Genomic DNA, 57671 nt, shown 5'->3' on the forward strand with positions numbered 1-57671 from the left:
CCGACACGCCCGAACTACGGACATGGTGCGCCCGCAGCCTCCCCGACTACATGACCCCCAGCACCTTCGTCCTCCTCGACCAACTCCCCCTCACCCCCAACAACAAGATCGACCGCAAAGCCCTACCCGCACCCGACACCGAACGCCCCGAACTCGACGAGCAGTACGTCCCCCCGCACACCTCCGTGCAACAAGTCATCGCCCGAGCCTGGACCGACGTACTCGGCATCGACCGGATCGGCATCCACGACAACTTCTTCGAACTCGGCGGCGACTCGATCCTCACCATCCAGGTCATCTCCCGCGCCAAGCGCTACGGCCTGCACCTCACCCCGCCGATGCTGTTCCAGCACCCCACCGTCGAGGAACTGTCGGCGCACGCGCTGCCCGACACGGGCGTGACCTCCGCGGAGCGCACCCATGTGCCGGCGACGGCGTACCAGCAGGCACTGCTCGACGCCGCGGACGACCCGGCCCGGGGCAGCACCGTCCGGCTGATCGCCACCCCCGCCCTCGACCCCGACCTACTGCGCCGGGCGCTCACGGCGGTGATCGGACACCACGACGCCCTGCGGCTGCGCTTCGGGCCGGAAGCCGACGGCAGGCGCATGACGACAGCGGCCGAGGAGGCCGGCGAGCTTGCGTACCACGACCTGACGGACCGGACGGAGGATGACGGACGCGCGCAGATGGCGACAATCTGCCAGGCGCTACGGGCCGGCCTCGATCCGTCCGGAGGGCCGCTGCTCCACGGTGCCGTCTTCGACATCGGTGAGAACCGGGCCCGGCACCTGCTGCTCGTCGCCCATCGGCTCGCCGTGGACGAGGAGTCCTGGCCGATCCTCCTCACGGACCTGGACCTCGCGTACCAGGCGCTCGCGGCGGGCAGGGACGTCGTCCTGCCCCTGAAGAGCACGCCTTTCACGGCCTGGGCCGCACTCCTCGCGGACGGCACGAGGACCTACCGCTCCTCCCCCACGGCCCGCGTGATGGCACGGGTGGAGCGGTCGGAACCCGGATCGCTCACCGCCGGCAGCACCGACGAGCGGCGTGCCCGGCTTGCCGAACTGGCCCTGAACGCAGTGGAGTCGGCGGTAGGCGACTGGGCCGGGGGGCCGCACCGGGTCGAGCTCGCCGCGAGCGGCCGGGAACGCCCCTTCAACGGCATGGACCTCACCCGCACCGTCGGCTGCCTGCTCCGCCCGGCGGGCGACGGCGGCGACCGGCCGGCCGTGGTCCTGACCATCGCCGAACCGCCCGGCCCACCCCCCGCCGGACTGGGCGAGAACACCGAACTCCTCCTACCAGGCGGCGAGTTCGTCACAACGGTCGGCATGCGCTTCCACCCTGTGGAGGTGACCGCCGAGCTCCAGGACGGATCGCTGTCCTTCGAGCTCGCCTACGCGACCGACACGTACACCGAGGAATCGATCGAAGCACTCACCCGCAGCCTGCGGAGCCACGCGGCAGACAGGCTCAACGAGACCTCCGGCACGAGCCGGCCCTCCGTCTCGGCCAACAGCTTCCCGCACGCGGGACTCGATGAAGCGGGTCTGGCGTCAGTCCTTGAAAGGTTCTCCCGATGACCAACGTCGAAGACATCTACAAACTGACTCCGCTCCAGTCCGGGATGCTGTTCCACGTCCTGTACGACGCGTCCGGCGCGAACCCCTATGTCGCCCAGTCCGTCGACGACTTCGCCGGGCCGCTGGACCTGGCGCGGTTGCGCGAGGCGTGGCAGGCGGTCGTCGACCGGCACTCCGTGCTGCGCACCGCCTTCGTGTGGGAGGGCCTGGACGAGCCGCTGCAGGTGGTCCAGCGGCGGGTCGAGCTGCCCTTCGAGGTGCTCGACTGGCGGTCGTTCCCGGCCGATGAGCAGGAGCGCCGCCTCGACGTCCTGCGGAGCGAGGAGTGGGTGCGCGGCTTCGACCTGGGCTCCGCACCGCTGCTGCGCCTGACGGTGGTCCGCCTCGCCGACGAGCGGACGACGGCCCTGTGGACCTTCCACCATCTCCTGCTCGACGGGTGGAGCACGCAGATGGTGCAGAAGGAGGTGTTCACCCTCTACCGCGCCGCCGTCGACGGAACAGCGGCCCGGCTCTCCGACCCCGTCCCCTACGCGCGCTACCTGGGCTGGCTGGGTGAGCAGTCCCGGGATCGTGCCGAGCGGTTCTGGCGGCGCCACCTGGACGGATTCGCCGAGCCCACGGCGCTGGGCATCGGCGGCGCCACCGGCGACAGCGGCTTCGGAGACGTCGACCTGAAGCTCGCCGGCGGTCCTGCGGCCCGGCTCGGCGCCTTCGCCCGGTCCAACCGGGTGACCGTCAACACGGTGGTGCAGGGCGCCTGGACGCTGCTGCTCTCCCGCTACGGCGGAGGCGATGACGTCGTCTACGGATCCACCGTCTCCGGGCGCCCCGCAGACCTTTCCGACGCGGAATCGATCGTGGGCCTGTTCATCAACACGCTGCCGGTCCGTGCCCGGGTGCGGCCCGAGCTCCCGGTGGCCGAGTGGCTTCGTGAACTCCAGGCCGAGCACGTCGAGTTGCGGCAGTACGAGTACACCTCGCTGGTGGACGCCCAGCGGTGGAGCGCCGTCCCCAAGGGCGAGCAGCTCTTCCGGTCGATCCTCGTCTTCGAGAACTACCCGAAGAGCTTCGGCGATTCGGACCTGCCCCAAGACCTCACCGTGCACCACCAGAAGGGGATGGCCCGCACGGGGTACCCCATCACCGTCGCCGTCAGCCACACCGACGAGGCGCTGCTCGCGGAGATCACCTACGACAAGGGCCTTTTCCGGCATGCGGAGGTCGAGCGTCTGGTCGGGCACTTCGTGGAGCTGCTGTCGTCGCTGGTGGCCGATCCAACGGCGCTGGTGGGCGAGTTGGAGATGCTGAGCGCGGCGGAGCTGCGGGCGCTGTCGGCGGAGTGGGGTGGTGGTGGGGCGCGGGTCGATGACGCGGCGACGCTGCACGGTCTGGTGGCGGAGCGGGCGCGGGAGTGTCCGGACGCGGTGGCCGTGGTCTTCGGCGAACAGTCCCTCACGTACGGTGAGTTGAACGCCCGGGCGAACCGTCTCGCCCACCACCTCACCGGGCGCGGGATCGCCGCCGGTGCTCTGGTGGGGGTGTGCCTGGAACGCGGACCCGACCTGGTGGTCGCCCTGCTGGGCGTGCTGAAGGCCGGCGGCGCGTACGTACCGCTGGATCCCGAATACCCGGCGGACCGGCTGGCGTTCCTGGTGCAGGACACCTCCGCCCCGGTGGTGGTCACCCGGTCCGGCCTGCTCGACCGGCTCCCGCAGGCCGGCTTCACCCCCGTATGCGTCGACTCCGACCAGGAGTCGATCGCCCGCGAGTCCGAAGCCGACCCCATTCCGTCGGCCACCCCGGACGACCTCGCGTACGTCATCTACACCTCGGGCTCGACGGGTGTGCCCAAGGGTGTGCTGGTCGAGCACCGCAGTGTGGTGAACCGGCTACGGGGCACGGACGGCGACTTCGGCTTCGGTCCCGAGGACGTGTGGACGCTGTTCCACTCCTTCGCCTTCGACTTCTCCGTCTGGGAGATCTGGGGCGCGCTCACGAACGGCGGCCGTCTGGTCGTCGTCGACCAGGAGACCTCCCGCAACACCGCCGCCTTCGCCCGCCTGCTGGTCGACCAGAAGGTGACGGTGCTCAACCAGACACCCTCGGCCTTCGCCCTGCTCCAGCAGGAGACCGATCACGCCCTGGCCGCCCGCCTGTCGCTGCGGCTGGTCGTCTTCGGCGGCGAGGCACTGCACCCCGCACGCCTCGGACCGTGGTGGGAGGCCGTCGGCGACAACGGCCCACGACTGGTGAACATGTACGGCATCACCGAAACGACGATCCACGTCACCGCCCGGGACATCACCCCGGCCGACACCGCCAACCCCGCCGTCTCCCCCATCGGCCGCCCCCTCCCCCACACCGGCGCACACGTCCTCGACCCGGCAGGACGCCCCGTCCCCACCGGCGTCGCCGGAGAACTCTGGATCTCCGGCGCAGGCGTGGCCCGCGGCTACCTGAACCGCCCCGAGCTGACGGCCGAACGCTTCCTCGAACGCGACATCGCCGGCTCCGTGCGCCGGCTCTACCGCTCCGGCGACCTCGTACGCCGCTCGGCGGACGGCGAACTCGAATACCTCGGACGCCTCGACGACCAGGTCAAGGTCCGCGGCTACCGCATCGAACTCGGCGAAATCGAGTCCGCACTCGCCCGCCACCCCGCCCTGAAGGCCGCCACCGTCCTCCTGCGCGAGGACACCCCCGGCGACCGCCGCCTCACCGCCTACACCGTCCCGGCCCCGGGCAACCCGGAACCGGGCGTCGCGGACCTGCGCGAATGGTGCGCCCGCACCCTGCCGACCCACATGGTCCCCAGCACCTTCGTCCACCTGACCGAACTGCCCCTCACCGCCAACGGCAAGATCGACCGCAAGGCCCTGCCCACCCCCGGCAACGACCGCCCACAACTCGGCACCGACTACACCGCCCCGAACACCCCCGCCGAAGAAGCCATCACCCGCATCTGGGCCGAGGTCCTCCGCGTCGACCGCGTCGGCGTCCACGACAACTTCTTCGAACTCGGCGGCGACTCCATCCTCACCATCCAGGTCATCTCCCGCGCCAAACGCTACGGCCTGCACCTCACCCCACGCATGATCTTCCAGCACCAGACCGTCGCCGAGATCGCCCGGCACGAGACGCCAGCAGCCGCGCAGGAGGGCTCGGCCGAGCCGACCGGCCCCGCTCCGACCAGGTACGGGCTCGCCCCGCTGCAGTCCGGAATGCTCTTCCACAGCCTCTACGACGCCTCGGACGTGCACCCGTACACGGTGCAGTTCCTCGACGAGTTCGCCGGGCCGCTGGACCTGGCGCGGTTGCGCGAGGCGTGGCAGGCAGTGGTCGACCGGCACTCCGTGCTGCGCACCGCCTTCGTGTGGGAGGGCCTGGACGAGCCGGTGCAGGTGGTCCAGCGGCGGGTCGAGCTGCCCTTCGAGGTGCTCGACTGGCGGTCGTTCCCGGCCGACGAGCGGGAGCGCCGCCTTGACGGGCTCGTCGAGGACGATCGGGTTCGCGGCTTCGACCTCGGGTCCGCGCCACTGCTGCGGCTGACGGTGGTCCGGCTCGGGGACGACCGTGCCCTGGTCCTGTGGACGTTCCACCACCTGGTCCTCGACGGCTGGAGCGCTCAGCTCGTGATGAAGGACGTCTTCGCCCTCTACCGCGCGTCTCTGGACGGCGCGCGCGCCGACCTCGCCGAGCCGGTTCCCTACGCACGCCACATCGACTGGCTGGGGAAGCAGTCCCAGGATCGTGCCGAGCGGTTCTGGCGCCGCCACCTGGACGGATTCGCCGAGCCCACGGCGCTGGGCATCGGCGGCGCCACCGCCGAGCGCGGTTTCGACGACGTGGCGCTGCTGCTCGACACCGAGGCCACGGACCGGCTCGGCGCCTTCGCCCGGTCCAACCGGGTGACCGTCAACACAGTGGTGCAGGGCGCCTGGACGCTGCTGCTCTCCCGCTACGGCGGAGGCGATGACGTGGTCTACGGCTCGATCATGTCCGGCCGGCACGACGGGCTGCCCGAGGCGGAGTCCATGATCGGCTTGTTCATCAACACCCTGCCGGTCCGTGCCCGGGTGCGGCCCGAGCTCCCGGTGGCCGAGTGGCTTCGTGAACTCCAGGCCGAGCACGTCGAGTTGCGGCAGTACGAGTACACCTCACTGGTGGACGCCCAGCGGTGGAGCGCCGTTCCCAAGGGCGAGCAGCTCTTCCGGTCGATCCTCGTCTTCCAGAACTTCCCCGGCCTGGGCGAGGACGAACTGCCCGACGGACTCGTCCGCACCTCCCGCCTCGACGTGGAGCGGACCGGCTACCCCATCACGGCCATCGTGTACGACAGCGAGCGGCTCAAGGTGAACATCTCCTACGACAAGGGCCTTTTCCGGCATGCGGAGGTCGAGCGTCTGGTCGGGCACTTCGTGGAGCTGCTGTCGTCGCTGGTGGCCGATCCGACCGCGCTGGTGGGCGAGTTGGAGATGCTGAGCGCGGCGGAGCTGCGGGCCCTGTCGGCGGAGTGGGGTGGTGGTGGGGCGCGCGTCGACGACGCGGCGACGCTGCACGGTCTGGTGGCGGAGCGGGCGCGGGAGTGTCCGGACGCGGTGGCCGTGGTCTTCGGCGAACAGTCCCTCACGTACGGTGAGTTGAACGCCCGGGCGAACCGTCTCGCCCACCACCTCACCGGGCGCGGGATCACCGCCGGTGCTCTGGTGGGGGTGTGCCTGGAACGCGGACCCGACCTGGTGGTCGCCCTGCTCGGTGTGCTGAAGGCCGGCGGCGCGTACGTACCGCTGGATCCCGAATACCCGGCGGACCGGCTGGCGTTCCTGGTGCAGGACACCTCCGCCCCGGTGGTCGTGACGCGGGCCGAACTGCTCGACCGCCTGCCGCAGGCCGGCTTCGTCCCCGTATGCGTCGACTCCGACCAGGAGCTGATCGCACAGGAGCCGGAAGGCGATCCTGTCTCGTCGGCGACGCCCGATGACCTCGCGTACGTCATCTACACCTCGGGCTCGACGGGTGTGCCCAAGGGTGTGCTGGTCGAGCACCGCAGTGTGGTGAACCGGCTGCGGGGCACGGACGGCGACTTCGGCTTCGGTCCCGAGGACGTGTGGACGCTGTTCCACTCCTTCGCCTTCGACTTCTCCGTGTGGGAGATCTGGGGCGCACTGACCTACGGCGGCCGCCTGGTCGTCGTCGACCAGGAGACCTCCCGCAACACCACCGCGTTCGCCCGCCTGCTGGTCGACCAGAAGGTGACGGTGCTCAACCAGACACCCTCGGCCTTCGCTCTCCTGCAGCAGGAGACCGATCACGCCCTGGCCGCTCAACTGTCCCTTCGGCTGGTCGTCTTCGGCGGCGAGGCACTGCACCCCGCACGCCTCGGACCGTGGTGGGAGGCCGTCGGCGACAACGGCCCGCGACTGGTGAACATGTACGGCATCACCGAGACGACGATCCACGTCACCGCCCGGGACATCACCCCGGCCGACACCGCCAACACGGCTGTCTCCCCCATCGGCCGCCCCCTCGCCCACACCGGCGCACACGTCCTCGACCCGGCAGGACGACCCGTCCCCACCGGCGTCGCCGGAGAACTCTGGATCTCCGGCGCAGGCGTCGCCCGCGGCTACCTGCACCGCCCCGAGCTGACAACCGAACGCTTCGTGGAACGCGAAATCGCCGGCTCCGTGCGCCGGCTCTACCGCTCCGGCGACCTCGTACGCCGATCCGGCAACGGTGAACTCGAATACCTCGGACGCCTCGACGACCAGGTCAAGGTCCGCGGCTACCGCATCGAACTCGGCGAGATCGAGTCCGCACTCGCCCGCCACCCCGACCTGAAGGCCGCCGCCGTCCTCCTGCGCGAGGACACCCCCGGCGACCGCCGTCTCACCGCCTACACCGTCCCGGTCACGGCCGGCGCGGAACCGGGCGTCGCGGACCTGCGCGAATGGTGCGCCCGCACCCTGCCGACCCACATGGTCCCCAGCGCCTTCGTCCACCTGGACGAACTGCCGCTCACCGCCAACGGCAAGATCGACCGCAAGGCCCTGCCCGCCCCCGGCAACCACCGCCCACGGCTCGGCGCCGACTACACCGCCCCGAACACCCCCGCCGAAGAAGCCATCACCCGCATCTGGGCCGAGGTCCTCCGCGTCGACCGCGTCGGCGTCCACGACAACTTCTTCGAACTCGGCGGCGACTCCATCCTCACCATCCAGGTCATCTCCCGCGCCAAACGCTACGGCCTGCACCTCACCCCACGCATGATCTTCCAGCACCAGACCGTCGCCGAGATCGCCCGGCACGCCGAGGAGGGCGCCGTGGTCTGGGCCGAACAGGGGCCCGTGCAGGGAGAGGCGGCACTGACCCCCATCCAGCACTGGTTCTTCGGCCTGGAGATGTCGAACAGGGCGCAGTTCAACCAGTCCCAGCTCCTGGAGACCGAGGGGCTCGACCTCGCGACCCTGGACGCGGCCCTGGCGCTGCTCGTGGAGCACCACGACGCGCTGCGGCTCAGGTTCGAGCACGGTTCCGACGGCTGGCGCCAGACTCACAGCCCCGACGAGCCGGCGCCGTGCACGGCGCACCACGACCTGTCCGGGCTGCCCGACGACGACATGTGGGCCCGGATGCGGGCCGCTGCCGACGAGGTGCAGCAGGGCATGGACCTCGCGTCGGGCCCGCTGCTGCGCGCGGCACTGTTCGACCTCGGCGCCGGGCGGGGCCAGCGGCTCCTGCTCGCCGTCCACCACCTTGCCGTCGACGGCGTCTCCTGGCGGATCCTGCTCCAGGACCTGGCCGACACCTACCAGTCCCTCGCGGTGGGAGAGCGCCCCGTACTGCCCCTGAAGACCACCTCGTACCAGGCGTGGTCCGCCCGGCTTCAGCACTACGCGACCACGCCCGCGGCGACCGACGAACTCGACCACTGGACCCGGCCGCACACCTCCGGGCCGATCCCGCGGGACCTGCCCGGCGACAACTCCACCGCGTCGTACGACGCGGTGACGGTCACCCTGGGCGGTGAGGAGACCGCGGCGCTGCTGCGCGACGTTCCCCGCACCTTCGACGTCCGGATCAACGACGTGCTGCTGACCGCCGTCGCGCAGGCCGTCACGGCGTGGACCGGCGGGTCGAGCACGCTCCTCGCACTGGAGGGGCACGGCCGGGAGGACCTGTTCGAGGACGTGGACCTGTCCCGCACCGTGGGCTGGTTCACCAGCATCTTCCCGGTCGAACTGCGTCTCGCAGCCGGCCGCGGCCCGGCGGAGTGCCTGGTGGACGTCGGCGCTCAGCTGGCAGCGGTGCCCCACAACGGCGTCGGGTACGGAATTCTGCGCCACCTGGGAACGGACGAGACGCGGCACAGCCTGCGCGACGCGGCCCGGCCCGAGATCAGCTTCAACTACCTCGGGCAGTTCGACGGCGACGTCCCGGGCCTCGGTCGGCCGGCCGACGCCGGGGAGCCTCACGGCGGGTCCGTGGACCCGGACGGACAACGCGCCCATGTGATCGACATCGCCGCGAGTGTCCAGGGCGACCGCATGTCGCTGAGCGTCTCGTACAGCAGGAACATCCACGAGAGGCAGACGGCCGAGAAGCTCGTCGAAGGCGTGACCGCTGCCCTGAGGTCGCTGGTGCGGGCCCAGCGGGAGCGCGCGGCCGCCGGGGACACCCGGGACACCGAGCCCCCGACGTACGATCTGAGTCCCATGCAGACCGGCATGCTCTTCCAGTCCTTGGCCCACACGGCCGAGGCGGCGGAAGTCCGGCCCTACGTCGTTCAGTTCGTGGACGAGTTCACCGGGCCGCTCGACGTCGCACGCTTCCGCAGCGGCTGGCAGCAGGTCGTGGACCGGCACGCCATCCTGCGCAGCTCCTTCGCCGTCGACGGCGAGAGCGGCGCCCGCCAGACGGTCCACGCCCGCGCCGGGATCGGCTTCGACGAGGTCGACTGGCGCGACGCCGGCACCGACGCGCAGCGCGAGCGCCTGGAGCGGCTCCTCGCCGAGGACCGGCGCCGCGGCTTCGACCTGGAGCGGCCGCCGCTGATGCGCTTCACCCTGGTGCGGACCGGTGCCGACCGGACGATCGTGGTCTGGTCGTTCCACCACCTGCTGCTCGACGGGTGGAGCGCCCAGCTGGTCCAGCGGGAGTTCTACACGCGCTACCGCGCGGCTCTGTCGGGAACCGCCCCCGCGCTGCCCGAGCCCGTGCCCTATGCGCGCTACATCGAGTGGATCGCGGAGCGCTCGCAGTCCGAGGCCGAGGCGTTCTGGCGTCGCGCCCTGGACGGCCTCACCGGACCCAGCCCGCTTGGTGTCGACCGTGAGACCGGCGAAACCGGCTTCGGCGACACGGAGTTCGCGGTCGACAGCGAACTCTCGGCCCGCGTGGGCGAGTTCGCCAAGGCCCACCGGATCACCGTCAACACGATCATCCAGGGTGTGTGGACCCTGCTCCTGTCCCGCTACAGCGGCAGCGAGGACGTCCTCTACGGCTCCACGGTCTCGGGGCGCCCGGCCGACCTGCCGGACGTCGAGTCGATGGTCGGCCTCTTCATCAACACCCTTCCCGTCCGCGCCTCCGTCCCCCGTGACGCGCGGCTCGTCGACTGGCTCCGCACCCTGCAGGACGGGCACGTCGAGCTCCGCCAGTACGAGTACAGCTCGCTCGCCGACATCCAGCGGTGGAGCGGGATACCCGGCTCCCTGTTCCGCTCGATCCTCATCTTCGAGAACTACCCGGAGCTGCTGAGCGGCGACGACCTCCCGCAGGGGCTCAGCAGGCGCCGCCTCCAGTACGTCGAGCGCACCGGCTACCCCCTGGTCCTCGGAGCCGCCTACTCGGACAGCCGTCTCTACCTCCACCTCGTCCACGACCGCAGCATGATCGACGACGCCGCCGCGAAGCGCATGGCGGGACACCTGGAGCAGTTGCTCGCCACCATCCTCGCCAGTGCCCCGGAGAGCACCCTCGGCGCCGTCGACCTGCTCACCGAGGCGGACCGGTCGCAACTCGCCCGGTGGGACGGCCCGCACCTCCCCCACGCCGACCACGTCCCGGTCCACGCACTCATCGAGACCCAGGCGCGGGAGAGGCCCGACGCGATCGCCGTGGAGTTCGGCGACGACACCCTCACCTACCGCGCGCTCAACGAGAGGGCGAACCAACTGGCCCACCACCTGCGGACCTTGGGGATCGGGCCGGAGACGATGGTCGGTCTGTGCCTGGAGCGCGGGCTCGACATGATCGTCACGGTGCTCGGCATCCTGAAGTCCGGCGGTGCCTATGTGCCGCTGGACACGCAGTACCCGGCCGAGCGCCTCGCCTTCATGATCGAGGACACGGCCCTGCCGGTGGTCGTCACCCAGCAGCACCTGGTCGGGCGGCTGCCCGGCTCGGTGGGCACCCTCTGCCTGGACCGCGGAGCCGACGCGGCGCTGCTCGACGCCGCCCCGGTGGACGATCCCGCACCGCTCGCGGGCCCGGACGACCTCGCGTACGTGATCTACACGTCCGGCTCCACCGGCCGGCCCAAGGGGGTCATGATCGAGCACCGGTCGATGAGCGACCGGGTCCAGGAGATGCGCCGCCAGTACGGGCTCACCCCGGACGACGCCTACCTGCAGTTCTCCTCGGTGACCTTCGACGGATCCGTCGGGGAGATCTTCCCGACGCTGATCGCCGGTGCCCGCCTCGTCCCCAGGGGCGACGACTGGACCCCCGTGGAGGTGCTGGAGACCATCCGGACGAAGGACATCACCGTCTGCCAGCTGCCGCCCTTCGTATGGAACGAGCTGATCTCGCACCTGGCGGAGGGAACCCGGCCCGGGCCACGCCTTCGGCTGATGAGCATGGGCGGCGAGCGGGTCCACGCGAGCTCCGTGGAACGCTGGTTCCGGCGCACCTCCGTACCGCTGTTCAACATCTACGGGCCGACGGAGACCACGGTCAACATGACCACGTGCCTGCTCACCGGGCCCGTGTCCGTCGTCCCGATCGGCGCACCGGTGGCGAACACCGACGTCCTGGTGGTCGACGGCACGGGCCGCCCGGCCCCGATCGGCGCTCCGGGCGAGCTCTGGATCGGCGGCAAGGGCGTCGCCCGCGGGTACCTCAACCGGCCCGAGCTGACCGCCGAACGCTTCGTCCGCGACCCCCGCCCCGGGGGTACTGCGGGGCGGATGTACCGGACCGGAGACCTGGTGCGCTGGATGCCCGACGGGCAGCTCGACTTCCTCGGCCGCATCGACGACCAGGTCAAACTCCGCGGCTTCCGCATCGAGTTGGGGGAGATCGAGTCGACGCTCAGCGCCCACCCCCGGCTCACCGCCGGCGTGGTGCTGCTGCGCGAGGACGAGCCGGGCGCGCGGCGCCTCGTGGCCTACTGCCTGGCCGCGGACGGCGACCGCCCCGCGGTGTCCGACCTGCGGGAGTGGTGCGCGCGCCGGCTGCCCGACTTCATGATCCCCTCGGTGTTCACCTTCCTGGACGTGCTGCCCGTCATGGCCAACGGCAAGGGGGTGGACCGGAAGCAGCTCCCCGCTCCTGAGGCGGACCGGGAAGAGGCCGGCACTCGGTACGTGGCGCCCTCGACGCCGACCGAGGCAATCCTGGCCGACATCTGGTGCGAGGTCCTGAAGGTCGACCGGGTCAGCGCGGACGCCAATTTCTTCGAACTGGGCGGCGACTCCTTCCTCGGCATGAAGGTCATCGCCAAGGCGCGGAGCCGCGGTGTGCGGATCACACCGAGGCTGCTCTTCCAGAACCCGACGATCACGGACCTGTCCGCACGCGCGACGACCACGCGGGCGACGACCACGCGGGCTGCGGCCGTCGGCACCCCCGCGCCGGACGGCGGCGCCCGGGTGTCCACCGTGACGCTGAACCGCAGCACGTCGCCGCGGACGCTGTTCGCCTTCCACGAGGGCGGCGGCAACGTCAGCGGATACGTCCACCTCGCCGAGGCGCTGGCCCCGACCGTCCGGGTGATCGGCATCGAGGCCCGCAGCGTGGCCTTCGACCTGCCGCCGGAGTCCGACGTGGCGGCGATGGCCCGTGGCTACTGGGAGACGATCCGGGCTCTGCAGCCCGAGGGGCCCTACCTGCTGGCCGGATACTCCTTCGGCGGCGCCCTGGCCATCGAGGTCACCCGGCTGATCGAGGAGTCCGGCGGCGAAGTCGCCCTGCTCGTGGCCCTCGACGCCTGCCTGCCGGTCAGCAGCGCCATGGACCTGGTCGCGCGCGACCATGCCGCCACCGCGGATCTGCTCGGCCGGCTGACCGACGCGGCGCCGGGCGACCCGGCCCGGTCCGAGGCCGTCGCCGAGCTGATGCTGGAGCTCAACCTTCCCGCGGACATGCTCGCGCTGCGCCGCGGCGAACTCCTCGCCCACCTCAGGACGATGGAGGCCCACACCCGGGCGCTCCTCCACTACCGGCCCCCGGCGGTCTCCTGCCCGGTGCTGCTCTACCAGGCGGAGAGTTCCCCCTGGTCGCTGTCCATCGCCGACAGCTGGTCACCCTTCGTGGCCGAACTCGATGCGCGGCCCACGCCGGGGGACCATCTGACCTTCCTGCGCGCGGCTCATGCGGGCGTGCTGGCCGGCGAAATCTCCAAGGCGATCGAGCAGTGCACCGCGAGCGGCGTCGAGTAGCGGCTCGTTTCACAGTTCTCTCCGTACGGACAGGAGTTCATTCATGCCGTCCCACCCGCCGTCCTCGGGCGATGTACGCGCGCTCTACGAGGAGTTCCCCTACCCGCTGCCGAATTCCGACACCGAGCCCATCTACGACGTCGCGATGGGTCTCGACCTGGTCCTTCCGTCCCTGGACGGTTGCCAGGTGCTGGACGCCGGATGCGGCACCGGGCACCGTCTGATCGGTCTCGCCCTGCAGTATCCGGACACCGAATTCCTCGGCGTCGACTTCAGCGAGCATTCACTTTCGGTGGCCCGGGGGTTGGCAAGGAATCACGACTGTGACAACGTTGACTTCCGGCATGCCGAGATCGGCGGCCGGCACTTGGGGCGCCATTTCGACCTCATCACCAGCACCGGGGTCATTCACCACCTGGCGGACCCCGCGGGTGGTGTGAATTGGCTGCAGCAGCACCTCAAAGACGATGGAATAGCCTACACTTGGTACTATCATCCGTACGGTGAGTTCGACCGCCTGCTGAATCGCCGGCTCGTCCACGTGCTGATGGAAAACTCCTCCGCGGACATCTCGAAGACGGTTCTCGCGGACCTGGGGCTCGCCCTTTCGGTCGAACAGTACGGCACGCGCACGTCCTTCGCGGAGGTCTCGGCGGCCACCCAACTCGCCGCCGACGCCGACGCCTACCTCCATCCGATCGTCAACGCGTACCGCTTCCAGGAAGCCGCGGACTTCTTCCGCGACGGCACGGACTGGACCGTCGTGCACGGAATCAACTGGGACGGCGGCTCCGGCCTCATCGACTCGGAGCACTGGGCCGAGGAAGAGTTCGGCACCCTCACGAGCAGTGACCTGTTCGCGAGTACCCGGCTGCAGGAGATCTTCGCCGGCATGAGCCCCGAGGATCGGCTCCACTGCGTCGAACTCAAGCTGCGTCCGACCGGTTTCACCCTGCTGTCCGGGAACGAGGCCGGCCTCGCCCGGTGCACGGAGCAGACCCGAGCCAACGCCCGCAACGCCAACTTGCTTCGCACTCATGTCAGTTAGGAACAAGCGACCATGATCACAGCTGGCCTCAAGCTCACGCACAGCGGCGGACTGGCCCTCCTTGAGGACGACAGGCTCGTCTTCAACATCGAGGTGCAGAAGCTGGCGAACAACGCCCGCTACAGCCCCGTCGCCGATCTCCGGCTGATTCCCGAGATCCTCGCCGAACACGGCTTCAAGGTGTCCGACGTCGACAACTGGGCCCTCGACGGCTGGGACGGCGCGGACTTCGGCCGGCTCTCCGTTCTCGACCACGGCACACCGCTCGAACTCAAGGTCGCGCCCTACCGCGAGAACGACACCATCAACAGCCTGGTCCGCCCCGGAGTCACCGGCGAACTCCCCATCGGTGGCCACATGGTGAAGTACAACAGCTACGTCCACATGTCGAGCCACTTCGCCGCGGCCTACTGTCCGAGCCCCTTCGCCGCCCGCGGGGAGGACTCCTTCGTCCTGGTGTGGGACGGGGGCTGTTTCCCGCGGCTCTACTTCGTGGACGCGTCGAGCGGCACCGTCGAGAACGGCGGCGAGGTCTTCCCGCTGATCGGCCACTCGTACGCCATGGCCGCACAGTACTTCGGGCCGTGGGCCCGCCGGGCGGGCGACCGTTCGCGGGTCGTCGACGACCTCTCCGTCGCCGGGAAGCTGATGGCGTACATCGCCCTCGGCCGGCCGAAGGACGCCGTGCAGGAGGCCCTGCGCGACGCCTTCCACCGGAACTTCGAGGCGCCGACCGGGTCCGTCGCCGAGTACCGCCGCGCCGTGATCGGCTGCGGCAGCAACGGCGAGCCCTCGCACCGCTACACCCACGCCTACCTCGGCGACGCCGCCGAGCACATCGCCGCACTCGGCGTCCCGGACGAGGACGTCCTCGCCAGCATGCACCAGTTCATGGAGGACCTCCTCGTCGAGCGGATCGTCGAGAAGATCACGCGCTGGAAGGGCGAAGGTCCCTGGAACCTCGCCTTCGCCGGCGGGTGCGCGCTCAACATCAAGTGGAACAGCGCCCTGCGCGCCCACCCGCTCTTCAACGACGTCTGGGTGCCGCCGTTCCCCGACGACTCCGGCTCCGCCATCGGCACGGCGTGCGCCGAGTACGCGCACGGCAAGGGCGTCTCGGCCGTCCAGTGGCACCAGCGCCTGGGGCCGGACCTGGTCTCGACGCCCCGCACCCCGGCCGGCTGGACGGAGCGGGCCTGCACGCCCGCGGAGGTCGCCAGGATCCTGCACGAGAGCGGCAAGCCCCTGGTGTTCCTGCGCGGCCGCGCGGAACTGGGCCCCCGCGCGCTCGGTGCGCGCAGCATCCTCGCGCCGGCCAACGACCCGGCGATGAAGGACCTGCTCAACGAGCTCAAGAACCGCGAGCACTACCGGCCGGTGGCTCCCATCTGCCTCACGGAGCACGCCCCCGAGATCTTCGACCCGGGCACCCCGGACCCGTACATGCTCTTCGACCACGACGTGCGCCCCGACTGGCTGGACCGCGTACCCGCCATCACCCACCTCGACGGCACCGCGCGCCTGCAGACCGTCAGCGACCAGGACGACCCGGTGCTCGCCGAGATCCTGCGCGCGTACCACGAGTTGAGCGGCATCCCGGTGCTGTGCAACACCAGCGCCAACCTCAACGGCCACGGCTTCTTCCCGGACGCGGCGTCCGCGATGGCATGGGGCCGCACCGAGCACGTCTGGGCCGACGGGGTGCTCTACAGCAGGGCCTGACGGGGAGCTCCCGACGGGAGTTCGACCCGCCCGCGCGGTGACCGGTCGCGAGCCCGGTCACCGCCGCCCCTCCCCCTCGCGTCAACACCTTCGACCGGAAAGGAAGATGCCGCAGTGGACCGTTCGAACGGCCCCCGAATCCACCATGTGGGCGTACAGACGGCGGATCTGGACAACTGCCTGGGCTGGTACCAGGAGTTCTTCGACGCCGAGCAGAAGTGGGAACTCAGCCGCTTCTCCGAGCTCACCCTCAGCCGGCTGCCCGGCATCCGCAGGCTGACCGAGATCGCCTTCGGGGACGTCCGGCTGCACCTCTTCGACCGAGCGGGCCACAACGGCCGGACGCCCGACGAGGAAGGATTCCTCTTCCAGCACGTGTGCGTCCAGGTGGCCACGCCGCAGGAGCTCGCCGACCGGCGCCGGCGGTGGATCGACCTCTACGAGTCGCAGCGCTACACCTTCGCCCGTCCCGAGCTGCCGACCGAGATCGTCGTCGACGACGACGGGGTGCAGAGCCTCTACCTCTTCGACGTGAACGGCCTGGAGTACGAACTCAGCTACATACCGGACGGTCACCGATGACCGGCGTGAGCGACGGCGTCCTGATCTCCGACCCGCGCAACGGCGAGTGGGACTTCGGGGACTTCGCCTACGGCCTGGAACACCTGACGATGCCGCCGGTCGGCCCGGCAGCCGTCTCGTCCCCCGGGGGTGTCCCGGGCGCCCTGCCGCCCTGCGACCTCGACCTCGTCCTGTTCCAGCTGCGCCTCCTCGCGGACGGCGGGCCCTCGGCCGCCCCGGGCACCCGTGTGGACCCCAGCGACGACCAGCTGTTCTGGTTCCGCTGGATCACTGGGCATCAGATCACCTTTCTGATCTGGCACTTGATGGGAAAGCTGCTCGAACGGAGCGCGGAGCGGCAGACGCCGGACCGCGAGTCACTGGGCCGCCTGGAGACGTACGCCTACGGCTACTGCGCCATGCTGCTCTACACCGGGTCCTGTCCGCTCGACCTCTACCAGAGCCTGATCCGACCGCGCATGCACCTCCAGCACCGCGGCTTCAGCGGGACCTGGGCGTCGGACTTCGCCCCGGTGCGCGGCCTGTTCCGGGGACGGGGCGCGGCCCGTGGACACGGTCCGGAGGCCGACCGGCTGGCCCGTGCCGTGGAGATCCACCGGACCATCCACGACGGCATCGCCGCCCGCCTCGTGCCCGAAGGCCGGTCCCTGCTGCAGCAGACCATGAAGGAGACCGTCGTCCGCCCCTCGGAGCGCACGGCGATCCTGTACGACAACTTCTTCCTGACCCTGCGCGGGCCGGTGGACGACGACGGCATCACCGGCCAGCTCCTGCGCAGGCTGCGTGCGGTGGCGTGGGACATCGCCGACCGGGGCCTCTACCCGCTGGGGCACGGGGGCGACGACCGGCCCGAGGAGCTGCGCAGCGCCGAGGTGGCGCGGTGCGAGAACCGCATCGGCCACATCCTGAGCGAGGTCGGCGAGGCCGCCGCCGCCCCCGCCAAGCCGCTCCCGTAGCCGCGCGCCGGGTGATGCCGGCGAGCCGCCCGATCCGTCGCCCAACAGAGAGGACCATGCGCATGCGCGCCACTGTCATCCACGCTTCCCGCGACGTGCGGGTCGAGGAGGTCCCGGACCCGGTGATCCGGCGGCCCACCGACGCCGTGGTGCGGGTCCTCCTCTCCTGCATCTGCGGGACCGACCTGTGGGCGTACCGGGGCCTGGCCGACTTCCGGTCGGGGCAGCGCACCGGCCACGAGTCCATCGGCATCGTCGAGGAGGTCGGCGCCGAGGTCGTGGACTGCTCCGCCGGCGACCTGGTCGTGGTGCCGTTCGTCTGGTCGGACGGCGTCTGCGACTACTGTGCCGAGGGGCTCACCACCTCGTGCGAGCGGGGCGGATTCTGGGGCACGAAGGGATCGGACGGCGGCCAGGGCGAGGCGCTCCGGGTGCCGTACGCCGACGGCACGCTCGTGCGGCTCCCCCAGGAGGCGGCGTCGGACCGGCGGTTGCTCACCGCGCTCCTGACGCTGTCCGACGTGCTGGGAACGGGTCACCACGGCGCGGTCGGCGCGGGGGTGCGACCGGGCACGACGGTGGCCGTCGTCGGCGACGGCGCGGTCGGACTCTGCGGTGTGCTCGCCGCGAAGCGTCTGGGCGCCGAACGCATCATCGCACTCGGACGGCACCCGTCCCGCACGGACATCGCCACGCGCTTCGGCGCGACCGACATCGTCGCGGAACGCGGGGAAGCGGCGGTCGAGGCCGTGCGTGAACTCACCGGGGGCCGGGGCGTGCCCGCGGTGATCGAGGCCGTGGGGACCGCGCAGTCCCTGTGGACGGCGGTGCGGATCACCAGGGACGGTGGGTCGATCGGCTGCGTCGGCGTACCTCACGGCAGCGACACCGGCCTCGACCTGAGCGACGTGTTCGAGCGGAACATCGCGCTGCGCGGCGGCGTCGCGCCGGTGCGGACGTACATCCCCCGGCTGTTGCCCGACGTCCTCGAAGGGGTTATCGACCCGTCACCGGTCTTCGACCTGACGGTCGGACTCGACGGAGTCCCCGGCGGCTACCAGGCCATGGACGAGCGAACGTCCCTGAAAGTGCTGATCAGTTGCTGAACCGCCTTCCCCATCGACCCGCACCGACCCGCGCCGGCCCGCACCGACCCGCACTGACCCGTAGCGACGAACCATCGGAGTGATCGTGAGCAAGTGGCCCGACAGTGTTGTCTCCTGCGTTGACATGAACGGTGACGAGCTGGCCGACGGCGTGCTCGGGTACGCGTTCCGCCAACTGCTCGGCAACAACGGATACGTGCACCTCGTGAACGTTCCCGAGTCCTTCGACCACGTCGCCTTCCTCAAGGAGCTCGGGCGGTTCCAGCCCACGCCCACCGGCACGGTCGTCGGGGACGTGAAGCCCGAACGCGGCATGGACGACGTCAACCACGGCCAGAACCAGGGCGCGCTGCAGCCCCACACCGAGGGGTACGAGTTCCGCGGCACTCCGCCGCGGTACCTCGCGCTGTGGTGCGTGAGGCCGGCCGAGGGACGAGGTGGCGAGACCACCCTGTTCGACGGGAACCGCGTGCTCGCGGAGTTCGACGCGAGCGAGCGGCAGCACTTCCTCGACACCGTGTACCGGTGGAGGTCCACCGAGGGCCTCGCCCGCCGAGGAGTGGTCCCCACGGCGGAGCACCCGGTCCTGGAGGAGCGCGACGGCGCACTGATCCTCCGGTACTCGACCAGCTACCTGCAGATACCCGAGGGCGACGAGCTGGCCCGCCGGCTCATCGACCGGGGAAGCGCCCTCTACGAGGAGCACCACGTCGCCGTCCGCTACCGGGAGCGGGACCTCGTCGTCTGGGACAACTGGCGGATGCTGCACTCCCGCAACGCCTTCGACGACCCGCAGCGGCACCTCAAGCGCGTACAGATCGCCGGCTGATCCCGAAGGGCGGGCACCACCATGAACGGCGCACGAGCAGTACTCGACACCCTTGTGCACGGCGGCATCGACATCTGTTTCACGAATCCCGGCACCTCCGAGATGCACCTGGTCGCGGGCATGGTGGCGACACCGGAGATCCGCAGCATCCTCTGCCTGTTCGAGGGGGTGGCGACGGGCGCCGCCGACGGGTACGGCCGGATGGCGGGACGACCCGCCTCGACGCTCCTGCACCTGGGGCCCGGTCTCGGCAACGGGCTGGCGAACCTGCACAACGCCCGCCGCGCCGGTACGCCCTTGATCAACATGGTCGGCGACCACGCGACGTACCACAAACCGTTCGACGCGCCCCTGGACTCCGACATCGAGAGCATGGCCGGGACGGTGTCGGCATGGGTGCGCAGAACCGAGCGTCCCACCGATGCCGGGCAGGACACCGCTGACGCCATCCGAGCCGCCAGGACACCGGTCGGCCCTCTCCCCGGCGGCGTCGCCACCCTCGTCCTGCCCTCCGACGTCTGCTGGTCCGAGGGGGCCCGTGCCGTGCCCGTCCTCGCCCCGCCGCCCCCGTCCTTCGACGAGGCGGCGGTGGAGCGGGCCGCCGCGATCCTGCGAGGGAAGGACGGGTGCCTCCTGCTCGTCGGGGGCGGCAACACACGACGCGCGGGCCTCGCGGCGGCGAGCCGCATCGCGGCGGCGACCGGGGCCGACGTCCTGGCCGAGAAGTCCCCGGCGCGGCACGAGCGAGGAGCCGGCATCCCGCGCTTCGACCGGCTTCCCTACCCCAGGGACCTGGCGGCGGACCGGCTCAAGGGAGTGCGGCACCTCGTCCTCGCCGGAACACGCGAGCCCGTCTCGTTCTTCGCCTACCCGGGCAGGCCGAGCACCCTCGTCCCGCCGGACTGCGAGGTGCACGACCTCGGTGCGGCTCCGGGCGCCCTCGAATACCTGGCCGACCTGCTGGCACCCGGCACCACGCCGCCCGTCAGGGACACGGACCGGCCGGGGCTGCCCAGCGGGGAGCTGACGGCGGAGAAGGCCGCGGCCGTCATCGGCGCACTCCTGCCGGAGCGGGCCATCGTCGTCGACGAGGCCATGACCTCCGACCAGTGGCTGCCGGCCGCCACCGCCGGTGCGCCCGTGCACGACTGGCTCAACATCACCGGCGGCTCGATCGGCATGGGAATGCCGGTCGCCACGGGGGCGGCCTGCGCCTGCCCGGACCGGCCGGTCGTCAATCTGGAGGCCGACGGCAGCGCGATGTACACCCTCCAGTCGCTGTGGACGCAGTCGCGTGAGGGCCTCGACGTGACCACGGTCATCTTCAACAACGCCTCCTACGCGATCCTCGACTCCGAGTTGCGGCGGGTCGGAGCGTTCCAGGGCGCCGATGCTCTGCGGAGCCGGTCGCTCATCGACATCCCGGGACTGGACTTCGTCGCGCTGGCGAACGGCATGGGCGTACCCGCCACCCGGGCCCGCACGGCTGAGGAGTTCGCCCGTCAACTGCGCGCCGCCGTCGCGGAACCGGGCCCCCATCTCATCGATGCCGTGGTTCCGCCCGTACGGGCCTCCTGAGTCCGACCACGCCGCTCCGGCCGCCGACACCCCCCGTCCGAAAAGGAAGAACGGTGCCCACCTCCATGTTCCGGCAAGTCTCCCTGCTGCCCGGTGTCTGGCCGTCCCCCGGGCTCCTCGACGCCCTCCGCCCGCTCAGCGAACGGCCGCTGCTGCAACCGGGCGAATGGCCGTCACCGGAGTCGGACCTCGGGAAGTCCTTCGCACGGACGGACGCCCTGCTGGCGGGATGGAAGGACCCGCTCGACGCCGACCACCTGCGCCGGCTTCCCGACCTGCGCTACGTGGGCCTGCGTGCCACGTCGACCGACCGCGTCGACCTGGACCACGCGCGGCGGGAGGGCATCACCGTCTCGCCCATATACGGCTACGGCGACATCGGCACGGTGGAGTTCGTGATCGAGCAGCTGCTCGTCCATACGCGCCACAGCGGGGGCGTGCCCGGGGAGTTGGCGGGACGCCGGCTGGGGCTCGTGGGCTACGGTCCGGTGGCCCGGGGCGTCGGCAAGGCCGCCACGGCTCTCGGCATGGACGTGCTCTTCCACACACCCGGGCATCGCGCCACGGAGGCCGACGAGCCCCGGTGGGCGCCGCTGGCCGAGCTGCTCGGCTCTGCGGACTGCCTGTCCTTCCACTCACCCGCCTACCGCCACGTCGTCACCCTCCAGGACCTGCGCCGGGTACCGGACGCATGCCTCGTGATCCTGACGACCCTGGGGCTGCCGATGGCCGAGACCGATCTGCGCACCTGGCAGGCAGGCCGCTCCGGACCCGTGGTCCTCGACTCGTGCGCGGCCCACGCCGTCGGCGAATCCACCAGGCGGCTCCCCGGCATCGACGTACACGACCTGTACGCCGCGCGGACCACCGCATCGGTCCAGCGCGCGGAGGCCCAGCTGCTCGACAACCTCGTCGCGGCGCTCCGCTCGTGACGACGGCCCCGGCCCCCGGCCCCAGCCCCGGCCATGGTCGCTCCTCACGCGCGGGACGGCCCCGGCCCCGATAGCCTGGAGGCGAGCCCGTGCACCCGTCCTCGTCCGAGGGGTTGATCGGTCATTCTCCGCGCACTCGCCGACCGTCTGGGGATCGTCGCACGGGCGTTCCCCGCCGTGTGCCGTCGGCTCGGGGTGGCCCGGGCCGTCCGGCTGGGTGCTGGTGAGCTGCTCTTCGACCTGCGCCACGGCACCGAGACCGGAATCGACGTGGCGGCCCGGCACGAGGGGGCGAGCCCCTGGATGTTCGCCAAGCTGGTGCGGGTGCTGCCCGCGGACGGTCGGCGGGTGCTGCTCGACCTCGGCGCGGGCAAGGGCCGGGCGCTGTTGCTCGCCGCGCGGCACGGCTTCCGGGAGGCGGTCGGGGTGGAGCTGTCCCCGGAGCTCTGCGCCGTGGCCCGGGCGAACCTGCGTGGACGCCGGGCCGGGGCCGGAAGCTGTCGGACCGAGGTGCACTGCGCGGACGCGGCCGGGTTCGAGGTGCCGGACCGGGTCGACACCGTCTTCCTCTTCGACCCGTTCCCCGAGGAGACGCTGCGGGCCGCCGTCGGACGGCTGACCGCCTCTCTCGAACGGGCCCCCAGGGAGGTCCACGTCCTGTACCAGCATCCGAGGCTCGCCCGGGTGCTGACGGAGGCGGGGTTCTCCCCGGTCTACCGGATCGGCTCCGAGGGGATGGTGCTGCGCCGCGACGGCCGGGCCGACGGGGCGGCGGCTCCGGCTCCCGGTGCCGCGTACAGGCGGGACAGGAAGTCGTAGAGCAGCAGTTCCTGCGCCCGGGCGGCGGAGCGCAGCACCCGGTTGGCGTGCAGGTGGACGTAGTTGCCCGCCAGGGCGGCGATCGGGGTGCCGATCTGCCCGGTCCGCACCCCCTCGCGCAGCTCCGCCGCGAGGGACCGGACGGCGGCGGACGTGTCGTCCGCCATGCCCGGGCATGGACCCGGGTCCGCCAACAGGCGTTCCAGGGTAGCGCGTTCGCGGCGGAAGCGGTCGCCGATCCCGCGTCGCACGGCCTGGTCCACCCGGAACTCGGCACGGAAGCGGTCGCGGGCGGCGCTCACCAGGGCGCGCTTCTCGGCCCGCGACAGGCCGAGGTCGGTCAGCAGCCGGTCGATGCCGACCAGCGCGGCCCGCCAGCGGGAGTCCGCACCGCCTTCCGCAGCGCGCTCGATGCCGCCCTCCGTACCGGCCTCCGCGCAGAGCGACTCGACGGTGCGCAGCGCGGCCTCGCTGTCCTGCCGGAACAGGAGTTCCGAGAGCCGGATGCCGAGCGGCCCGCCGTAGCGCTCGATCTCCCGCTCGTAGGTGTCGAGTTGGACGCGCCGGACGACACCGTCCGCGAGCAGCGGCTGCGCCGCGTCGTACAGGGCCGGCAGGACGTCGGCGGCCAGGCGCCGCCGATCCCCGTGCAGTCGCACCCTGAGGTGCCAGTCCGGGTCGGCGTAGCGGACGTAGAACCAGCTGTCCGCCGCGCCCTCGGCGAGGGCGCGGCGGACGAGCGGCCGGACGACCCGGCGCAGGGCTTCGTCGGCGCCGGCCGAGCCGGTGTAGAGCTTGGCGTAGAGCCACTCGGAACCGGGCGGGAAGCTCCGCACGCACGGTCGCGCGTCGGGGGCACGCGGTGGCCCGGGGTCGGCCCGGCGCGCGGGCGGGTGCACCCGCGGATACCCGGGCGGGTGCGCGCCGGTACGGACGAAGGGGACCACCACCTCGTGGGTGAACCGCCCCTCGGGGCCGCGGGCGAGCACGTCCTCGCCGCCGAGGAACAGCTCCGCCACGGCGGCCGTGGAGCGGCCGGCCAGCAGCCGGGCCGCCATGTCGAGGAAGACGGTGTTCTCCAGGTCGACGGGCAGCAGCCGGTCGCCCTCCGCCACGGCGACCCACCGCGGCAGGCCCAGCTCCCGGCGCAACTCCTGTACGGCGACGAACCGTTCGCCCGGGGACGGCATCGCGAAGCGCGCCAGCTGGCGCTCGGTCAGGTTCCAGCGCGCCCGCGCGAGCACCAGGCGCCCGGAGACGATCCGCGGCAGGTACGGCGCGGCGGCGAGCGGCCCGAGGGCGGCGTCCAGCCCGTGCGCCTGCTGTGGGGCCTGCAGCGCACACAGGAAGCGGTACAGGCCGAGGTTCGCGGGGGCGGCGAAGTGGTGCGCGGACGTCAGGCGCGGGACGACCTCGGCCCCCAGCCGGGTGGAGCGCAGCGCCAGGCGGTCGCCGTCGGGGGTGAGGGTCAGGTCGGTCAGCGGGATCTGCTGGTCGGGCGGCGCCCCGGAGCGGCCGAGGCAGGGGATCTCGTGGCCGCGCAGCAGCGGCCGCCGCAGGACGTTGCCGATCCGCTCACCGGGCAGGTGGGCGATCTCCGCGAACACCGCGTCCGGCCTGAGCGCCTCCTCGGCGCGCAGATGGGCCCGGACGCACCGGGTGAGGTCGTCGCCGTCGTGGCAGAAGCGGCCCAACAGGTACGCTCCGGAGGGTCCGCCCAGGGCGGATATGTGCACCCGGTAGCGCCCCCGCGCCACCGCCTGCGGGCTCTCGGCGAGGATGCTCGCCACGACACCGAAGGAGTCGGGCAGCGGCGGCCGGTCGCTGGAGCGCTCGTCGGCGGCTGTGAGCGCGTCGAGCCGTTCCGGGCCGAGGGCGAGTTCCCGCGCGCCGGTGCGCACCGCCTCGCCCAGCCAGCTCAGCAGCAGCCGGTGGCGCCCGTCCCAGCGCTGCTCGCCGTCCGCCGGCCGACCGGAAGCGTCCTGGCCGTCGAGGCCTGCAAGGTCGAGGCCGTCCGGGCCGAGGCCGGCAAGGTCGAGGCCGGCGAGCAGCGGTTCGGCGGCGGCCATCGGGGCGGCCCGGACGGGGAACCCGAGGCCGGACTCCGGGTCCAGCGCCTCGCACAGCGGTACCTCGCGGGCGCCGTAGCGGGTCCGGTAGGCCGCGGTGAACCGTGCGAGTTGCGGGTCCGGGCGGGTGCCGCCCAAGCGGTGGACGAGCCGGGCGCCCCGGAGCACCTCGGCGGCCACCGCACGCCCCAGCACGGCCCGCGCGGCCGGCTTCACCAGGTCGATCCGGAACAGCCCGGACGGCCCGGACGGCCCGGACGGGTCCGCCGCCACCGGTGGGCAGGTGAGCAGCGCCGCCGCGCGGGCGTAGTGGCCGGACGCCTCGCCCGGCGGCCGCCGGTCCGCCAGGGCGAGCTGCCGCCGGGCTGCGTCCAACGCGGCCGTGACGGGGCCGAGCCCGGCCCGTTCGGCGAACGGCCGGACCTGGGCGAGCAGGTCCGCCAGTGGCTCGGGCCCGCTCACGGGCGGTGCGAGCTCGGGGACGAGGATCTGGCGCTCGATCAGCTCCTCGACGGCCCGCCGGACTTCCCCGGGCTCCACGTCCGGTTCGGCGGCGAGTACGGCGGCGACGAGTTCGTCCGGGCGGGCGCCGGATCCCGCCCGGACGACGGCGGCGAGGAGCCACGGCGCGGGCTCGACCTCGACCAGCCGGTGGGTCGGGCCCGCGTCCGTCCGGAGCACCTCGACGTACCGGAGCCGCCCGGCACTCCGGTACAGGCTGGAGTTGGGCCGGTGGACCAGGTGCAGTCGCACCTCCGGCCGCCGCCGCAGGTCGGCGGTCAGCGCGCCGAGGTAGCCGAAGTCCAGGCCGGTGCGGCGCCGGTAGGAGGAGGACGGTCCGAGTTCGAGGGCGGTCGGGCCGTCCGCCGCGGGGTCGACCGAGCCGACCGAGCAGCCGGCGAAGAGTCCGAACGGGGTCGGCCTGGCGGACATCCGGGCGAGGTAGCGCAGCAGGCTGTGCTCGGCGTTCCGGCCGCGCCGGCTGTCGGGTGAGTGCTCCCAGGTGTCCAGGCCCGTCGTGAGCGAGGAGGAGGCGACGGACAGCGCCTCCCGGACGTCGGCACGGCCGTACAGCGCCCGCAGCCGTGCGCGCACCCGCAGCCGGTCGCGCCGGACGGCGGCGCCGACCAGGTCCGGGTCCCCGCCGCACCGCGCGGCGGCCAGTCCCTCGCCCAGGCCCAGCAGGGCCTCCAGGGGCAGCAGCGGGGTGCGGAGCACGAAGAACTCCGCGGCCTCCCAGGCCGGTTCGCCCTGCACGGGCCCACCCCGGACGGGCTCCTCCTGCACGGACCGGCCGGGGCCGGCCGCGTGGGATCCCACCGCCGGTCAGCTCCGGTCGCGCAGCCGGGCCCACCCGCGCCGGAGCAGGAACGGCCACAGCGGCGGGGCCGACAGCCCCTGGGCGAGCGGGCGCGGCCAGAAGAAGTTGACGTTCAGCGCCCAGGCCGAGACCACCGTCACCTGGTGGTACCAGCCCACCGGGATGTAGAGCGATTCACCGGCGTCCAGGGTGCACTGCCACCCGGTGGCGCGGCGGGCCCGCGGGAACCGTTCGTAGTCGGGGAGGTTGGGGTCGAAGCGGCAGTGCGTGATCTGCGGGACGCGGTAGACGCGCCGGGCCTGCGAGGGCGGATAGAGGACGAAATGCTTGCGTCCGACGACCTGGACGTTGCAGTTCGGCGTCACGTCGCAGTGCAGCCCGGAGGAGGTCCCGAGCACGCCGCACCAGAGGTTGGTGTCGATCGGACCGCGTCGGTACCAGCCGGGTGGCGGCGCGTCGTCGAGCAGGTCCTCGGACAGCTGCCGGAGCTTCGCGTCGAGGTAGTACGAGCAGCGGAACCCGTCGGCGCACACCGCCCGGGTGATCTCACCGGCGCCGCTGCAGGACAGGGCGATCCGTTCCAGCCCGCCGGCGGTGTCCAGCACCCAGTCGAGGTACCGGCCGAAGGAGGTCCGCCCGCCGGCCGCGAGGTTCTGGAAGACGTTCCGCGGTGGCCCGTTCGTCTCCCGGACCGTCACCTCCCGCTCCCCGGCGACGGACCGCAGGTAGTCCACGTCCCAGCGGTGCAGGGCCGGCCAGTCCCGGACGTTGTCCAGGACGACCCGGGGCTCGCCCTTGCGCAGCGGTGCGCGGAAGTCGTCGCGGCTGACGCGCGGGACGGCTCGGAGGGCCGTGCCCCGCCCTCCCGGGAGGCTCGGCGGCATCTACTCGGGCCCGCGCCGCGTGGTGCGCCCCCGCCGGGATTCGGGCGCCCCGGGTGCCGACGCCGTCTCGTCGCAGGTCCACAGGCTCCAGCCCTGGGTGGTGAGCAGCGGATCGTCGAGGTTGCCCACGGTGGACCGTTTCAGGTCGAGGGTCTTCTTGCCGTCCTTCGGCTCCGTCGTGCGCTCCATGGTTCTCCTCCTTCGAAGCGAGGAACTCTCCGCCGGGAAGGCCTCGCGTCAGCGGGGCCTCGGATCGGCGGGGCCCCGGGTCAATTGCGGGACGTCATTTCAGGAAGACCTCCCGCGCCAGCCTCATTCCGAGCAGCTCGCGGAACTGCGCGCAGCCGTGCGACTTCCGGTCGGGCCCGTCGAGCCGGACCGATAGCTCGGCCATCCGCTCGCTGTAGCCGTCCAGCGCGGCCATGTTCTCGACCTCGGTCACGATCATGACGTTCCAGTCGTCACGGCCGGTCGGCGGGGAGACCAGGATGCGGTAGTCGCGGATCAGCTTCTGCCGCTTGGCCTCCTCCATCAGGGGCTTCCACCGCGCCCCCAGGTTCGCGAGGTAGGCGTTGGTCAGGCCGGGCTTGGTCTGGGCGAACTGCACCGACCACACCGGCCCCTCGGAAAAGGCGAAGTCACCGGCGGCCATGGCGGTTTCGTTCTCGGTCATCGAATTCTCGTTCCGGACGTTCGAGCGCGGTTCACCGGGCGTCCCCGTCCCGCAGGACGGCCCGCGCGGCGTTCCGCTCGGCGCACGGTTTCGAGGGGCGGGAGAGGGGCGCAATCGCGTACGGGACGGACAGGTGTCCCGTGACCGGACCGCCTTCCGGGCGGGCCACTCCTTCATGATGCTGCGGCGGACCCGGTCCCTCAACCGCTGGGGGAACGCGACGGAACGGCGGTGGCCCCGACGGAGCCACCGCCGGAGCCACCGAGGCCGTAGCCCGTCGGCCAGAGCCCGTCGCCTAACGTGAACCGGCCGGCTCGATGAGCGCGCTGGTGACGATCGTCAGCGTGGCCGGCGCGTTGGTCGCGGGGTAGCCGTCCACCTCGCCGCTCTGGGTGCCGCGCACCGACCACACGAACGCGACCGCGCCCTTGTCGTCCACGACGCGTTGCTGCAGCGTGAACGTGGCGTCCGGGAACGCGGTGCGGATCCTGGCGATCAGCTGGCGGGTCTCGTCCGCGCCCGTGGCGCGGTACCGCCGGGGCACGCTCTGCCGTTCTTCTGTTGCCATCACAGGTCTCCTGTCGGGATTGCGGGCACCGCACCGCCGGTCGGCGATGCGACGTGCAGGGCGCGGAGCGCCGTCGCCGTGGTGAACAGTCGCCGCCAGTCCTCGGCGACGACGTCGAGGCCCGCGATCGATTCCGTCCACGACGTCTGTTCCCAGGGCTCCGTCAGCTGCGGCCGGGGCACCCGGAGGATCGGCACGACGGGCCAACTGCCGTCCGGTCGCTGGTGTTCCACCAGCCACCGGGTGCCGCGGGCGAGGGCCGCCCGGAGGGCCGGGCAGTCGTCTCCGGGCGGCGCCGTGAGCAGCTCGCCCAGCGCCTGGACGGCCAGCGCGGTGGCGAAGGCGGCGCACGCGCCGTTCGGCGCGTGCGCCCAACCCCCGTCCGGGCGTTGGGCGCGCAGCAGCCACCCGGCGGCTCCCGCCCGGGCCGCTGCCGCCCCGGGCAGGTCGGTACGGCGGCTCAGCTCTCCGATCGCCTGCACCGCACGGCACGTGGTGTAAAGTCCGCCCGCCCACCAGTAGGCCTCCCAGTTGCCCTCCGGGCGCTGCTGGTCCAGGAGCCGGCGCGCGGCCCGCAGCGCCGCGCGCCGCTCCCGCTCACCGTCCAGGCCGGCCAGCAGCAGGGCGGCCACGGCGGTCACGCACGGGTGCGAGGAGGTCCAACCGCGCAGGTCGCCGGCGTCGGAGTGGAACCGGACGAGCCAGGGCTCCGGGTCCACGATGGTGGTGAACCCGCCGTCGGGTCGCTGCGTCGACAGCAGCCAGTCCAACGCCGGTCGCCACCGCTGCGGTTCGGGCGCGCCGATCCGGGTCAGGAACAGCAGGGCGTTCGCCGTGGAGTCGACGTCCACCGGCCACTGGCCGTTGTATCCCCACCCGGCTCCCGGAGCGCGGTTGGCGACCAGCCAATCGGCCGCCTCGGCAAGGGAGTTCACCGGAATCGGGTACGCCGCGGCCGGGGCGTTCGCCGGGGCCCCGGAGTCGGCCGTGGCCGGGGCCGGGGCCGGGGCGTCCGCCGCCGTGCCGACGGTCGCCAGGTTCCAGCCGACGTAGCCGGTGACCCAGGAGGTGCTCTGCTGGCCGAGCAGCAGGAAGTCGCCCCAGCGGCCGGCCGGATCCTGTTCCCGCCGCAGGTAACGGGCCGCTGCCGCAAGGGAGTCGGCAACCGTATCGGCGGTGGGCGCGGCCACGGTGGCGCCGGGGGCGGTGTCCCGCCGTGCCGCCGGACGGCCGCCCCGGCCCGCGGCGGCGCGCGCCCGGGCCAGCCCGTCCCGGCGCATCCGGTCGAGGTCCGCGCGCAGCCCGCGGACGGACTCGGAGAAGCCGATGAGCCGCTCCACCCAGCCCGCGGGCGGCAGGTCGGTCACCGCCGCCAGCGCACGGCACAGCTGCTCGGCGGCCTCGTCGAGGGTGTGTTCGGCGAGGCCGCCGTAGTGGAAGCGGCGGGCCGCGGCGGCGACCAGCTCGGTTCGGGCGGCGCGGGTCGCCGAGGGCGTTAGGCCCAGCTCGGCGAGCAGCCGGGGGACGAGCTGCGAGGGGTGGCCGTGCAGGAAGTCCTCCTTCCAGTCGACGCATTCGCGGTAGCGGGCGAGCCCGGCGTACAGGCGGCTCTGCGACTCGGTCACCGGTCCGACCGGCCCCGGCGTCCCGGCCAGCGCGGCGAACGCCTCAGTGGTGGTGTGCGCGAGCTCCGCCCCGGCGCCGGCCGGGTCCCAGGGGCGGCGGTAACCGGCGGAGAGCGACTGCCGGAACGGGTCCCGGCCCGGCAGGTCGTCCGCCAACTGTCGGGTGGCGTAACGCCGCAGGGACGCGCACTCCCGGTCGGCCCGGGCCGGTGCGCACTGGCCCCGGCTCTGCCGGAACCGCAGGAAGCGGGCCGCGCCGCCCGCCCGCGCGGCCAGCGCCACCCGTCGGGCCGCACCCATCGGGACGGTCGCGAAGTACTCGTACAGCAGGAACGGCAAGTGGTCGAAGAGTGCCCCGGGGAGCGGCTGCGCCGGGTCCCACGGGCGGTCCTCGCGGCCGGGCAGGCCGGCCCACTGCTCGGCGAACACCCGGTCGGTGTCACGGGTCTCCATCAGCAGCAGCGTCACGGTCGCCTCCGTCCTAGGCCACGGACTCGGCGCGGTAGGCGCGGAGCAGCACGTCGGGGGCCTGGGCGCCGCCCGGCCCGGCTCCCTTCACCAGCCGGTGGCCGAGGTACCGGCCGACCGCCGGCGGCACCCAGCCCGGCACCCCGCCCGACGGCACCCCGCCCGACGGTTCCGCGCGGCCCGGCCGCCACGGCTCGGGCGGCTCGTCGAGGCCGAGCGCGAGCAGGCCGTCCAGCCACGGGCCGTGCTGGTCGAGCCAGTCCAGTTCGGCCGCGGAAACGCCGAGGTGCTCGGCCAGGCCGTACTGCGGGAGGGCCCGGCGCGAGGCCGCGATCGCCAGGCCGACCTGGCACAGGGCCTCACCCGTGGTGCGCGCCGGGCCGGCGGTCTCCAGGATCCGGAACTGCTCCGCCAGCACCGCCGGCCCGGGCGTGCGCGGCTCCCGGTGGGCGTCGAGCCAGGGCCGCCAGGACGCCGCCACCGGTGTCGCGGGTGTCCGCCGGTCGCCCCGCCAGGCAGCCGCCCCGACCACCCCGAGCGCCCCTACTCCCGCGGCCGGCCCGGCCGGGGCACCGTACGGAGCAGTGGCGGGCGGCTCGGTCGGCAGGTCGAGGCCGAGCGTCGGACCCGCGATCCGCTGCCGGGTGGTCCGGATGGCGGCGTGCCAGCTCCCCTCCGCGATCCGGTCGGCCGCGCCCTCGGCGCGGTCCAGGTGGCCGAGCGCCAGCGCGCGGACCTCCTCGACCACGCCCTCCCGGGCGAGCAGCTCGGCCACCTCGGACACCGGGGGCCGCTCGGCCGACTCCACCCGCCGCTGCCAGCCGGCCCGCAGGAACGCCACCGTGAGGGGGTAGGAGTAGTGCCCGCGCCGGTAGTCGATCCGCCAGTCCGCCAGGTCGTCGGCGAGCTGGAAGGCCACGTAGTGGGCGTCGTGCGAGGCCTCCAGTCCGGCCAGCGGCCGCTCGTCCCCGCCGAGTACGGCGAGGGCCGCGAGGCAGGCCTTGGCGATCGCGGACTTGCCCGCGTAGACGAGCTCCAGCTCCTCCCTGGGGTACGGCTGGAGCAGGCCGCGGTGCCGGGCCTCCTCGCGCAGCACCGCCTGGCAGAAGTGCCCGAAGTAGCGGTCGAAGTGGCCCCAGAACGGGCTGGCGGGCGGCAGCAGCGCGTACAGCCCGTGCAGTGCCTCGCGCTGGAGGAGGCCGCCCAGCAGCAGGCCTCCCCCGGTGCGGGCACAGGGGCGGTCCAGCACCTCGTCCAGGGCCAGCACGTAGTCGAAGAGGTACGAGCCGCTGACGGACAGCGCCCGCAGCTGCGCCAGCGAGACGCGGGGGAAGGCGGTGTAGAACAGCAGCGGGTAGGTGTAGAAGACCCGGGGGTCGACTCCGGCGGCGATCCGCCGTTCGGACGGCAGGCCGGCGGTCGCCGGCAGGCCGTCCACCTGCAGCAGGCGGGCGACCCGGCGCCGCAGCGGCCGCCGGGCCTCCTCCACCAGGGCGTTGTCGCCCCGCCAGCCGACGTGCCGTTCGACCCGGACCCCGCCGTTCGGCCGTTCGGCTACCACCGGCCCGATACGACCGTCGTGACGACCGTGGTGACGCCGCTCGCCTGGGCCTCCGCCTCGACCCGCGACTCCAGCTCGACGAGCCCCAGCTCGCCGACCGGCAGGTCCTCGAACGGGACCTCCTCGAACGCCAGCTCCTCGAACGGCAGGTCGCCGACGGGCTTGCCGCGCTCCGCTGCCACGTCTCCAGCCATCATGTTCTCCTTCGTCTCGGTGTACCGGTGTCTGTCCTGTGCGCGACGTCGGTCGGTGGGCCCGGCGGCCCGGTCACCCGGTGGCGGTGCCGGCCGGTTCCCGCCGCAGCCCCAGCGCCGTCACGTGGCGCTCGGTCAGATGGTGTTTCGCGGCGAAGGCGCGCCGCTGCGAGGTGTTGCGGATGACCAGCTCCGGACGGGACAGCAGCTGACGGACCGGGTCGCGGATCTCCAGCCGGTCCCCGGGCCGGACCAGCGGGTCGGCGGTGCGCGGGACCGACACCTCCAGGAAGGCGTAGCCGCGGCCCCGGGACACCGTCAGGTTCACGAACAGCAGGTCGGACGCTACGCGCTCCACGTCGAGGCCGCCACCGGTGCGCAGCGCGGCGCTCAGCTCCCGGACATCGCAGTCGAAGGCCCGGAAGACCGTCCCGTCCTCGGTCAGCCGGCGCTGCAGGGCGTACCGCAGTTCGACGTACGCCATGAGGTCGCGCAGGACCGGGGCGCACGGTCCGAGCCCGTCCAGGACCTCGGCCGCCAGGTACCGGCACAGGTCCGGGACGAACCCGTAGAGGTAGTAGTCCGGCCGGAGCTGCTCCGGGCCCACGTGCCGGTGCTGCCAGCGCGTCCAGCCGGTCAGCACCTGCCGCAGGTCGGCGCCGGCGGTGCGCAGCGCGAGGAACAGCGTCGGGCAGGTGTAGGTGGCGGCGGAGATCGCCTTGGCCAGGTCGCGGTCGAGGTGCGGCGTCGGGATGTGGTAGAAGCTCGGGAAGATGTCGGGGTGGCGGGTGACCGTCGCGATCTCCTCCTCGTCCAGCAGGAAGAGCGAGATGTCGGAGCTGTGCCCGTCGAAGCGCAGCTCCTCGCGGTGCTCCTCGTACAGCGGACTGCCCACCAGCGGCGCCAGCAGGTGCATCTGCGCCTGGGTGTCCGGCGAGAGCTGCAGGACGTCGAGCGCGAGGTCGAGCGAGGCGACCGCGTCCTCGGTGGTCTCCTCCGGGAAGCCGACGATCAGGGAGGCGGTGCAGGAGATCCCCCGGTCGGTGCCGGAGCGGATGACCGGCAGCACCGCGTCGGTGCGCAGCCGCTTGCGCACCAGCGGCTGCATCCGCTGGGATCCGGTCTCGATCCCGAAGAACATCCCGCGGCAGCCGGCGGCGGCCATGGTGGCCAGCAGTTCGTCGTCCACCCGGTCGGTCCGCGCGCTGCACGCCCACTCGAAGCCCTGCCCGCCGTCGAGCAGGGCGGCGCAGAACGCCAGGACCCACCGCCGGTCGACGGTCAGCATGTCGTGCACCAGGTCGAACCGGGTGAATCCGTGGGCGTCCCGCAGGTGCCGCATCTCGGTGATCAGCCGGGCCGGCGACTTGATCCGGTAGTCGCGGTTGAAGAACACGTTGGTCGAGCAGAACGTGCACCCGTACGGGCAGCCCCGGCCCGCCTCCACCGGCGCGAGGTCCTGCAGGGTCCGCTCGAAGGGGTACAGGTCGTAGGCGGGGAAGGGCAGTTCGTCCAGGTCCTGCAGCAGGGGTGCGGCGGGTTCGCGCACCGGGCCGCCGTCCGGCCCCCGCCAGGTGGTGCCGGCCACGCCGGCCAGGTCGTCGCCCGCCGCCCACCGGTCGAGCACCCGGACGAGGGACCGGTCCGCCTCGTTGCGCACGATCGCGTCGATCCAGCCGAACTCGCGCAGGGTCGCGACGTCGACCACGGAGGCCTGCGGGCCGCCGAGCAGGATCCGTACGTCGGGATCCAGCTCGCGGCACTGCCGGGCCAGCGCCAGCGTCTGAGGGTAGGAGTTGCACATCGTGGTGAGGCCGACGACGTCGGGCCGGGACTCGCAGATGAGCTCCGCCACCTCCCGGTGGAACTCGGGCCCGTCCCCCACCCGGCCCTCCAGCAGCGCGAGCGTCGGATCCACCACCACCGGTTCGTGCCCGCTGCGCCGGGCCACCGCGGCCAGCCCGAGGAGGTTCAGCGGCACGTACGGCGAGGGGACCTTGCCGAAGTGCCAGTCCGCGTTGAAGCACGTCACGAGAGCCAGTCGCATCCTCGGCCCACCACACCCTGTCCCGGCCCCGGGGACCGTCGCTGCCGTCGCGTCGAAGAGTCGTCTACTCCGCGCGCGCACGACGCGCCAGCGGCCACGCCGCCACCCCAGGCCGAGCACCCCGCCCGGGCGTACCTTCGTGGCCGAAACGGGCCAAAGCGGGCCAAAAGGGGCCGGCCCGGTTCCGCGATCGTGCGGTGCACCCCGTGAAGCGCTTTGACGCGCTGAAGGCCGCTCCCCGTCACGCGAAATTCACAGACCGGGGTCTACTCGCATAGACAACGGTGGGGCATCCTGGTGCGATGCCGGCGCTCGAAGCCCGTCGTTCCCGTTGCCCGGGAACCGCGGGCGGTGGCGCCGGACGGATCGGTCGGCCCTCGCGCCGGAGCACCGCCGCGTCACCGCACTGCGTACGTCCCCTTCGTCCGGGCCGGTTCCCCAGGCCCGGTTCCGGGCTTCCCGCCCTCCTGCCGAGGCGCGGCAGGAGGGCGGGAAGCCGAGTCGGAGGCACACCATCCTCACCGGGAGATGCAGATGAAGCCACGCACCGCAGCCACCGTCGTCGCCCTGGCCCTGGCCGGCCTCGCGCTCTCGGCGCCCACGGCCGGCGCCAGCGGCACCAAGCTGTCGCAGTCGACGGCCGCCAGTCAGCTCAGCAACGCCGGCGTCACGTGGAGCTCCAGTGGGGGCTGCACCACCAGGTCCAACTCCACCTGTACCTCGTTCGACCAGATCAACTCGGGCACGGTGAGCGCCGTCATCACCCTCAAGCAGGCCAGCGGCTGCGCCATCAACATCACCGGCGGGACCGAGGTCGGCCACGCCTCCGGCACCTACAGCCACTACAACGGCTACAAGGTCGACATCGCCCGCAGCTCCTGCATCGACAACTACATCCAGAACAGCTTCACCTACATCGGCCTCCGGGGCGACGGCTACCCGCAGTGGAAGGCCGCGTCGGGCAACCTGTACTGCAACGAGGGCAGCCACTGGGACGTCCTCATCTACTGACGGCGGCCTCGGGTGCCGGCGCCCCGAGGGGCGCCGGCACGCCGGAAGGGCGTCGGCCACCGCGACGACAGCGCCGGCCTCGGCGACTATCGGGTCCTGCTCCTCCGGCGGCGCCCGGATCGACTACGGCATCCTGGAACGCACCGACCGGACATGGGCTTCGGACACCAACGACCCCGTCGAGCGCCAGCGCATCCAGTGCTACACCGGGCTGTTCATCCCCCCGAGCTGACCGGCAGCCACGTCGGCGCTGCCACCGCCCACACCACCGGACGCACCAGCCCAGTACCCATCCGGCTGGCCACCGCGCCGTTCGGGCACGCCGGCACCGAGTGGGACATCACGGCCTGCTCCGAGGAGGAGCTGGAACGCCTGACCGCCTGGGTCGGCCTGCACAAGCGGCTGCGGCCGTCGCTGCACGGCGGGCGGACCGTCCGCGCCGACCACCCGGACCCGTCGGCACGGCGTGGTCTCGCAGGACACCGCCGTCCCGTGGATCGCCGAGGGTTCGATCCGCGCGTCGGGGGCGGTGCTGTCCGCCGTCGGCCTGGCGGCGCCGCTGGTCGACCCCGCCGCCAGCCGGCGGTGGAACTCCATGTCGTTCTCGATCAGCGCACGGCCCGGGCAGGCCGTGCCGGGGCCGCGCGGGTGCGCTACCGACGGAGGACGGCCCGCGGCGAGCTCCGGTCGAGGATCACCGGCGACTGATCCACCGCTCCGGGGCAACGGGCCCGGCCCGTCGACCGCGATCGGGCGGCGGCGAGTTCGGCGCCCCGGGGGATCGGGATGGCGGCGACTCCGCACCAGTGACCGGCCGTCAGGATCAGCACCGACCGCGAAGCGGCCCGGAAGCCGGCGGCCTCGGCCGCCGTCCTCAGGCCACGGCCGCTCCGCTGCCGGCGATGACCTCGGGCCGCAGCAGGGCCGCGAGCCGCTCCGCCGGGAGCAGGCCCCTCTCCAGTACGAGTTCGGCCACGCCCCGGCCGCTGGCCAGGGCCTCCTTGGCGATGTCGGTGGCGGCCGTGTAGCCGATGTGCGGGTTCAGGGCGGTCACCAGCCCTATGGAGTTCTCGACGGTCGCGCGCAGCACCTCGGTGTTGGCGGTGATGCCGACGACGCAACGCTCGGCGAGGGTGTGGCAGGCCGCTCGCAGATGGGTGATCGACTCCGACAGGGAGTGCAGGATGATCGGCTCGAAGGCGTTGAGCTGGAGCTGCCCCGCCTCGGCGGCCATGGTGATCGCGACGTCGTTGCCGATCACCTCGAAGGCGACCTGGTTGACGACTTCGGGGATCACCGGGTTGACCTTGCCCGGCATGATGCTCGAACCGGCCTGCACCGGTGGCAGGTTGATCTCGCCGAGGCCGGCGCGCGGCCCGGAGGACAGCAGTCGCAGGTCGTTGCAGGTCTTGGACAGTTTGACGGCGACGCGCTTGAGGACGCCGGACATCTGGACGAACGCGCCGCAGTCCTGGGTGGCTTCGACCAGGTTGGCGGCGGTGACCAGGGGCAGCCCGGTGATGTCGGCGAGGTGGCGCCGGGCGGATTCGGCGTATCCGGCGGGGGCGTTGAGCCCGGTGCCGATCGCGGTGGCGCCGAGGTTGATCTCGTGGATGAGTTCGACGGCTTCCGCGAGGCGGCTGCGGTCCTCGTCGAGCATGACGGCGAAGGCGGAGAACTCCTGGCCGAGCGTCATCGGCACGGCGTCCTGCAGCTGGGTACGGCCCATCTTCAGGACGTCGTGGAACTCGGCGGACTTGCGGGCGAAGGCGTCCTGGAGGACGGCCATCGCGTCGAGCAGGCCCCGCACGGCGAACACGGTCGCGATCCGGACGGCGGTCGGGTAGACGTCGTTGGTGGACTGGCCGAGGTTGACGTCCTCGTTGGGGTGCAGGTGCCGGTACTCGCCCTTGGCGTGGCCCAGCAGCTCCAGCGCCCGGTTGGCGACGACCTCGTTGGCGTTCATGTTGGTCGAGGTGCCGGCGCCGCCCTGGACGACGTCCACGACGAACTGGTCGTGCAGCTTGCCGGCGCGGATCTCGCGGCAGGCGGCGACGATCGCCTCCGCCTTCGCGGGTTCCAGCAGGCCGAGTTCCTCGTTTGCGAGGGCAGCGGCCTCCTTCACGGCGGCCAGCGCGTCGATCAGGTGCGGGTGGGCGGAGATGGGCGTGCCCGTGATGGGGAAGTTCTCGGTGGCGCGCAGGGTGTGGACGCCCCAGTAGACGTCGGCGGGGACGTCGCGGTCCCCGAGCAGGTCGTGTTCGCTGCGGGTGGCGGCGGTCATGTGTGTGCGGGTCCTCTTCTCGGAGTGGTGGGTCGGGTCACGCGGGGGCGAGCAGGGCCGACGGGTCCAGCGCCGCCACCGGCCGCACGCCGCCGACGGGCCGGCCGCCGCCGGTCGCCGGCTCCCCCGCGAACCCGGTGAGCAGCCGCGGGTCGACTCCCGCCAGCGCCAGGGCTGCCGCCGCCACCGGGACGCGCGCCCGGTTCGCCCCGTCGGCGATCTTCAGGGCGATGGCGCGGCCGTCCGGCAGCGCGGCGATCTGGACGCCCTCGAAGCCGTCCTTGGTGAGCAGCCCGGGTACCGCGTACATCAGCTCGGCCATGTCCCGCCCCGCACCGGAGGCCATCTCCGGGTGGCTGCGCAGGGCGTCCGCCACCCTGAATTCGGGGGTCCCGGGCGCGCCGGTGGCGATGCGCGCGGCGGCACGGGCCAGGCCGCGCAGGGAGACGGCGAACAGGGGGGTGCCACAGCCGTCCACGGTGGCGCGCGCGATGCGCTGGCCGGTGAGGTCCTCCACGACTTCCGCGATCATCCGCTGGAGCGGATGCTCGGGGGCGTCGTAGTCCTGCAGCGGCCATCCGTTGAGCTTGCAGAGGTGGAGCATCGCGGCGTGCTTGCCGGAGCAGTTCTGGGCGAGCCGGGAGGGAGCACGGTCCTCCCGGATCCAGGTGTCGCGGACGGCCGGGCCGAACGGCAGGTCCGGAACGTTGCGCAGGTCGTCCTCGGTGAGGCCGGCGAGCTCCAGGATCCGCCGGGCACCGGCGAGGTGGCGTCCCTCGCCGGAATGGCTGCCCATCGCCAGGGCGAGCAGTTCGCCGTCGAGCGGCAGTCCCGCGCGGACCATGGCGACGGCCTGGACGGGCTTGAGGGCCGATCGCGGATAGAACGCGGCCTCCGCGTCGCCAAGCTGGAACCGGACCTCGCCGTCGGCGCCGAGGACGACGACGGAACCGTAGTGGGTGCTCTCGACCACGCCGCTCCGGGTGACGTGGGCGACGGGTGCGTGGCGGGGTTCACGGATCGCGGGCGCGTCCGTGAGGGGGCTGGTGAGCATGACTGCCTCGATCGGTGATGGTGTGGGGGCGCTGGCCTACGTGCCTGCGGGCGGCGGGCCCGGGCGGACGCGCGGTGGGTCCGCGCGGTCCTCCCGGACCGCCCGGGTTCAGTCGTCTGCTCCGGCGGCGGTGCGCGCGACGCGCCCGCGGATCGTGTACCAGCCGGCGACGAGTGCGGCGGCGATGAGCGGTATGCACAGCACGGTGGTGCGTCCGGCTCCGCCCTCGGCGTACATGAGGACCAGGACGGCGGCGAGGAAGGCCAGCGTCACGAGTTCGGTCCAGGGCGAGCCGGGCAGTCGGTAGCCGGGGCGGGTCAGTTCACCGGTCGTGCTCTTCCGCCAGAACAGCAGGTGGCAGACCATGATCATGCCCCAGGTGGCGATGATGCCGACGGCCGCGAGGTTGAGCACGATCTCGAACGCCTCGGCGGGGACCACGAAGTTGAGGCCGACACCGAGGACGCACATGCCGCTGGTGAGCAGGATGCCGCCGTAGGGCACGTGGCTGCGGCTCATCCGGGCGGTGAAGCGCGGGGCCGATCCGTTGACGGCCATGGAGCGCAGGATGCGGCCGGTGGAGTAGAGGCCCGAGTTGAGCGAGGACATCGCCGCCGTGAGGACGACCAGGTTCATCACGCTGCCCGCCGCCGGGACACCGATGTGGGAGAGCACCGTCACGAAGGGGCTCTGGCCGGAGGTGTAGGCACTCCACGGCATCAGCATCGACAGCAGCACGACCGAGCCGACGTAGAACAGGCCCACGCGCCACATGATCGAGTTGATCGCCTTCGGCATGATCTTCTCGGGGTTCTCGGTCTCCCCGGCCGTCACGCCGACCAGTTCGACGGAGGCGTAGGCGAAGACGACGCCCTGGATGATCAACAGCATCGGCAGCAGGCCGTTGGGGAAGATCCCGCCGTTGTCGGTGATCAGCGACGGACCGGGTACGACGCCGTCGACCGGGTGCCGGGTGACGAGCAGGAAGATCCCGATGCCCATGAAGACGACCAGGGCACTGACCTTGACGATGGCGAACCAGAACTCGAGTTCGCCGAAGATCCGCACCGAGATGAGGTTCACGGTGAGGACGACGGCCAGTGCTACGAGCGCGACCACCCACTGGGGAACGTCGGAGAACAGGTGCCAGTAGTGGGTGTACGTGGCGACGGCGGTGATGTCGGCGATGCCGGTGGTCGCCCAGTTGAGGAAGTACATCCAGCCGGCGGTGTACGCGCCCTTCTCCCCCATGAACTCCCGGGCGTACGACACGAAGGCGCCGGAGGAAGGGCGGTACAGGACGAGCTCGCCGAGCGCCCGCACCACGAGGAACGCGAAGACTCCGCAGATCGCGTACGCGACGAACAGGGAGGGCCCGGCATCGGCGAGCCGGCCGCCCGCGCCGAGGAACAACCCGGTGCCGATGGCACCGCCGATGGCGATCATGTTGACGTGCCGGGCTTTCAGGGACTTGCTGTAGCCGGCGTCACCGGCGTCGACGTGACGGGTCGTGGGGCGCTTCTCGTCTTTGAGGAACTGCTCGCTCACGCCTCGGCTCTGCCTTCTCTTGGGGTGTCCGCCCGCTGGGGGCGCACGATGTCGGTGAGGGTGGCCTCCACGCGGTGGAGGTGGTGGGACATCGCCTCGACGGCGTCGGTCTCGGAACCGTCGATCAGGGCCTCGACGATCGCCCGGTGCTCGCAGTTGGACTGCTCGCGCCTACCACAGAATTCGTTGAGGAAGGTCGACTGACGCGCCAGTGCATCACGGATCTCCTCGATCACCCGGCGGAACACCGGGTTGCGGGAGGCCTCGGCCACCGCCAGGTGGAACACGGTGTCCAGGGCGACCCACGCGGTGGTGTCGGTCTCCCGCTCCATCCGGTCGAGCAAGTGGGCCAGGTGGTCCAGGTCCTCCGGGGTCCGGCGAAGCGCCGCGTAGCCGGCGACCGGGATCTCGACGTGCCGGCGGACTTCCAGGAGGTCGCCGGCCGCGTAGTCGCCGAAGGTGGGTTCCTCGACCGTGTTCGCCACGACGAAGGTGCCCTTTCCGGTCTTCGAGACCGTCAGGCCCATGGCCTGCAGGGCACGGAGTGCCTCCCGCAGCACGGGCCGACTGACCTCCAGGGTCCGGCACAGCTCTGCTTCCGAGGGGAGCTTGTCCCCCACGGCGTACTGACCGCGCTCGATGGCGCTGCGCAGGTGGCCGAAGACCGCTTCCATCGCGCTGACGCGCCGCGGGATCGCCCCACCTGTCTGGCTGTCTGACAGGTTCACGGGCTGATCCTGGGGTTCGGAGCGCCGTGGTGTCAAGACCCCGGAGTCGTCCGCGAGACCTCCGGTGAACTCGGCCGCACACGCACCTCTCGCTCGCCGACGCGAGTCGGCGCAGGGGTCGACGTCGACCTGGCCGCGGCCACCAGAGCATGCACCACCGCCGAGTCGAAGGCCATCTCGGGATGCCACTGCACGCCGACCGCGAAGCGGTGCCGGGTGCTCTCGATCGCCTCGACGGTGCCGTCCGCCGTGCGGGCGGCCACGATCAGGCCGGCCCCGAGGGACTCCACCGCCTGGTGGTGGTGCGTGGCGACCTTGCGGGTCCCTGGAAGGAGCGCACCGATCCGCGTCCCCGGCACCGTGGTGACGGCGTGGGGGGAGAAGTGCCCGCCGTGCAGGTTGTGCCCGTGGTGACCCAGCCTCTCGGGGAGGTGCTGGATCAGGGTGCCGCCCGCGTGCACGTTCATCAACTGCATTCCGCGGCAGACTCCGAGCACCGGCACGTCACGCGCGAGAGCCTCGGCCAGCACGGCCCGCTCCCACCGGTCGCGCTCGCGCACCGGCGGTCCCGTGCACGGATGCGGCCGCGCCCCGTACAACGCGGGATCCACGTCCTCACCGCTGGTCAGGACGATCGCGTCCAGACGCGCGACGACGTCGGGCGCGGCCTCCGGCGCGTCCGGCGGCAGCAGGACCGCACGGCCGCCCGCCGCCTGGAGGCAGCTGACGTACGCCGCGGGAAGCAGTGCGGCGGGCAGCTCCCACTCCCCCCACTGGGCATCGGCGAGGTAGGTGGTCAGTCCGATGAGTGGCTTGGGCATACCACTTCCTTCCAGGGGGCGGGGGGTCGATCGTCGACGGCCGTCTCCCCCCGGCCCATCCGCTCGACGGAGGCGGGTGCGGGCGGGCTGGGGAGGAGGGGGTGCACGGCCCCTCGGGCACACGGACGCGCCCGAGGCGGGTGGGGTGGGTCGCGGACCCGGGGGCGGAGGCTTGCGCATTCGGGCCGCGAGCAAGAATCCTGCTGCCGTTCATGCTTAAGCACAAGAAAAGACATCTTCGCGACAGATAAGTGAGCCTTAACTCCGTGCAGAGACTCGACCCCCGGTTGCTCGCCACCCTCGAAGCCGTGGTCCGCCACGGCTCCTTCAACGCCGCCGCCCGCGAGCTGGGCTACAGCGCACCCGCCGTATCGCAACAGATCGCCGAACTCGAACGCCGCGCCGGCCTCATCCTGATCGAGCGCCGACCCGTGCGCGCCACCCCGGCCGGCAGGGTCCTCCTCGACGCCGAGCAGCGCGTGCGGAGCGCACTGGCGGCGGCGGCCGTGGAACTCGACGCCATGCGTGCCGGCACGGCCGGACGGATCAGGCTCGGCGCCTTCGCCTCCTCCGCCGCGGGCATCGTCCCGAAGGCGCTGGCGGAGCTCCACTCGATCTATCCGGACGTGCAGGTCAGCCTCTCCCAGGTGGAACCGGACGCCGGCTACAACCGGCTCAAGCGGGGGGACATGGACCTGGCCCTCAGTTACGACTACGACTTCATTCCGGTGCCACCGCCCCGGACGCTGCGCCGACTGCTGGTCGCACGGGACCCGGTCGTGGCAGTCGTCCCGGCGGAGCACCACCTCGCCCACCGGGACGTCATCGACCTGGCAGACCTCGCGTCCGAGACGTGGATCGCGGCTCCGGAGGCCGCGTTGCGCCTGGAACTGCTCGCCCAGATGGCCAAGACGCCGGGCTTCCAGGCCCGCTTGGAATACGACGGCGACGACTTCAACACCGTGCTCGGCTTCGTCTCCGCCGGCCTCTGCGTCGCCGTCATGCCGAGGCTGGCCCTTCCCCCGGGCATCACCCAGGTCGTGGCGCGTCCCCTCGCCGGTCCGGAGCTGACGCGCTTCATCTACACCGTCCGCATCGACACCCGGCACGCCCCGCGCGCCCTCCTGGCCCTGGAACGGATGCTCGCCGCGCAGGCACTGGCCGCCCTCTCATGAGCCGGGGCGACGCCGCGACGAGTGCGCGGCCGAAGGATGCCGGCCGCCCGTGGGCCGGCCCTCCGGGCAACCGCTCACGCCCCCGAGGGGATGCTCCGGTCGGCGGTGAGCCGCTCACGCCACTCGGCCACGGCGACGGGGGACATCGCCGCGAGACGGGCGATCACCTCGTCGTCCCGCCCGTCGGTCCAGCTGAGGACTCGGGTCAGGACCGTGTTCCGGACCAGGCGGACGTCCTTGAGCAACTCCTCCAGGCGCTTGAGTTCCTCCCCCGTGGCGGCGAGCATGTCGTCCACCGCCGCCCTTTCCTCGGCCCGCTGTTGCCACAGGTAGGCCGTCAGGCCGGTGAGGACCACGCCGTCGTCGGCCGCAGCGCCGCGGAACGTCTCGGCGAGGTGGTCCAACACGCAGTCAGGGGCGTCGGCGAGACTCGCTCCCACGACCTTCGCGCTCTCCCAGCTGCTCCGTCCGGCATCGCTGGTCCGCAGCCAGAGCCCGGCCTCGACCGGGACGCGGTCGCCGCAGGCGGCCGCGCGGTGGGCGTACAGAGCCGCGCGGTGACCGTAGAACGCGTAACCCTCCTCGATCCGAACGCCCGCCGGAGCGCACATCCGTCCCGGAACGCCGCCGTAACCGGATTCGGGTTCGTAAGCGGCGCAGCCGTCCAACTCGGCGTCGGTGGCCGTCGCCCAAGCCGGGTCGCACAGCTCCGGATTCCGGGCGAGGAAGTCGGCCACCTCGACCCGCCATGCGGGAACCGGACTCATGCGGGGTTCGGCCCAGACCACCGTTCCCGTCTCGTCGAGCGTGTACCGGCAAGCCTGTTCGAGATCGGTCCAGGCTGTGGCGGCTTCGGCGGACCATTCCAGATCCTCGCCGGGGCCCACACGGTGCAGCGAGCCGATCACCCGCTGGACCAGGGGCAGTACCCGCCGGACCAGTGCGTGGAGCTCCTCGGCACCGAAGAAGCGCCAGGTGTCGGTGCCCTGGTCGTCAACAGCGCGGTGGGTGAGCGGGAGGGCGAAGACCGCCGGGGAAGGCAGAGCGCCATCGCCGACCGTGGCCCGGCGGTGTCCCGGGAACCAGAGGTCGGCGTCCTCGTCCCGCGTTCGCCAGTCGGTGTCCCCGAACCAGACGGCACCGGTCGCGGCATCGACGGCGAGCCACTGCTGGTAGCCGTTACCCGGCCCGAACCGTTCCTGGTGGTGCTCGGCCTGCCGGTCGTGCCACACGTACTCCGCTGGTGGCGGATTGAGCTGGACGGCGACGAAACCGTCCTGCGGGGTGTACCCGACGACGACGTGTGCGGCCGGTTTGCTGTCTTCGGTCCCGGACATGCGGCTCCCTCCGTGCCGGACCGTGGCGGTTCCGCCACTGTGCGGCACCGAGCCTGCCCTGCGAGAGTCGTACGATCAAATCCGATCAGTAGTGGACTTGTCACGCCGCGAGGGTCCGTGCACGAGCGGAGCCGAGGGCGGGCGATCGCAGAACGCCGATGCCCCCACCTGCACGGCAGGGCATGAATCCGGCCTTGACGCGACGTCACCGGGCGTCGCATGATCAGCGCGTGAACCTGTCAGACAGCAAGACAGGAAGTCCGAGTCCACGCCGGAACCCTGCACCGGCGTGCGGAACCTGCATGGAGCCGTCCGAACCGGCGGCCCAGACGGTCCCGGGCACCCGGGCGGAACCGGAAGGGCCCTGACACGCCGCTGTGCCGGGCTCAGTACTCGAGCGCCGGCGGGGTGTGCGCAGCAACGCCCGGTTCGGCAGCCGTTGGAGAAGGCGCAGCCCCAGGATCCGGCGTCGCCCGGAACGGGCTTCCCCGTCGGCAGTGGGCTGCTGCTGCGGACGGCCGGCGTCCCTGGCAGTGGACGGGGCCACCCGCCCACGACGCGCCCGGCCGGTCGGCCTCGGCGGAGCACATCGGTAGTTGTTCGCCTGGACGCCGCCCCAGGCACCGGCGCTGGCCCGGCGACTGGATCCGGCCCGAGGTGAGGACCGTGCTGTAGTCGCACTGTGACCGCGGCCTCGGCCCGGGCGGCCACGCCGCCCGCCGCGGCCGGAGCGGCCACTGCTCCGAGTGGAGCCCACGAGTGGTGGCCGTCTCCCGGCGGCCCGAGGCTGGGCTGCGCAGTCCCCGGACGAACCGTGCGGCGGCGGCCGGCACCACGCGGCGCCGTCCGTTCCGGGGCCGTGAGAGAGACGGGACCACATGATGGGACAGGGCGACAGCCCGGGCCACCCGCCGTCCGTCCACGGGAGCGCCCGGTCCGGGCGAATACCGGCGCGACACCGGTGGGGACGGCGAGGCTCCCGGGGCGCACGCACCGGGACAGCGCTCGCCACGGCCGGTCTGGCCGTCCTGGGGGCGGCCGGCCCGACGCCGGCCGGTGCGGTGTCACCGGCCGTCCGCGCTCCCCTGTCGGGAACCGCGGCACGGTTCGTGCCCGGCGCCTGCCCGCGGACCCCCGAGCCGCTCCCCGGGCGCTGCGGCATGCTGGAGGTCCCGGAGAACCGCGCCGACCGCACCGGACCCACCATCCGGCTGGCCGTCGCGATCATCCCGGCCGTCTCGGCGACGCCGGCCGGGGACCCGGTGGTGTTCATGGAAGGCGGGCCCGGGGGCGACGCGTTCGGGAGCGTCCCCTTCCTCCTCGATTCCGGCGTGAACCGAGACCGCGAGCTGATCGTCATGGCCCAGCGCGGCACGCTCCACTCCCAGCCGGCCCTGCTCTGCCCGGAGATCGACCGGTTCACCGCGGAGTCCGTCGGGCTGCGCTACGACGCGCCGTCGACCGGACGGCGGCTGGTACGTGCGGCGAGACAGTGCCACGACCGGCTGACGGCCGACGGCATCGATCTGGACGCCTACAACACGACCGAGAACGCCGACGACTTCGCCGATCTGCGCGAGGCGCTGGGCGTCGACCGCTGGAACGTCTACGCGTACTCGTACGGCACCGAACTGGCCCTCACCCACCTGCGGCGACACCCCGAGGGGATCCGCTCGGTCGCGATCGACTCGGTCGTGCCCCCGGACATCGTGAGCCTGCCGTGGACCTGGGACAGCGCCCGGGAGGGCATCGGGGCGATCCTCGCGGCGTGTGCGGCGCAGCCCGTCTGCGGGAGCCGCTACCCGGACCTCCCGGACACGCTGACGGAGCAGGTCCGGCGCCTGGAGGCGGGTCCGCTGCGGCTGGCGGCGCGGCCGCCGTCGGGCGGCGAGCCGGTGGAGGTCGTCCTCGACGGGGGCGCCCTGGTGAACCTGCTGGTCGCCAACTCCGTGAAGGCCGTCGACGTCCCCGCGGCGCTCGACGAGCTCGCCGGCGGGAATCCGGAGCGCTTCGCACGGGCCCAGGCCGCCGGCGCGAAGACCCCGGTCGGCGAGATCGGCCACGGCCTGACCCAGTCGGTGGCGTGTAGCGAGTGGGTGCCGGGGTACTCGCGTTCCGACGTTCTGGAGGCGGGCCGCGAGGCCTTCCCCGGCTGGCCGGGCCGGGTGCTGGCGCAGGCGCCGCAGCTGCCTTTCGAGTACGGCGTGTGCCGGGCCTGGGACGTCCCGGACCGCACCGGCGTCCAGCGGGTGGCCACCGTCAGCGACGTGCCCGCGCTCGTCCTCTCCGGCACCTTCGACGCCAAGTCCGGGGCGGCCTGGGGCGCGTACGCGGCCCGGACGCTGTCCCGCTCGACCACCGTGCGGATCCCCGGGATCGGCCACTGGGTGGTACCCCAGTCCCCTTGCGCGCAGAGCGTCCTGGCCTCCTTCCTGGCGGATCCGACCGCGCCGCCGGACACCGCTTGCGTGGCCGGGCTCGCCCCCGAACCGTTCACCATCACCCCCGGCCCGGAGTCCGCATGATGTCCATCCGCCCAGCCCGGCACCGGCGCACCGCGCGACGGCCGCTGACCACCCTGGCCGGGGCCACCGCCGCCGTCCTCGTCCAAAGCCTCGTCACCGGTCTCCTCACCGGCCTCGCCACCGGCCCGGCCGCGGCGCCCGCCCGGGCGGCGTCCGGCGCCGGGGAGCCCCTCGGCACCGTCGCCCGGACGGCGGGCCACGCCCGCTACGCGCCGGGCCCCTGCCCGAGGACCGCCGACCCGTCCCCCGCGCTGACGGGGGCCCGCTGCGGAACGCTCACCGTGCCCGAGGACCGGGACGACCCCGAGGGACGGAAGATCACCCTCGGCGTCGCGATCGTGCCGGCCACCCACCGGAAGGCCGACGACCCCATCGTGTGGCTCGCCGGCGGGCCCGGCGACGACGCGGTCTCCGAGATCCCCCTGGCGCTCAACGGCGACCTGAACCGCGACCGGGACGTGATCTTCATGTCCCAGCGCGGGACCTACTCGGCCGACCCGGCGCTCACCTGCCCGAACATCGACGAGTTCAACGCGAGCGCCCTCGACCTCGTCTACGGCGCGCGCTCCACCGGGCGCCTGCACGTCCGGGCGACGCGGGCCTGCCACGACGAACTGGAGGGCCGCGGCGCCGAGCTCGGCGCCTACAACAGCACCGAGAGCGCCGCCGACTACGCGGACCTGCGCAGGGCGCTGGGTGTCGAGCGGTGGAACGTCTTCGGCATCTCGTACGGCACCGACCTGGCCCTCACCTACCTGCGCCTGCACCCGCAGGGCATCCGCTCGGTCGGCATCGACGGCGTGCTGCCGCCGTCCCTGGCGGGCGGGGCCGTGACGTGGAAGGCGGCACGCGAGGGCTTCGACGGCCTGTTCGGGGCCTGCGCGCGGCAGCCCGCCTGCGCCGACCGCTACCCGGACCTGAAGGGCACCTTCGAGCGCCTCGTCGGTGAGCTCGAAGCCGACCCGGTCACCACCACCGTCACCGTCCCGGGCCACCCGGAGCCGGTCGAGGTCGTACTGGACGGCGGGGTCCTGGTGAACTGGCTGGTCTCCGCCACCCATCTGGCGGCCGGAGTGCCCCGCTCCATCGACGAGTTGGCCCACGGCGACCCCCGGCGGATCGCCGAGCAGTGGGCGGGCGGCAAGCTCAGCCCGCAGGCCGTCGGCAGAGTCTCCCACGGGCTCGCCTACGGCGTCTTCTGCAGCGAGTGGACGCCGTTCGAGAGCCGGGCCGACGTGATGCGGGCGGGGCACCGCGCCTTCCCGTCCTTCCCCCGGTCGGTGGTGGCCAATGCCCCGCTGCTCGCCTTCCTCCAGGCGGACTGCCGTGCCTGGGACGTTCCCGCCGCGCCGGACTCGATCCGGGACGTGACGGACAGCGACGTCCCGACCCTCGTGCTCTCCGGCGGGTTCGACGCCCAGACCGCACCGAGCAGCGGGCCGTATGCCGCCCGCACGCTCAGCCGCTCCACGGAGGTGACGGTCCCCTACGTCGCCCACGTGGTCTTCGCCGACTCGCCGTGCGCCCAGTCGATCACACGGTCGTTCTTCGACACCCCGACCGCACCGGACACCGGCTGCCTCGCGGGTCTCGAGCCGCCCGCGTTCGAGATCGCGCCGTAGGGCCTTCCGGTCCCCGTCGTGGGCGGGATGGCGGCGACCCTGTTCGCGCTGGTCGGCATGCGCAATGCCGCGCCGGGCGGGCCGCCGATCGGCTCGCCGATCGACTACATCGCGTTCTTCTGGGCCGAGGCGATCATCGCGACCGGCGGGCGCCGCACCACCCCGTACGGTGCCACACCGCACCGTACGATCCCGGTCGGCGCGCGCACGGCGCGAAACGCATCCTGGTCAATTCCCTGAAATCCTTTCGACTTGGGTTCCGTCAGCAGTGATTCAAGAATCGTATACGAACCTGTATGCCGGACGGGAGAGCCGATCCGGGCACCAGGACCCCCCTGTCGAACCCTCCGATCCCCCCTCGGTGTCTCCAATTCCGTGCCTTTCCGACTTGAACAACAGCAGGTCAGAGCCGTGAGACAGGCGTGAGACAGGCGCCCGGACAGGTCGCCCCGGCCTACCGACCGCCCGCGCCCCCTACAGTTCTGCCCTGGCGCCGAGGAAACGGCCTTCACGGGGCGCACACGACGGCGCGCTCGGGACATCGAGTGCGGACCCGATGCCCGACCAGGCGGGATGTCTCCGATTCCGGCCGCGTCCCCATCGGTTTCACCCGTTCCGTGGACCTCCCCGCAGGCCCGATTCGGTGCCGTCATTTCACGATGTCGGTCGATCTCGAATTGGTTAACAGTGCAAAGAAAAAGGTGGAGGCGATTCGCCCAGGGCTGGTTCGCCGCCGCGCTGACCGTGGGGGCGTTGCTCGGGGCGGGGGTCGTTCCGGCGACCGCCGCGGGCGGCGCGGGTGCCGTGGGCACCGGGCCCGGTCAGGGGGCGACGGCGGCCGGTGCGGTTTCCGCCGAGGGGCCGGAGGGCCTCGCGGTCGCCGAGGCACGGCGGACGGGCAAGCCGGTGGACGTCGCGCAGAAGCGGAGCGAGTCCAGTGACACGGTCGCGCAGCCGGACGGACAGCTGGTGACGACGACGTACGTCCAGCCGCACTGGGTGCGCCGGGGCGGTACCTGGGTGGACATCGACCCGACCCTCACCGAGCGGCCGGGCGGCGTGGTGGCGGCCAAGGCGGCGACGGCCGAGGTGGAGTTCTCGGGCGGCGGCAGCGGCCGTCCGCTGGTGCGGATGGCCTCGGCGGGCCGGGAGCTGAAGCTCAGCTGGCCCAAGCCGCTGCCCAAGCCCGACCTGAAGGGCAGTACGGCCGAGTACCACTCGGTCCTGCCGGACGTGGACCTGCGGCTGACCGCGACCCGGACCGGGTTCACCCAGGTCCTCGTGGTGCACACCCCGCAGGCCGCGAAGAACCCCGAGCTCGGGCGGCTCCGGCTCGGCCTCCAGGGCGACGGCCTGACGGTCGCGCAGGCCGCGGACGGCTCGATGACGGCCGTCGACAAGGGCGCCGGCGGCACGGTCTTCGAGGCCCCGACCCCGGTGATGTGGGACTCCGCCACCAAGGCGGCGCCGGCCGCCGAGCCCGCGCAGACCTCCCGCCCGCAGGAGCGATCGCTCGCGGCGCAGGCGCCCGCCGTCCAGGCACCCGCGGCCCAAGCGCCCGAGGCCCCGTCCCTGGCCGCCCCCGGCGAAGGGGCGAAGGTGGCCCGGATCGGCGTGGAGCTGCCGAAGACGCAGGACGGGATGGTCCTCACCCCGGACCGGTCCATGCTGGACGACCCGGGCACGGTCTACCCGGTCATGATCGACCCGGCCTGGAGCACGCCGCACGCCGGCGACTGGGCGGGCGTCTCGCAGTACTGGCACTCGCAGTCGTACTGGCACTTCACCTACAACGGCAAGTACGTCGGCGACTGGGGCGTCGGGTACTGCGGTGACACCTCGCGCTGTCAGCCGCGTGACGTGAAGCGGGCGTTCTTCCAGGTGCCGACCAGCCAGTTCGCCGGGAAGCACATCCTCAGCGCCGAGTTCGTCGCCAACGAGAGCTGGTCCTTCGACTGCACCCACCAGACGCCGGTCGAGCTCTGGAACACCGGCTACATCAGCTCGGGCCTCACCTGGGACAGCCAGAACGGCAGCGGGTTCTGGAACCGCTACCTGCAGACCATCTGGACGGCCAAGGGCTGGAGCGGTGACTGCCCGGCCGGCCAACTGGAGTTCGGCGGCGATTCGGGCCCGGTCCGCGACCTGGTCCAGGACGCGGCCAACTGGGGCTGGTCGTCCACCACCTTCGGGCTGCGGGCCCGCGACGAGAGCGACCTCTACGGCTGGAAGAAGTTCACCGACGACGCCGCGCTGCGGGTCCGCTACAACGTGCCTCCGCGCCAGGCCCCGATGAGCGACCTGACCATGTCGCCCGGCATGTGCGTGTCCACCGGGGTCAAGCTCAACAAGTGGCCCCAGCTCACCGCGAAGGCCGGTGACCCGGACGGCGAGGCGGTCGGCCTCCAGTTCGCCGCCGCCTGGGACGACGGCACCACCGGTTTCCGGCGCCGCTGGTGGTCCACCGGCGCGGAGGGCACCGCGCCCGGCTCCGACACCTTCAAGGCCTCCGGCTCGGCCTTCTCGATCACCCTGCCCGCGCTGCCGGTGCCCGCGAAGGGCCAGTACGGCTGGGAGGTGCGGGCCTGGGACGGCGCCGAGTGGGGGCCGTGGTCCTCGGACGGCGACCCGACCGACTGCTACTTCTCCGTCGACACCACCGCGCCCGACGGCCCCGCCATCACGTCCTCGTCCTACCCGGGCTCCTCGGACGCCACCGCCGCCCTGCCCTGGACCGACGGCGTCGGCCGCTACGGAAGCTTCACCGTCAGGTCGAAGGCCACCGACGTGGCCAAGTACCAGTGGGTGGTGGACGGCACGGCCCTGACCAACGAGGTGGCCGTCAGCGGCGGCGCGGCCGCCACGGTGAACCTCCTGCCGGAGAAACCCGGCCTGCACACCCTCACCGCCCGCGCGATCGACGGCTCGGGCAACGCCTCGCAGCCCGAGACGTACTACTTCAACGTCCTGGCCGGCCAGCCGCAGCGCGCCGGGTGGTCCATGGACGACGCCTCCGGCACCAGGCTGACCGGCACGGGCGGCGGGTCCGACGCCACGCTGGGCTCCGGCGCGAGCCCGCAGTCCCCCGGGCACCTGGGCGAGGCCCTGGCCTTCGACGCCACGGCCAACGGCTACGCGAGCACCCAGGGCGCGGTGCTCGAAACCGCCAGGAGCTTCACCGTCTCGGCCTGGGTGAAGCTCGCCAACGCCGACCGCAACCGCTCGGCGGTCTCGCAGTCCGGGTCGTACATGCCCGGCTTCAGCCTCGGCGTGCGCAACGGCGGCTGGGCCTTCGAGACGGTCAGCACGGACGACGTCGGCTACGGCTACCAACTGGCCGGCGCCACCGGTCCGGCGGCGCTGAACCAGTGGACGCACCTGACCGGCGTGTACGACGCCGCGGCCAGGACCGTGATGCTGTACGTCAACGGCGTGCCGGCCGGTGCGCCGGTGGCCGCCCCGGCCTCCTGGTCGGCCCGGGGGTCGCTGGAGCTCGGCCGGATGCGCTACCGCAGCGGCTACAACGACCCGTGGTCGGGCGCGCTGGACGAGGTGAAGGTCTGGGACCGCGCGCTGTCCGCGAGCGAGGCCACCGACGTGGCGGCCGACCGGCAGCTCGCCACCGGCCTCCCGGCCAAGGCGGTCTGGCACCTCGACGGCAACGCCCGCACCGCACCCGGCGCGTCGGAGTCCGACGACCTCACGGTCTCCGGCGCGGCGCAGCTCGGCATCCCCGGCGTCGCCGACAAGGCGATCCGCCTGGACGGCACCAGCGGCTACGCCCGCACCGCGCGGCCGGTGGTCGACGGGACGAGGAGCTTCTCCGTCTCCAGCTGGGTGCGTCTGCCCAAGCTCGCCGACGGCGACACCGCCGCGCGCGTGGTGCTCGACCAGATCGGGGCCCACAACAACGAGTTCTCCCTCTACTACTCGGCCTACAGCAAGAAGTGGATCTTCGGGCGCTACAAGGAGGACAGCGCCGCCGACACCCTGGTGCGCGCCGTCCAGCCGGTCTGCACGGGGCCGGTCAACGGCATCCCCTGCTTCGGCCCGAACGAGGGCCAGTGGACGCACCTGCTCGGCGTCTCCGACGCCACCGCGCAGAAGCTGCGCCTGTACATCAACGGGACGCTGGTCGGTGAGACGGACTACGTCCAGACCACGCCCTGGCCCGACCCCGGCCCGGTGCAGATCGGCGCCATCAGCCGGGAAGGCAGGAACGGCGACTTCTTCGACGGCGACATCGACGACGTCCGCCTCTACGACCGGGTGGTGACCGCCACCGAGGCCGCCGACCTGGTCAAGCAGCGACCGCAGCTGGTGGGCCGCTGGCGACTCGACACCGCGGCCGGCTCTCCGCTCGTCTCGCCGGACGACAACAGCACCGCCTCCGGAGCGCAGTTCGGCGACGGCGCGAGGACCAACCCGGGCGGCGGGCTCCTCCTCACTCCCGGCACACTCCAGCTGGACGGCGTCAAGGGCTACGCGCAGAGCGCCACCACCCCGCTGCACGCCGACCAGAGCTTCACCCTCGCCGCGTGGGCGGACACCGCCGGCGTCCCGACCCGGGACATGACGGTGCTCTCCCAGGCGGGCGCCAACGGCGACGCGGTCACCGTGCGCTGGCACTACCTGAAGGACGATCCGGCCACCGGCGCCCACCTGGGCGAGTGGCAGGCCGAGGTGAACACCGGCGACGGCGCCACCACCGGCCGCACCGTGGTCGCCCACTCCCCCGCCACGAGCGTGCTGGAGAACTGGACCCACCTCGCGGTGACGTACGACGCCCTGGCGGGACAGCTGTCGCTGTACGTCAACGGGCAGCCGGAGAACCAGCTCTGCACCAGCGGCGACTCCTGTGTCTCGCGGACCTCGTGGGGCCCGGCCAGGCGGCCCTTCGACGCCGGCCCGGGCCTGCAGTTCGGGCGGGCCAGGACGGGTGCCGGCACCTGGGGCGAGTACTTCTCCGGCGAGCTGGACGACGTCTGGGCCTACCAGGGGATCCTGAGTGCGGCTCAGATCGCCAGGCTCGCGGACTACAACACCGAGATCCCGACGACCACCGGTCCCTGACCGGGCCGGGAGCCCGGGCCGGGCGGCCGCACGGCCGCCCGGCCCGCGCCCTGCGTTCCACCGTGTTCCGACCACCGCTTCACCGAAAGGGGAACTCCGCCGTGAGGCAACACCTCCCGCGCGCCGTCATGGGCATCCTGCTCGTGGCGCTCGTGATCGCCTTCCTGCCCGGCACCCGGGCCACCGCCGCGAGCTGGACCAGCCACTGCGCCGTCGGCGGCTTCTGCCTCTACGACCAGAACGGCGGCCAGGGCGCCGAGCTCGCCAACGACCCCCGGGTCCCCGTCCAGGGCGTCGACCCCGCCTGGAACGACCGGGCCCGCTCGGTGGACAACCAGTCCGCCTACTGGGCCTGCCTCTACGCCGACGGCGCCTACGGCGGCACCGTCCAGGCCGTCCGGCCCGGCGGCCAGGCCGACCTCGCCGACCTCGGCACCCACCTGGACGGCAAGGTCACCTCCGTCAAGGGCGCCAAGTCCAAGGCCGGCTGCTTCACCGGCTACGAGCGCTGCGAGACCGGCCGGCTCTGCCTGTTCGCGGAGGAGGGCGGCCGCGGCGCGATGACCTCCCTCACCGAGGACGAGGTCCGCGACTACGGCGCCGAGTGGAACGACCGCACGGTCTCCGTCTTCAACCACACCGCCAAGCACGCCTGCTTCTACCCGGACAACGGGCTCACCGGCTCCTGGACCGCCAACGGCTCCACCTACCGGGCCTTCGTCGTCCTCAGCGGCGACAGCACCTTCGTCCCCGCGCCCTACGCCGGCACGCTCAGCTCCGACCGTCTGGTCGTCGCCGCCAACGGCCGCCCCGCCACCGACTTCTGCTGAACCGGGAGCCCCCTCATGAAGCACACCCTCGTCCGGCGGGCCGCCGCGATCCGGACCGCCACCGCCCTCGGCCTGGCGGCCTCCGTCCTCGCCGTCCCCGGCAGCGGCCTGGCCGGCGCGGCGACCGGCGACACCAACCCGGGCGACATCGTCCTGGGCGCCATCACCCTCGCCCAGGCCGCGGCCACCACGCCCTTCCCCGGGATCACCCGCACCGTCTACCAGGACGCCGACCGCACGTGGACGGTCAACGTCATGGACATCGACCCGAACCGGGCCCCGATCACCTTCGACGGCTCGATCGGGCAGGGCATGTACACCACGCAGACCGTCCAGGAGATGCTGGAGCAGACCACCGGCGTGACCAGCCGTCGCCCCTACCTCGGGGTCAACGGCGGCTACTTCGACGACGGCGTGGTCCTGGACCAAACCGACCGGATCTACCTCGGCGACCTCGGCGGCACCTCGATGAAGAACGGGCGGCTGCTCAGCGAGGCCGGCGGAGGCCGCTACACCTACGACCCCGTCACCGGCAAGGCCGTCGGGCTGCGCCCCGCCAACTCCGTGCTGATGCTGCAGAACGGCCGCCCGTACATCACCGAGCTCGGCACCGCGCTCACCGTGCGGCTCTCCGACGACGCCACCGTCAGCCGCAAGGTCGACGGCGTCAACCGACTCCCCGGCCGGGCCGGCCACTGCCTGCGCAACACCGACCCCGCCAACACGGACGTGACGGTCGCCGGCGGCGTCTGCTTCGACCCGTCGGAGATCGTCGAGTTCACCCCCGAGTTCGGGGCGAGGACGCCGGCCGCCGACCTGCTCAAGCAGACCGCCACCACCACGGACGACGACCCGGGCGTCGAGGTGCTGTTCAACGCGGCGGGCGTCGCCACCGCCTGCTTCCGCCCCGGCGCCACCGCCGGCGGCATCGTCTCCGACGCCCCGCGCGGCGGCCACGACGTGCCGCCCGGCGGACGGGCCCTGGAGGGCACCGGCGACGGCGCGGCCTGGCTCTGGGACAACGCCTGCGCCGGCAGGCCGGTCAGCCTGCACACGGTGGTCACCGACACCCGCTTCGGCGACACCGTCGCCGACACCTGGTTCGGCCGCGCCCCGGCCGGCGCCGTCGAGCGGCCGATCGACCCGGCGATGTACGCCACCCCCGTCGGCGACGTCCTGATCCGCGACGCCACGGTCGTCTACCAGGTGCCCGGTGACACCGCGCGGGCCTGGCGCACCGCCGGCGGCGCGGACGGCTTCGGCCACCTCTTCTTCGTCACCGTCGAGGGACAGAAGGGCGGCCCCGCGCCCCTCGCCGCCGGGGCCACCCGCAGCGAGCTCGCCCAGCTGCTCAAGGCGCTCAACCTGGTCGACGCCGTCAACATGGACGGCGGCGGCTCGACCACCCTCAACCTGCGCGACCCGAACGGCAGCGAACCGCCCGTCACCACCACCACGGACTCCGCGCCGCGTCACGTCGCCGACACCGTGTACGCCGCGGTCGGCGGCTACGGCCTCGCCAAGTAGGCCCGCACCCCGGCCCGCCCCGGCCCTCTCGTCGGACCGGCCGGCGGGAGGGCCACTCGCCGCCCCGGCGCCGCGTCCCCGGCCGCGGCCCGATCCAGCTGAGCTGGAACTTCAGCTACAAGGCGGCCGGCGATGCCCTCGGCATCGACCTGCTGCGCCACCCCAACCTGGTGCGGACCGATCCGGCCGTCGCCTGGAAGACCGCGCTCTGGTACTGGAACACCCAGAACGGGCCGGGCACCATGCCCCCGCACAGGTGCAGAGCCGGATCAACGCCTACCAGCGCTTCACCCAACTGCTCGGCACCGTACCGGGCAACAACCTGAGCTGCTGAGCCCCGAGGCCCATCGGGACCTGGCCGGTCCGCGGGAAGCGGCCGGGCACGGGGGTCACCGGCGCGAGTCGGCGTGGGTGCGGCACCACCACGGGATCCTCGCCGTCTGGCGCGGGAACTTCGCGAACGCCGCCGAGCTGTTCGCGCGGGCGCGCACCGATTTCCGCGAGCTGGGCTGCCTCGACGCGGCGCTCGAGTGCCGGGTCAAGTTCGCCATCGCGCACGCCTACGGGGGCGAGGCCGCCGCGGCCGCCGAGGCGTGCGGCGAGGTCGAGGCGGCCGCCCTCGCACACGGCGAGTCCTGGCTGCACGGGATGGCCCTGCTCGCCCGCGCACTGCTGGCCCTGCGCGCGGGCGAACCCGCCGACGCGACCGCGCGGGCCGGCGCGGCCATCGCCCGGCTGCGCCCCTTCCAGGACTGGTGGGACGTGGCCATGTGCGTGTAGGTCATCGCCTGGAGCGCCCGGGACGCCCCGCGGCGCGCGGCCCGGCTCCTGGGTGTGCTGCACCTGTTGTGGGAGTCGCTGGGCGGGCGGCTCGGCGCGGCACCGTTCATGCGCACGCAGCACCTGCGCCTGGACGCCGAGGTACGGGAGGCACTGGGAGTCGCCGCCTTCGACCGTGAGTTCCGCCGCGGAGCGCGCACCACCGTGGACGAGGCACTGGCCTACGTCCTGGACGAGTCGGCCGGGGTGCCGGGACTGACGAAGCGCGAGAGCCAGGTCGCGGAACTGGTCGCCGAAGGCCTCACCAACAAGGACATCGCGGCCCGCCTCACGATCGCCCAGCGCACCGCGGAGAACCACGTCGAACGCATCCTGGGCAAGTTGGGGTTCACCTCGCGCACGCAGCTCGCGGTGTGGACGTACGAGCGGCGAGGCGAACTGCCCTGAACATCACGACGTGGTGATGTGCGTGCCGACGAAGTCGATCATCTCGATGGTCTGCCGGATCCGTTCCTCCGCGACCAGCGAGCCGTGACCGGCGTCGTACCGGTACACCCGGCACTCCTTGCCCAGTTCGCCCAGCCGTTCGACGTACCGGTCGATCTGCCGGATCGGGCAGCGGGGATCGTTCTCCCCGGCCAGGATCATGACGGGGGCGCGGACCCGCTCGGCGTAACTGAGCGGGGAGGACCGCCGGTACCGCTCGGGCACCTCGTCCGGGGATCCGCCGAAGAGCGAGCGGTCGTACGCCCGGAGCATCTCCGTCTCGTCCCGGTAGGCGGTGAGGTAGTCCGCGATCGGCGCGTCGGCGAACCCGAGCGTCCAGGCCTCGGGCCGCAGGCCGAGGCCCAGCAGGGTGAGGTAGCCGCCCCAGGACCGGCCGGAGAGCACCATCCGGGCCGGGTCGGCGATCCCGTCGGCCACCAGGCGGTCGCGCACCGCGTGGACGTCCTCTAGCTCGGTCAGTCCGGGGCGGCCCTCGATCGCGTCGCGCCACTGCGAGCCGTAGCCGGTCGAGCCGCGGAAGTTGAGGTGCACGACCAGGAATCCCTGGTCCACCCAGACGGCGGCGGGCGGGTTGTACGAGTCGTCGTTCCAGCCCGCGGGGCCGCCGTGCACGTC

At 72.6% G+C, this 57671-nt stretch carries 36 protein-coding genes and 3 pseudogenes (1 of these 39 running past the window's edge); 23 read left to right on the forward strand and 16 right to left on the reverse strand.

The features are described from left to right. From ACGFSC_RS23930 to ACGFSC_RS23980, 11 genes are all read left to right on the forward strand, one after another. The coding region (locus ACGFSC_RS23930; RefSeq protein WP_359915384.1) for a condensation domain-containing protein at positions 1 to 1586 on the forward strand (1586 nt) is incomplete at its 5' end. Further along, positions 1583 to 13252 (forward strand): amino acid adenylation domain-containing protein, encoded by an 11670-nt coding sequence (locus tag ACGFSC_RS23935; protein ID WP_392863885.1) that lies wholly within the window; start codon positions 1583 to 1585, stop codon positions 13250 to 13252. The genes ACGFSC_RS23930 and ACGFSC_RS23935, both read left to right, overlap by 4 nt. A gap of 43 nt (positions 13253 to 13295) precedes the next feature. Then, on the forward strand, positions 13296 to 14300 hold the full coding sequence (locus tag ACGFSC_RS23940; protein ID WP_359897286.1) for a methyltransferase domain-containing protein: 1005 nt from the start codon (positions 13296 to 13298) through the stop codon (positions 14298 to 14300). 12 nt (positions 14301 to 14312) lie between these two features. After that, on the forward strand, positions 14313 to 16022 hold the full coding sequence (locus ACGFSC_RS23945; RefSeq protein ID WP_359897285.1) for a carbamoyltransferase N-terminal domain-containing protein: 1710 nt from the start codon (positions 14313 to 14315) through the stop codon (positions 16020 to 16022). 147 nt (positions 16023 to 16169) lie between these two features. After that, positions 16170 to 16604 (forward strand): VOC family protein, encoded by a 435-nt coding sequence (locus ACGFSC_RS23950; RefSeq protein WP_359897283.1) that lies wholly within the window; start codon positions 16170 to 16172, stop codon positions 16602 to 16604. Next, positions 16601 to 17560, forward strand: coding sequence for a hypothetical protein (locus tag ACGFSC_RS23955; protein WP_359897281.1), 960 nt, complete (start codon positions 16601 to 16603; stop codon positions 17558 to 17560). The genes ACGFSC_RS23950 and ACGFSC_RS23955 overlap by 4 nt, the downstream gene beginning before the upstream one ends. Before the next feature lie 62 nt (positions 17561 to 17622). Further along, positions 17623 to 18666 carry a zinc-binding dehydrogenase gene (locus tag ACGFSC_RS23960; RefSeq protein WP_359897279.1) on the forward strand — a complete coding sequence of 348 codons (1044 nt, stop codon included), beginning with the start codon at positions 17623 to 17625 and terminating at the stop codon, positions 18664 to 18666. A 124-nt stretch (positions 18667 to 18790) separates the two neighbouring features. Beyond that, entirely contained in the window at positions 18791 to 19495 is a 705-nt protein-coding gene (locus ACGFSC_RS23965) for a TauD/TfdA family dioxygenase (protein WP_359897278.1), read from the forward strand. A 21-nt stretch (positions 19496 to 19516) separates the two neighbouring features. After that, on the forward strand, positions 19517 to 21073 hold the full coding sequence (locus ACGFSC_RS23970; protein ID WP_359897277.1) for an acetolactate synthase large subunit: 1557 nt from the start codon (positions 19517 to 19519) through the stop codon (positions 21071 to 21073). A gap of 53 nt (positions 21074 to 21126) precedes the next feature. Beyond that, entirely contained in the window at positions 21127 to 22005 is an 879-nt protein-coding gene (locus ACGFSC_RS23975; RefSeq protein WP_359897275.1) for an NAD(P)-dependent oxidoreductase, read from the forward strand. Positions 22006 to 22182: 177 nt separating this feature from the next. Then, a complete protein-coding gene (locus ACGFSC_RS23980) occupies positions 22183 to 22824 on the forward strand; it encodes a class I SAM-dependent methyltransferase (protein WP_359897273.1) in 642 nt (213 codons plus the stop codon). Here ACGFSC_RS23980 and ACGFSC_RS23985 read toward each other — a convergent pair. From ACGFSC_RS23985 to ACGFSC_RS24025, 9 genes are all read right to left on the reverse strand, one after another. Next, positions 22719 to 26150 carry a lantibiotic dehydratase gene (locus tag ACGFSC_RS23985; RefSeq protein WP_359897271.1) on the reverse strand — a complete coding sequence of 1144 codons (3432 nt, stop codon included), beginning with the start codon at positions 26148 to 26150 and terminating at the stop codon, positions 22719 to 22721. The two genes, ACGFSC_RS23980 and ACGFSC_RS23985, sit on opposite strands and share 106 nt — an antisense overlap. Positions 26151 to 26219: 69 nt before the next feature. Next, on the reverse strand, positions 26220 to 27098 hold the full coding sequence (locus ACGFSC_RS23990) for a cupin-like domain-containing protein (RefSeq protein ID WP_359897269.1): 879 nt from the start codon (positions 27096 to 27098) through the stop codon (positions 26220 to 26222). Beyond that, positions 27099 to 27287 (reverse strand): hypothetical protein, encoded by a 189-nt coding sequence (locus tag ACGFSC_RS23995; protein WP_359897266.1) that lies wholly within the window; start codon positions 27285 to 27287, stop codon positions 27099 to 27101. It abuts the gene before it with no gap. Between the two features lie 94 nt (positions 27288 to 27381). Further along, positions 27382 to 27771 carry a hypothetical protein gene (locus ACGFSC_RS24000; protein WP_359897265.1) on the reverse strand — a complete coding sequence of 130 codons (390 nt, stop codon included), beginning with the start codon at positions 27769 to 27771 and terminating at the stop codon, positions 27382 to 27384. Positions 27772 to 28066: 295 nt separating this feature from the next. Next, complete coding sequence (locus tag ACGFSC_RS24005; protein ID WP_359897263.1) at positions 28067 to 28339, reverse strand: ester cyclase; 273 nt, start codon at positions 28337 to 28339, stop codon at positions 28067 to 28069. Beyond that, the gene (locus ACGFSC_RS24010) at positions 28339 to 30432 is read right to left on the reverse strand and encodes a prenyltransferase/squalene oxidase repeat-containing protein (RefSeq protein WP_359897262.1); all 2094 of its coding nucleotides are present in this window, start codon (positions 30430 to 30432) and stop codon (positions 28339 to 28341) included. Before ACGFSC_RS24010 ends, ACGFSC_RS24005 begins: the two co-directional genes overlap by 1 nt. Before the next feature lie 13 nt (positions 30433 to 30445). After that, positions 30446 to 31993 (reverse strand): hypothetical protein, encoded by a 1548-nt coding sequence (locus ACGFSC_RS24015; protein WP_359897260.1) that lies wholly within the window; start codon positions 31991 to 31993, stop codon positions 30446 to 30448. Then, the gene (locus ACGFSC_RS24020; RefSeq protein ID WP_359829662.1) at positions 31987 to 32190 is read right to left on the reverse strand and encodes a hypothetical protein; all 204 of its coding nucleotides are present in this window, start codon (positions 32188 to 32190) and stop codon (positions 31987 to 31989) included. Before ACGFSC_RS24020 ends, ACGFSC_RS24015 begins: the two co-directional genes overlap by 7 nt. Positions 32191 to 32260: 70 nt before the next feature. Next, positions 32261 to 34234 carry a B12-binding domain-containing radical SAM protein gene (locus ACGFSC_RS24025; protein WP_359897259.1) on the reverse strand — a complete coding sequence of 658 codons (1974 nt, stop codon included), beginning with the start codon at positions 34232 to 34234 and terminating at the stop codon, positions 32261 to 32263. A gap of 528 nt (positions 34235 to 34762) precedes the next feature. On the opposite strand from ACGFSC_RS24025, the gene ACGFSC_RS24030 reads away from it, so the two are divergent. Next, complete coding sequence (locus ACGFSC_RS24030) at positions 34763 to 35245, forward strand: hypothetical protein (RefSeq protein ID WP_380352678.1); 483 nt, start codon at positions 34763 to 34765, stop codon at positions 35243 to 35245. Positions 35246 to 35378: 133 nt separating this feature from the next. Further along, a pseudogene (locus ACGFSC_RS24035) lies at positions 35379 to 35953 on the forward strand (alpha-galactosidase). A 166-nt stretch (positions 35954 to 36119) separates the two neighbouring features. Here the strand turns inward: ACGFSC_RS24035 and aspA are convergent. The 5 genes from aspA to ACGFSC_RS24060 all read right to left on the reverse strand — a co-directional run bounded on the left by aspA (position 36120) and on the right by ACGFSC_RS24060 (position 41680). After that, entirely contained in the window at positions 36120 to 37529 is a 1410-nt protein-coding gene (gene aspA, locus ACGFSC_RS24040) for an aspartate ammonia-lyase (protein ID WP_359897255.1), read from the reverse strand. Positions 37530 to 37566: 37 nt separating this feature from the next. After that, positions 37567 to 38583, reverse strand: a complete 1017-nt coding sequence (locus ACGFSC_RS24045; protein WP_359897253.1) for an asparaginase — start codon at positions 38581 to 38583, stop codon at positions 37567 to 37569. 108 nt (positions 38584 to 38691) lie between these two features. Beyond that, entirely contained in the window at positions 38692 to 40131 is a 1440-nt protein-coding gene (locus ACGFSC_RS24050) for an amino acid permease (protein ID WP_359897252.1), read from the reverse strand. Beyond that, a complete protein-coding gene (locus ACGFSC_RS24055; RefSeq protein WP_359897292.1) occupies positions 40128 to 40805 on the reverse strand; it encodes a FadR/GntR family transcriptional regulator in 678 nt (225 codons plus the stop codon). Before ACGFSC_RS24055 ends, ACGFSC_RS24050 begins: the two co-directional genes overlap by 4 nt. Positions 40806 to 40891: 86 nt before the next feature. After that, on the reverse strand, positions 40892 to 41680 hold the full coding sequence (locus tag ACGFSC_RS24060; RefSeq protein ID WP_359897251.1) for a gamma-glutamyl-gamma-aminobutyrate hydrolase family protein: 789 nt from the start codon (positions 41678 to 41680) through the stop codon (positions 40892 to 40894). Positions 41681 to 41946: 266 nt separating this feature from the next. Between ACGFSC_RS24060 and ACGFSC_RS24065 the strand changes: the two genes are divergently transcribed. Further along, positions 41947 to 42855 carry a LysR substrate-binding domain-containing protein gene (locus ACGFSC_RS24065; RefSeq protein ID WP_359897250.1) on the forward strand — a complete coding sequence of 303 codons (909 nt, stop codon included), beginning with the start codon at positions 41947 to 41949 and terminating at the stop codon, positions 42853 to 42855. A 74-nt stretch (positions 42856 to 42929) separates the two neighbouring features. Here the strand turns inward: ACGFSC_RS24065 and ACGFSC_RS24070 are convergent, their stop codons facing one another. Next, positions 42930 to 44192 carry a hypothetical protein gene (locus ACGFSC_RS24070; protein WP_359897248.1) on the reverse strand — a complete coding sequence of 421 codons (1263 nt, stop codon included), beginning with the start codon at positions 44190 to 44192 and terminating at the stop codon, positions 42930 to 42932. A gap of 1160 nt (positions 44193 to 45352) precedes the next feature. Between ACGFSC_RS24070 and ACGFSC_RS24075 the strand changes: the two genes are divergently transcribed. The 9 genes and pseudogenes from ACGFSC_RS24075 to ACGFSC_RS24115 all read left to right on the forward strand — a co-directional run bounded on the left by ACGFSC_RS24075 (position 45353) and on the right by ACGFSC_RS24115 (position 56996). After that, positions 45353 to 46717 (forward strand): alpha/beta fold hydrolase, encoded by a 1365-nt coding sequence (locus ACGFSC_RS24075; protein ID WP_359897246.1) that lies wholly within the window; start codon positions 45353 to 45355, stop codon positions 46715 to 46717. Beyond that, positions 46717 to 48339, forward strand: a complete 1623-nt coding sequence (locus ACGFSC_RS24080; protein WP_392863940.1) for an alpha/beta fold hydrolase — start codon at positions 46717 to 46719, stop codon at positions 48337 to 48339. The genes ACGFSC_RS24075 and ACGFSC_RS24080 overlap by 1 nt, the downstream gene beginning before the upstream one ends. A 15-nt stretch (positions 48340 to 48354) precedes the next feature. Further along, positions 48355 to 48579, forward strand: a pseudogene (locus tag ACGFSC_RS24085) (DUF4436 family protein); the annotation flags it as partial. 564 nt (positions 48580 to 49143) lie between these two features. Then, positions 49144 to 53412: a LamG domain-containing protein gene (locus ACGFSC_RS24090; protein ID WP_359897243.1), complete on the forward strand. Its 4269-nt coding sequence runs from the start codon at positions 49144 to 49146 to the stop codon at positions 53410 to 53412. 101 nt (positions 53413 to 53513) lie between these two features. Further along, positions 53514 to 54242 (forward strand): peptidase inhibitor family I36 protein, encoded by a 729-nt coding sequence (locus ACGFSC_RS24095; RefSeq protein WP_359897241.1) that lies wholly within the window; start codon positions 53514 to 53516, stop codon positions 54240 to 54242. A 15-nt stretch (positions 54243 to 54257) separates the two neighbouring features. Continuing rightward, on the forward strand, positions 54258 to 55769 hold the full coding sequence (locus tag ACGFSC_RS24100; RefSeq protein ID WP_359897240.1) for a phosphodiester glycosidase family protein: 1512 nt from the start codon (positions 54258 to 54260) through the stop codon (positions 55767 to 55769). An 80-nt stretch (positions 55770 to 55849) separates the two neighbouring features. Beyond that, positions 55850 to 56103, forward strand: a pseudogene (locus tag ACGFSC_RS24105) (chitinase); the annotation flags it as partial. Between the two features lie 77 nt (positions 56104 to 56180). Continuing rightward, on the forward strand, positions 56181 to 56549 hold the full coding sequence (locus tag ACGFSC_RS24110; protein ID WP_359897237.1) for a hypothetical protein: 369 nt from the start codon (positions 56181 to 56183) through the stop codon (positions 56547 to 56549). 54 nt (positions 56550 to 56603) lie between these two features. Then, positions 56604 to 56996 (forward strand): helix-turn-helix transcriptional regulator, encoded by a 393-nt coding sequence (locus ACGFSC_RS24115; RefSeq protein WP_359897236.1) that lies wholly within the window; start codon positions 56604 to 56606, stop codon positions 56994 to 56996. Between the two features lie 3 nt (positions 56997 to 56999). Here ACGFSC_RS24115 and ACGFSC_RS24120 read toward each other — a convergent pair whose 3' ends face one another. Then, a protein-coding gene (locus ACGFSC_RS24120; RefSeq protein WP_359897234.1) for a prolyl oligopeptidase family serine peptidase crosses the window boundary here: on the reverse strand, positions 57000 to 57671 show its end. 1128 nt of this gene lie beyond the right edge of the window; 672 of the gene's 1800 nt are visible here — the last part of the coding sequence; its start codon lies beyond the right edge, outside the window — the gene reads right to left on this strand; it ends in the stop codon at positions 57000 to 57002.

This window comes from Kitasatospora sp. NPDC048715 (assembly GCF_043198905.1).
GTDB classification, from domain to species: domain Bacteria; phylum Actinomycetota; class Actinomycetes; order Streptomycetales; family Streptomycetaceae; genus Kitasatospora; species Kitasatospora lactacystinica.

What these genes read in the sequence shown, in the direction of transcription:
- ACGFSC_RS23935 (WP_392863885.1), top strand. Translation starts at nt 1,583, where the DNA reads ATGACCAACGTCGAAGACATCTACAAACTGACTCCGCTCCAGTCCGGG.
- ACGFSC_RS23940 (WP_359897286.1), top strand. Translation starts at nt 13,296, where the DNA reads ATGCCGTCCCACCCGCCGTCCTCGGGCGATGTACGCGCGCTCTACGAG.
- ACGFSC_RS23945 (WP_359897285.1), top strand. Translation starts at nt 14,313, where the DNA reads ATGATCACAGCTGGCCTCAAGCTCACGCACAGCGGCGGACTGGCCCTC.
- ACGFSC_RS23955 (WP_359897281.1), top strand. Translation starts at nt 16,601, where the DNA reads ATGACCGGCGTGAGCGACGGCGTCCTGATCTCCGACCCGCGCAACGGC.
- ACGFSC_RS23960 (WP_359897279.1), top strand. Translation starts at nt 17,623, where the DNA reads ATGCGCGCCACTGTCATCCACGCTTCCCGCGACGTGCGGGTCGAGGAG.
- ACGFSC_RS23965 (WP_359897278.1), top strand. Translation starts at nt 18,791, where the DNA reads ATGAACGGTGACGAGCTGGCCGACGGCGTGCTCGGGTACGCGTTCCGC.
- ACGFSC_RS23970 (WP_359897277.1), top strand. Translation starts at nt 19,517, where the DNA reads ATGAACGGCGCACGAGCAGTACTCGACACCCTTGTGCACGGCGGCATC.
- ACGFSC_RS23990 (WP_359897269.1), bottom strand. Translation starts at nt 27,098, where the DNA reads ATGCCGCCGAGCCTCCCGGGAGGGCGGGGCACGGCCCTCCGAGCCGTC.
- ACGFSC_RS23995 (WP_359897266.1), bottom strand. Translation starts at nt 27,287, where the DNA reads ATGGAGCGCACGACGGAGCCGAAGGACGGCAAGAAGACCCTCGACCTG.
- ACGFSC_RS24000 (WP_359897265.1), bottom strand. Translation starts at nt 27,771, where the DNA reads ATGACCGAGAACGAAACCGCCATGGCCGCCGGTGACTTCGCCTTTTCC.
- ACGFSC_RS24005 (WP_359897263.1), bottom strand. Translation starts at nt 28,339, where the DNA reads ATGGCAACAGAAGAACGGCAGAGCGTGCCCCGGCGGTACCGCGCCACG.
- ACGFSC_RS24020 (WP_359829662.1), bottom strand. Translation starts at nt 32,190, where the DNA reads ATGATGGCTGGAGACGTGGCAGCGGAGCGCGGCAAGCCCGTCGGCGAC.
- ACGFSC_RS24025 (WP_359897259.1), bottom strand. Translation starts at nt 34,234, where the DNA reads ATGCGACTGGCTCTCGTGACGTGCTTCAACGCGGACTGGCACTTCGGC.
- ACGFSC_RS24030 (WP_380352678.1), top strand. Translation starts at nt 34,763, where the DNA reads ATGCAGATGAAGCCACGCACCGCAGCCACCGTCGTCGCCCTGGCCCTG.
- aspA (WP_359897255.1), bottom strand. Translation starts at nt 37,529, where the DNA reads ATGACCGCCGCCACCCGCAGCGAACACGACCTGCTCGGGGACCGCGAC.
- ACGFSC_RS24045 (WP_359897253.1), bottom strand. Translation starts at nt 38,583, where the DNA reads ATGCTCACCAGCCCCCTCACGGACGCGCCCGCGATCCGTGAACCCCGC.
- ACGFSC_RS24055 (WP_359897292.1), bottom strand. Translation starts at nt 40,805, where the DNA reads ATGGAAGCGGTCTTCGGCCACCTGCGCAGCGCCATCGAGCGCGGTCAG.
- ACGFSC_RS24060 (WP_359897251.1), bottom strand. Translation starts at nt 41,680, where the DNA reads ATGCCCAAGCCACTCATCGGACTGACCACCTACCTCGCCGATGCCCAG.
- ACGFSC_RS24070 (WP_359897248.1), bottom strand. Translation starts at nt 44,192, where the DNA reads ATGTCCGGGACCGAAGACAGCAAACCGGCCGCACACGTCGTCGTCGGG.
- ACGFSC_RS24075 (WP_359897246.1), top strand. Translation starts at nt 45,353, where the DNA reads ATGCTGGAGGTCCCGGAGAACCGCGCCGACCGCACCGGACCCACCATC.
- ACGFSC_RS24080 (WP_392863940.1), top strand. Translation starts at nt 46,717, where the DNA reads ATGTCCATCCGCCCAGCCCGGCACCGGCGCACCGCGCGACGGCCGCTG.
- ACGFSC_RS24100 (WP_359897240.1), top strand. Translation starts at nt 54,258, where the DNA reads ATGAAGCACACCCTCGTCCGGCGGGCCGCCGCGATCCGGACCGCCACC.